53 protein-coding genes and 2 pseudogenes are annotated in these 46,074 nt (G+C 68.7%); 20 read left to right on the forward strand and 35 right to left on the reverse strand.

Features of this window, described 5'->3' with window-relative positions; all coding sequences use genetic code 11:
* The 6 genes from C1J00_RS04025 to C1J00_RS04050 form a co-directional block, all read right to left on the reverse strand.
* On the reverse strand, nucleotides 1-205 hold a 205-nt coding region (locus C1J00_RS04025), incomplete at its 3' end, for a hypothetical protein (protein WP_219728318.1).
* 47 nt (nucleotides 206-252) lie between these two features.
* Nucleotides 253-738, reverse strand: a complete 486-nt coding sequence (locus C1J00_RS46370; RefSeq protein WP_245936186.1) for an FAD-dependent oxidoreductase — start codon at nucleotides 736-738, stop codon at nucleotides 253-255.
* Between the two features lie 275 nt (nucleotides 739-1,013).
* Nucleotides 1,014-2,036, reverse strand: coding sequence for a LacI family DNA-binding transcriptional regulator (locus C1J00_RS04035; protein WP_102907644.1), 1,023 nt, complete (start codon nucleotides 2,034-2,036; stop codon nucleotides 1,014-1,016).
* A 79-nt stretch (nucleotides 2,037-2,115) separates the two neighbouring features.
* On the reverse strand, nucleotides 2,116-2,949 hold the full coding sequence (locus C1J00_RS04040; protein ID WP_102907645.1) for an ATP-binding cassette domain-containing protein: 834 nt from the start codon (nucleotides 2,947-2,949) through the stop codon (nucleotides 2,116-2,118).
* The gene (locus C1J00_RS04045; protein WP_102907646.1) at nucleotides 2,946-3,959 is read right to left on the reverse strand and encodes an ABC transporter permease; all 1,014 of its coding nucleotides are present in this window, start codon (nucleotides 3,957-3,959) and stop codon (nucleotides 2,946-2,948) included. Before C1J00_RS04045 ends, C1J00_RS04040 begins: the two co-directional genes overlap by 4 nt.
* Nucleotides 3,960-4,136: 177 nt before the next feature.
* A complete protein-coding gene (locus C1J00_RS04050) occupies nucleotides 4,137-5,147 on the reverse strand; it encodes a sugar ABC transporter substrate-binding protein (protein WP_102907647.1) in 1,011 nt (336 codons plus the stop codon).
* 264 nt (nucleotides 5,148-5,411) lie between these two features.
* Between C1J00_RS04050 and C1J00_RS04055 the strand changes: the two genes are divergently transcribed.
* From C1J00_RS04055 to C1J00_RS45020, 3 genes are all read left to right on the forward strand, one after another.
* Complete coding sequence (locus C1J00_RS04055) at nucleotides 5,412-6,404, forward strand: carbohydrate kinase family protein (RefSeq protein WP_102907648.1); 993 nt, start codon at nucleotides 5,412-5,414, stop codon at nucleotides 6,402-6,404.
* Nucleotides 6,405-6,727: 323 nt separating this feature from the next.
* Entirely contained in the window at nucleotides 6,728-7,021 is a 294-nt protein-coding gene (locus C1J00_RS04060; protein WP_102907649.1) for a putative quinol monooxygenase, read from the forward strand.
* Nucleotides 7,022-7,045: 24 nt separating this feature from the next.
* Entirely contained in the window at nucleotides 7,046-7,195 is a 150-nt protein-coding gene (locus C1J00_RS45020) for a hypothetical protein (RefSeq protein ID WP_180989397.1), read from the forward strand.
* A 19-nt stretch (nucleotides 7,196-7,214) separates the two neighbouring features.
* Here the strand turns inward: C1J00_RS45020 and C1J00_RS04065 are convergent, their stop codons facing one another.
* Nucleotides 7,215-7,742 carry a hypothetical protein gene (locus tag C1J00_RS04065; RefSeq protein WP_180989398.1) on the reverse strand — a complete coding sequence of 176 codons (528 nt, stop codon included), beginning with the start codon at nucleotides 7,740-7,742 and terminating at the stop codon, nucleotides 7,215-7,217.
* Nucleotides 7,743-7,849: 107 nt separating this feature from the next.
* On the reverse strand, nucleotides 7,850-8,065 hold the full coding sequence (locus tag C1J00_RS04070; protein WP_102907650.1) for a hypothetical protein: 216 nt from the start codon (nucleotides 8,063-8,065) through the stop codon (nucleotides 7,850-7,852).
* A gap of 1,580 nt (nucleotides 8,066-9,645) precedes the next feature.
* On the opposite strand from C1J00_RS04070, the gene C1J00_RS04075 reads away from it, so the two are divergent.
* The 4 genes from C1J00_RS04075 (at nucleotide 9,646) to yjfF (ending at nucleotide 14,403) form a co-directional block, all read left to right on the forward strand.
* On the forward strand, nucleotides 9,646-10,650 hold the full coding sequence (locus tag C1J00_RS04075) for an ABC transporter substrate-binding protein (protein WP_102907651.1): 1,005 nt from the start codon (nucleotides 9,646-9,648) through the stop codon (nucleotides 10,648-10,650).
* Between the two features lie 95 nt (nucleotides 10,651-10,745).
* Complete coding sequence (locus C1J00_RS04080) at nucleotides 10,746-12,284, forward strand: sugar ABC transporter ATP-binding protein (protein WP_102907652.1); 1,539 nt, start codon at nucleotides 10,746-10,748, stop codon at nucleotides 12,282-12,284.
* A complete protein-coding gene (locus C1J00_RS04085) occupies nucleotides 12,281-13,375 on the forward strand; it encodes an ABC transporter permease (RefSeq protein ID WP_102907653.1) in 1,095 nt (364 codons plus the stop codon). Before C1J00_RS04080 ends, C1J00_RS04085 begins: the two co-directional genes overlap by 4 nt.
* Nucleotides 13,372-14,403, forward strand: a complete 1,032-nt coding sequence (gene yjfF / locus C1J00_RS04090) for a galactofuranose ABC transporter, permease protein YjfF (protein ID WP_102907654.1) — start codon at nucleotides 13,372-13,374, stop codon at nucleotides 14,401-14,403. The genes C1J00_RS04085 and yjfF overlap by 4 nt, the downstream gene beginning before the upstream one ends.
* Before the next feature lie 195 nt (nucleotides 14,404-14,598).
* On the opposite strand, the gene C1J00_RS04095 is transcribed toward yjfF, so the two are convergent.
* The 4 genes from C1J00_RS04095 to C1J00_RS04110 all read right to left on the reverse strand — a co-directional run bounded on the left by C1J00_RS04095 (nucleotide 14,599) and on the right by C1J00_RS04110 (nucleotide 17,790).
* Nucleotides 14,599-14,919, reverse strand: coding sequence for a hypothetical protein (locus tag C1J00_RS04095; RefSeq protein WP_219728319.1), 321 nt, complete (start codon nucleotides 14,917-14,919; stop codon nucleotides 14,599-14,601).
* Between the two features lie 13 nt (nucleotides 14,920-14,932).
* Entirely contained in the window at nucleotides 14,933-15,478 is a 546-nt protein-coding gene (locus tag C1J00_RS04100) for an SMI1/KNR4 family protein (RefSeq protein ID WP_180989399.1), read from the reverse strand.
* Nucleotides 15,479-15,691: 213 nt separating this feature from the next.
* Nucleotides 15,692-16,135 (reverse strand): hypothetical protein, encoded by a 444-nt coding sequence (locus C1J00_RS04105; protein ID WP_245936187.1) that lies wholly within the window; start codon nucleotides 16,133-16,135, stop codon nucleotides 15,692-15,694.
* A 665-nt stretch (nucleotides 16,136-16,800) separates the two neighbouring features.
* A complete protein-coding gene (locus tag C1J00_RS04110) occupies nucleotides 16,801-17,790 on the reverse strand; it encodes a helix-turn-helix transcriptional regulator (protein WP_102907656.1) in 990 nt (329 codons plus the stop codon).
* 107 nt (nucleotides 17,791-17,897) lie between these two features.
* On the opposite strand from C1J00_RS04110, the gene C1J00_RS04115 reads away from it, so the two are divergent.
* Genes C1J00_RS04115 through C1J00_RS47585 form a run of 3 tightly spaced genes read left to right on the forward strand, consistent with a single transcriptional unit; the run spans nucleotide 17,898 to nucleotide 19,893 of the window.
* On the forward strand, nucleotides 17,898-18,398 hold the full coding sequence (locus C1J00_RS04115; RefSeq protein WP_102907657.1) for a hypothetical protein: 501 nt from the start codon (nucleotides 17,898-17,900) through the stop codon (nucleotides 18,396-18,398).
* The gene (locus C1J00_RS04120; protein WP_245936188.1) at nucleotides 18,395-19,762 is read left to right on the forward strand and encodes an APC family permease; all 1,368 of its coding nucleotides are present in this window, start codon (nucleotides 18,395-18,397) and stop codon (nucleotides 19,760-19,762) included. Before C1J00_RS04115 ends, C1J00_RS04120 begins: the two co-directional genes overlap by 4 nt.
* 2 nt (nucleotides 19,763-19,764) lie before the next feature.
* Complete coding sequence (locus C1J00_RS47585) at nucleotides 19,765-19,893, forward strand: hypothetical protein (protein ID WP_281262742.1); 129 nt, start codon at nucleotides 19,765-19,767, stop codon at nucleotides 19,891-19,893.
* 111 nt (nucleotides 19,894-20,004) lie between these two features.
* Here C1J00_RS47585 and C1J00_RS46380 read toward each other — a convergent pair whose 3' ends face one another.
* From C1J00_RS46380 to C1J00_RS04165, 7 genes are all read right to left on the reverse strand, one after another.
* On the reverse strand, nucleotides 20,005-20,769 hold the full coding sequence (locus C1J00_RS46380) for a DUF7919 family protein (protein WP_245936189.1): 765 nt from the start codon (nucleotides 20,767-20,769) through the stop codon (nucleotides 20,005-20,007).
* A 1,072-nt stretch (nucleotides 20,770-21,841) separates the two neighbouring features.
* On the reverse strand, nucleotides 21,842-22,288 hold the full coding sequence (locus tag C1J00_RS04140) for a PIN domain-containing protein (protein ID WP_102907660.1): 447 nt from the start codon (nucleotides 22,286-22,288) through the stop codon (nucleotides 21,842-21,844).
* Nucleotides 22,285-22,551, reverse strand: coding sequence for a hypothetical protein (locus tag C1J00_RS04145; RefSeq protein WP_102907661.1), 267 nt, complete (start codon nucleotides 22,549-22,551; stop codon nucleotides 22,285-22,287). Before C1J00_RS04145 ends, C1J00_RS04140 begins: the two co-directional genes overlap by 4 nt.
* Before the next feature lie 580 nt (nucleotides 22,552-23,131).
* Entirely contained in the window at nucleotides 23,132-26,899 is a 3,768-nt protein-coding gene (locus C1J00_RS04150) for a DEAD/DEAH box helicase (protein WP_102907662.1), read from the reverse strand.
* Nucleotides 26,900-26,915: 16 nt separating this feature from the next.
* Nucleotides 26,916-27,827 carry an effector-associated domain EAD1-containing protein gene (locus tag C1J00_RS04155; RefSeq protein ID WP_102907663.1) on the reverse strand — a complete coding sequence of 304 codons (912 nt, stop codon included), beginning with the start codon at nucleotides 27,825-27,827 and terminating at the stop codon, nucleotides 26,916-26,918.
* Nucleotides 27,824-28,519 carry a hypothetical protein gene (locus C1J00_RS04160; protein ID WP_102907664.1) on the reverse strand — a complete coding sequence of 232 codons (696 nt, stop codon included), beginning with the start codon at nucleotides 28,517-28,519 and terminating at the stop codon, nucleotides 27,824-27,826. Before C1J00_RS04160 ends, C1J00_RS04155 begins: the two co-directional genes overlap by 4 nt.
* Before the next feature lie 549 nt (nucleotides 28,520-29,068).
* Nucleotides 29,069-29,635, reverse strand: a complete 567-nt coding sequence (locus tag C1J00_RS04165; RefSeq protein ID WP_245936190.1) for a LuxR C-terminal-related transcriptional regulator — start codon at nucleotides 29,633-29,635, stop codon at nucleotides 29,069-29,071.
* Between the two features lie 273 nt (nucleotides 29,636-29,908).
* Between C1J00_RS04165 and C1J00_RS04170 the strand changes: the two genes are divergently transcribed.
* On the forward strand, nucleotides 29,909-30,742 hold the full coding sequence (locus tag C1J00_RS04170) for a YhjD/YihY/BrkB family envelope integrity protein (RefSeq protein ID WP_102907665.1): 834 nt from the start codon (nucleotides 29,909-29,911) through the stop codon (nucleotides 30,740-30,742).
* A 511-nt stretch (nucleotides 30,743-31,253) separates the two neighbouring features.
* On the opposite strand, the gene C1J00_RS04180 is transcribed toward C1J00_RS04170, so the two are convergent.
* Nucleotides 31,254-31,466, reverse strand: coding sequence for a hypothetical protein (locus tag C1J00_RS04180; protein ID WP_102907666.1), 213 nt, complete (start codon nucleotides 31,464-31,466; stop codon nucleotides 31,254-31,256).
* A gap of 392 nt (nucleotides 31,467-31,858) precedes the next feature.
* On the opposite strand from C1J00_RS04180, the gene C1J00_RS04185 reads away from it, so the two are divergent.
* The 3 genes and pseudogenes from C1J00_RS04185 to C1J00_RS04195 all read left to right on the forward strand — a co-directional run bounded on the left by C1J00_RS04185 (nucleotide 31,859) and on the right by C1J00_RS04195 (nucleotide 33,592).
* On the forward strand, nucleotides 31,859-32,137 hold the full coding sequence (locus tag C1J00_RS04185) for a hypothetical protein (protein WP_102907667.1): 279 nt from the start codon (nucleotides 31,859-31,861) through the stop codon (nucleotides 32,135-32,137).
* A 114-nt stretch (nucleotides 32,138-32,251) separates the two neighbouring features.
* Nucleotides 32,252-32,611: an ANTAR domain-containing protein gene (locus tag C1J00_RS04190; RefSeq protein ID WP_102907668.1), complete on the forward strand. Its 360-nt coding sequence runs from the start codon at nucleotides 32,252-32,254 to the stop codon at nucleotides 32,609-32,611.
* Between the two features lie 246 nt (nucleotides 32,612-32,857).
* Nucleotides 32,858-33,592 (forward strand): annotated as a pseudogene (locus C1J00_RS04195) (sigma-70 family RNA polymerase sigma factor).
* A gap of 5 nt (nucleotides 33,593-33,597) precedes the next feature.
* Here the strand turns inward: C1J00_RS04195 and C1J00_RS04200 are convergent.
* The 10 genes from C1J00_RS04200 to C1J00_RS04245 all read right to left on the reverse strand — a co-directional run bounded on the left by C1J00_RS04200 (nucleotide 33,598) and on the right by C1J00_RS04245 (nucleotide 39,763).
* Entirely contained in the window at nucleotides 33,598-34,314 is a 717-nt protein-coding gene (locus tag C1J00_RS04200; protein WP_102907669.1) for a GAF and ANTAR domain-containing protein, read from the reverse strand.
* Nucleotides 34,315-34,392: 78 nt separating this feature from the next.
* Nucleotides 34,393-35,082 (reverse strand): ANTAR domain-containing protein, encoded by a 690-nt coding sequence (locus C1J00_RS04205; protein WP_245936191.1) that lies wholly within the window; start codon nucleotides 35,080-35,082, stop codon nucleotides 34,393-34,395.
* A 61-nt stretch (nucleotides 35,083-35,143) separates the two neighbouring features.
* A complete protein-coding gene (locus tag C1J00_RS04210) occupies nucleotides 35,144-35,629 on the reverse strand; it encodes a hypothetical protein (protein ID WP_245936192.1) in 486 nt (161 codons plus the stop codon).
* A 95-nt stretch (nucleotides 35,630-35,724) separates the two neighbouring features.
* Nucleotides 35,725-35,856, reverse strand: a complete 132-nt coding sequence (locus tag C1J00_RS47590; RefSeq protein WP_281262743.1) for a hypothetical protein — start codon at nucleotides 35,854-35,856, stop codon at nucleotides 35,725-35,727.
* A 53-nt stretch (nucleotides 35,857-35,909) separates the two neighbouring features.
* Nucleotides 35,910-36,182 (reverse strand): hypothetical protein, encoded by a 273-nt coding sequence (locus C1J00_RS04220; protein ID WP_102907671.1) that lies wholly within the window; start codon nucleotides 36,180-36,182, stop codon nucleotides 35,910-35,912.
* 10 nt (nucleotides 36,183-36,192) lie between these two features.
* Nucleotides 36,193-36,897 carry a DUF5994 family protein gene (locus C1J00_RS04225; RefSeq protein WP_102907672.1) on the reverse strand — a complete coding sequence of 235 codons (705 nt, stop codon included), beginning with the start codon at nucleotides 36,895-36,897 and terminating at the stop codon, nucleotides 36,193-36,195.
* 39 nt (nucleotides 36,898-36,936) lie between these two features.
* A complete protein-coding gene (locus C1J00_RS04230; RefSeq protein WP_102907673.1) occupies nucleotides 36,937-37,284 on the reverse strand; it encodes a hypothetical protein in 348 nt (115 codons plus the stop codon).
* A complete protein-coding gene (locus C1J00_RS04235) occupies nucleotides 37,281-37,472 on the reverse strand; it encodes a CsbD family protein (protein ID WP_102907674.1) in 192 nt (63 codons plus the stop codon). The genes C1J00_RS04230 and C1J00_RS04235 overlap by 4 nt, the downstream gene beginning before the upstream one ends.
* Before the next feature lie 136 nt (nucleotides 37,473-37,608).
* Nucleotides 37,609-38,652 carry a fatty acid desaturase family protein gene (locus C1J00_RS04240; RefSeq protein WP_102907675.1) on the reverse strand — a complete coding sequence of 348 codons (1,044 nt, stop codon included), beginning with the start codon at nucleotides 38,650-38,652 and terminating at the stop codon, nucleotides 37,609-37,611.
* Between the two features lie 346 nt (nucleotides 38,653-38,998).
* The gene (locus tag C1J00_RS04245; RefSeq protein ID WP_102907676.1) at nucleotides 38,999-39,763 is read right to left on the reverse strand and encodes a hypothetical protein; all 765 of its coding nucleotides are present in this window, start codon (nucleotides 39,761-39,763) and stop codon (nucleotides 38,999-39,001) included.
* A gap of 202 nt (nucleotides 39,764-39,965) precedes the next feature.
* On the opposite strand from C1J00_RS04245, the gene C1J00_RS04250 reads away from it, so the two are divergent.
* The 6 genes from C1J00_RS04250 (at nucleotide 39,966) to C1J00_RS45025 (ending at nucleotide 42,920) form a co-directional block, all read left to right on the forward strand.
* Nucleotides 39,966-40,400 carry an Asp23/Gls24 family envelope stress response protein gene (locus tag C1J00_RS04250; RefSeq protein WP_102907677.1) on the forward strand — a complete coding sequence of 145 codons (435 nt, stop codon included), beginning with the start codon at nucleotides 39,966-39,968 and terminating at the stop codon, nucleotides 40,398-40,400.
* 36 nt (nucleotides 40,401-40,436) lie between these two features.
* Nucleotides 40,437-40,664, forward strand: coding sequence for a hypothetical protein (locus tag C1J00_RS04255; RefSeq protein WP_020115651.1), 228 nt, complete (start codon nucleotides 40,437-40,439; stop codon nucleotides 40,662-40,664).
* The gene (locus C1J00_RS04260; protein WP_102907678.1) at nucleotides 40,661-41,104 is read left to right on the forward strand and encodes a hypothetical protein; all 444 of its coding nucleotides are present in this window, start codon (nucleotides 40,661-40,663) and stop codon (nucleotides 41,102-41,104) included. Before C1J00_RS04255 ends, C1J00_RS04260 begins: the two co-directional genes overlap by 4 nt.
* A complete protein-coding gene (locus C1J00_RS04265; RefSeq protein ID WP_102907679.1) occupies nucleotides 41,101-41,790 on the forward strand; it encodes a DUF6286 domain-containing protein in 690 nt (229 codons plus the stop codon). The genes C1J00_RS04260 and C1J00_RS04265 overlap by 4 nt, the downstream gene beginning before the upstream one ends.
* A 9-nt stretch (nucleotides 41,791-41,799) precedes the next feature.
* Nucleotides 41,800-42,393 (forward strand): alkaline shock response membrane anchor protein AmaP, encoded by a 594-nt coding sequence (amaP, locus tag C1J00_RS04270; RefSeq protein ID WP_102907680.1) that lies wholly within the window; start codon nucleotides 41,800-41,802, stop codon nucleotides 42,391-42,393.
* Between the two features lie 356 nt (nucleotides 42,394-42,749).
* Nucleotides 42,750-42,920: a hypothetical protein gene (locus C1J00_RS45025; protein ID WP_180989400.1), complete on the forward strand. Its 171-nt coding sequence runs from the start codon at nucleotides 42,750-42,752 to the stop codon at nucleotides 42,918-42,920.
* Between the two features lie 401 nt (nucleotides 42,921-43,321).
* Here the strand turns inward: C1J00_RS45025 and C1J00_RS46390 are convergent, their stop codons facing one another.
* The 5 genes and pseudogenes from C1J00_RS46390 to C1J00_RS04310 all read right to left on the reverse strand — a co-directional run.
* Complete coding sequence (locus tag C1J00_RS46390) at nucleotides 43,322-43,681, reverse strand: hypothetical protein (protein ID WP_245936194.1); 360 nt, start codon at nucleotides 43,679-43,681, stop codon at nucleotides 43,322-43,324.
* Nucleotides 43,678-44,229 (reverse strand): hypothetical protein, encoded by a 552-nt coding sequence (locus tag C1J00_RS48160; protein ID WP_439333379.1) that lies wholly within the window; start codon nucleotides 44,227-44,229, stop codon nucleotides 43,678-43,680. Before C1J00_RS48160 ends, C1J00_RS46390 begins: the two co-directional genes overlap by 4 nt.
* Nucleotides 44,202-44,936: an ANTAR domain-containing protein gene (locus tag C1J00_RS47835; protein WP_342751654.1), complete on the reverse strand. Its 735-nt coding sequence runs from the start codon at nucleotides 44,934-44,936 to the stop codon at nucleotides 44,202-44,204. The genes C1J00_RS48160 and C1J00_RS47835 overlap by 28 nt, the downstream gene beginning before the upstream one ends.
* A 282-nt stretch (nucleotides 44,937-45,218) precedes the next feature.
* The gene (locus C1J00_RS04305) at nucleotides 45,219-45,683 is read right to left on the reverse strand and encodes a GIY-YIG nuclease family protein (protein WP_245936193.1); all 465 of its coding nucleotides are present in this window, start codon (nucleotides 45,681-45,683) and stop codon (nucleotides 45,219-45,221) included.
* A 273-nt stretch (nucleotides 45,684-45,956) separates the two neighbouring features.
* Nucleotides 45,957-46,074, reverse strand: a pseudogene (locus C1J00_RS04310) (IS5/IS1182 family transposase); the annotation flags it as partial.

The raw sequence follows: 46,074 nt of genomic DNA on the forward strand, positions 1-46,074 counted from the left end.
CCGCCGCCCCGGCCGCCGCCAGCACCAGCGCGAGCCCCCCGGCGACCGCGGCCACGCCGTCCCCGATGTCCCACGGCTGAAACGCGTAGTCGAGCTCACTGGCCGGCAGCCCGTCGTGGTTCTGCTGCCCCATCAGCCCCCAGGCGGCCACCGGCACACCACCGACGAGCGCGGCCCCGGCCGCCACGATTCCCCGATTCCTCATACGTCCAGGATCGAGGGCCGGTACGGGGCCGTCATGAGCACGCGTACTCAGATACCGCCCTGGATGTCCGGGCCTGCCGCGCCGTTCCAGTCCTGTGAGTCGGCGTGCGGGATGATCTCAGCTGTGGTGGGCGACCCACATACCGGCGGCGGATCAAGCCGGGACCACGCTGCGGCCCGTCTCGTGCGCGTAGAGCGCCGCGCGGTCGCGCAGGGCCGCGTGCACCGCCCCTGCGCGTCCCTGCGGCGCTGGGCGGGGCCGTTCGGGAGGTGCAGGATGCCCGCGTTGCCGCGGGAGCCGCGCTGGACCTCCGCCGTGCGGGGGATGCGCAGCGACTCGTAGCGGGCCAGGCGGTCCGCGATCGCCCCGGCCGGCGCGTCGGCGAGGCAGGCCGCCAGGTCCATCGCGTCCTCGATCCGGACGCTCACCGCCGCCGGCCAGGGAGCGGCGGCGGTGAAGGCCGCCCCGGCGGGCACGGCGGCCGCCCCCGTGGAACCCTTCTCACTGCCCCTGACGATCCCGCCGGTCCTCACCCCGTACCGCCGCACCCACACCGGGAGCCGCGGGGCATGTCGCTGTCGTCGGCCCGGTCTCGCAGCCGGAGAGGCTGACCGTCGCCTGGACGGTGCTCGTCAGGCAGGCCTCGTCACGCAGACTGATCACCCACGATCTCATCAAGCGGCGAACCGCCGCCTGGCGTGGTGCCGTCGTCGGCTACCGCAAGCACGGGCGTGCCTTCCCGGCCGACGTGGCCGCGTCGGACCGTTCGCGACTGTCACTGCCCCGGAGATGGTGACCGGCGAGCCGCCTACGGCTTGGGCGCGGGTTGTTCCCCCGAGCCGCGGACGATCAGGCGGGTGGGAACGGTGATGGTGCGTGCCCGGGAGCGGTCGCCGTCGAGTCGGGCCAGGGAGGTGGCCGCGGCCCTGCGGCCGACTTCCTCGGGGTCCTGGGCGACGACGGTCAGGGCCGGTTCCAGGGCTTCGGCGAGGGACACGTCGTCGAAGGCCACGACGGCCACCTCCTTGCGTTTGCTGCGGGCGAGTTCGGCGACGATGCCGAGCGCCATGATGTTGTTCCCGGCGAACAGGGCCGTGGGGGGATCGGCCAGGTCGAGCAGCCGGGAGGTCGCGGCCTCGGCCCCCCGCTGGTCGTGCGCACTGGCGACCAGCGAGCGGTCGTAGGGGAGGCCGGCCTCGTGCAGGGCCGCCCGGTATCCGGCGAGGCGCTCACGACGGGTGTACAGCTTGACCGGCAGGTCGCCGACGAAGCCGATGCGGCGGTGCCCGTGGGCGATGAGGTGGGCCACGCCCTCGTGCGCCCCGGCGCGGTTGGAGCTGACGATGCTGTCCGTGGACAGGCCGACGCCCGGCCGGTCGAGGAAGAGGATGGGCAGCCCCGCCGTACGGTGCGACTTGAGGTCGGAGTGGTCGGCGCCGACGGACGGTACGACGATCAGGATGCTGACGCGCCGGGCGAGGAACTGGGCCGTCAGGGCGCGCTCGCGCTCCGGGTCGTCGGCGGACGAGCCCATGAGCAGGGTCAGTCCGCGGTCCCGGACCGTTTCCTCGATGCCGCGGGCCACCGCTCCGAAGAAGGGGTTGGCCAGGTCGGGGACGACCAGCCCTATGGTCGTGTCCGGACCGCCGACGCGGATGTTGCGGGCCATGAGGTTCGGCTGGAAGCCCAACTTGGCCACCGCGGCGAGTACGTGTTCCCGTGTCCGCGCCGATACGGGCCCGTCCTCGTTGAGGACTCGGGAGACCGTCTTGGCGCTGACGCCTACTTCTTTGGCGACATCGGCCAGGGTGGGGCGGCGGCTCGCTGCCATGGAGGAAACCGTCTCCTGAGTGCTCCCGGGTTCCGGGCCGCGGCCTCGGCCGGAACATGCGAGAGCGGGGTTTGCGCTGTCAGGTGGCCTGTACTCCGGCGGCCTTCGCGGCCTCGGAATCCGCTACGACAGTATCTCCAGCCTCGTCGACGGTGAGCGCGCCGGTCATGATGGCGACGACCTCCGCCATGGAGTAGTCGGACGGCTTGATCACGGCGGCGCGCCGGCCCAGCCGGTGGACGTGGATCCGGTCGGCGATCTCGAAGACGTGCGGCATGTTGTGGCTGATCAGGACGACCGGCATGCCCTTGTCGCGGACGCGGCGGATGAGGTCGAGGACCTGGCCGGACTCCTTGACGCCGAGGGCGGCGGTGGGTTCGTCCATGACGACGACGCTGCGGGCCCAGGCGACGGCGCGGGCGACCGCGACGGCCTGCCGCTGTCCGCCGGAGAGCGTCTCGACCGACTGGGTCAGGGAGCGCAGACCGATCTTCAGGTCGGCCATGTGCTCGGCGGCCTCCTGACGCATGCGCTTCTTGTCGAGCATGCGGAAGGCGCTGCCGAGGATGCCCGGGCGGCGCAGCTCGCGGCCGAGGAACATGTTCGAGGCGATGTCCATGGAGGCCGCCACGGCGAGGTCCTGATAGACCGTCTCGATGCCGTGGGCGCGTGCGCTCTGCGGGCCGGAGAACTGGATCGGCTTGCCGCCCAGGCGTATCTCGCCCTCGTCCGGCACCACCGCACCCGTGAGGGCCTTGATGAGGCTTGTCTTGCCGGCGCCGTTGTCGCCGATGACGGCGAGGACCTCGCCGGGCAGCAGGTCGAAGTCGGCGCCGTCGATGGCGGTGACCTGGCCGTAGCGCTTGACCAGACCGCGCGCCTGCAGAACGGGGGTCTCGGTGGTGGTGGTCATCGGGCCTTCCTCCGGGAGATCTGGTCGACGGTCACCGCGAGGATCACCAGGACACCGGTGATCAGGGTCTGGTAGATCGACGCGACGCCCATCAGCTGCAGGCCGTTGCGGAACACACCGACGATCAGGACGCCGATGAACGTGCCCAGGACCGACCCGCGTCCGCCGAAGAGGCTGGTGCCGCCGAGCACCACGGCGGTGATGCTGTCGAGGTTGTCGGTCTGCCCGGCCTGCGGGTCACCGACTCCCGTGCGGGAGATGAGCAGCAGGGCGGCGATGCCGTAGAGGACGCCGGCCGCGGTGTAGACGCCGATGGTCAGCCGGGAGGTGCGGATGCCGTTCAGCCGTGCCGCTTCCGGGCTGTTGCCCAGGGCGTAGACGTGCCGGCCCCAGCTGGTGCTGCTCAACGCGTAGGCGAGGAGGAGGAACAGGCCGATGGTGACCAGCGAGCCGTACGTGATGTCGGTCTTGCCGAGCGGGAAGGTCTGCCCGAGGGCCGTCAGCGGGCCGGGCAGGTTGGTGACCGTCTGCTCCTCGGAGTAGATGTGGGTCAGCGCGAACGCCACGTTGAGCATGCCCAGGGTGACGATGAACGGTGGCAGCGGGATCTTCTGCACCAGCGCCCCGTTGAGCAGACCGAAGCCGCCGCAGACCGCCAGGCCCAGCGCGATGGCGGCGAGCGGCGGCAGGGAGCCCTCGGCGGCCATCTTGGCGATCACGATGCTGCCGAACGCCATCACGGCACCGCAGGACAGGTCGATGCCCGCGGTGAGGATGATCAGGGTCTGGCCGATGGCGAGGGTGCCGACCACCATGACCTGCTGCACGATGAGCGAGAAGTTCCCGCCCGTGAGGAACTGGTCGGTCGAGACGGAGAAGAAGGCACAGGCCAGAAGCAGGGCGACCAGCGGGCCCGTGGTCGGTTGCGTGAGCAGTCTGCGGACCGTGGTCGGCGCTTTCAGCTCCGCGTACGGCTTTGACGTGGAGGGTGGCGTGGACGTGGCAGTCATGCGAGGTCCTTGTCGGAAGGCAGAAGTCCTTGTCCGGCCTTGTCGGGCGGCAGGAGGACGAGGGGGCGGCCGTCCCGGGCCGGGGCGGCGGGTCGGCCCGGCCCGGCGGTGGGTCCGGCCGCCCCGCTTCAGGGGTGTCGAACGGCGGCAGCCGCGAGGCGGCCGGGGGGCGGCGGCTCAGCCCCAGCAGTTCTCCAGGCCGAAGGCGGTGTCCTTGGAAGCGACCCCGTCCTGCGCCTTGTCGGTGACCAGGGTGACGCCGGTGTCGGTGTAACCCGACACCTTCTTTCCGTCCTTGGCGTACGTCACGACGGCCTTGACGCCCTCGGCGGCCATCTTCAGCGGGTACTGCTGCGAAGTCGCGGCGATCTTGCCGTCCTTGACGGCCCGGGTGCCGGTGCAGCCGCCGTCGACGGAGACGATCAGGACGTCCTTCTCCCGGCCCTTGGCCTTCAGCGCCGTGTACGCGCCCAGCGCGGCGGGCTCGTTGATGGTGTAGACGACGTTGATGCCGGGTTCCTTCTGGAGGCAGTTCTCCATCGCGGTCTGGCCCTTGGACTGGTCGCCGCCGGTGTCCTGAGCACAGGCGACGTCCTTGTCGGTGACGCCGAAGCCCTTCAGGAAGCCGTTGTGCCGCTGAACGCCGACGGAGACGCCCGGCGCGAGGTCGAGGGCGGCTATCTTCGCGGTCTTGCCCTTCATCGCGGCCTTGGCGTACTCGCCGATCAGCTCGCCGGCCTTGAGGTTGTCCGTGGCGAAGAGGGCGTCGACCGCGCTCTGCGGCTCGGTCGGAGTGTCCAGGGCGATGACCAGCACACCCTTGGCCTTGGCCTTCTCGATCGCGGGCACGATCGCCTTGGAGTCGCTGGGGGTGATCAGGATGCCCTTCACACCGGAGGCGACCATGTTCTCGATGGCGGTGACCTGACCGGCGTTGTCACCGTCGAACTTGCCGGCCGCCGTCATGAGCTTGACGCCCTCGGCCTTCGCGGTCTTCTCCGCGCCCTCCTTCATCTTGACGAAGAAGGGGTTGGTGTCGGTCTTGGTGATGAGGCCGACCTTGACCTCGCCCGAGCCGGTGCTGGTGCTGCCCGATCCCGATCCACAGGCGGTCAGGGCGAGCGCTGCGACACCCGTGCACGCGGCGGCTCTGAGCAAGGAGGAGGGCAGACGAGAGGTGCGTGACATGAACGACTCCTGCGGGATGTCGGGCGGGTGGTCGGCAGCGGGGCCTGCCGTCCCGCGATGTCAACGTTGACCGATGTCATCGTTGACACTGCTTGGCGAGGATGATGGACTCCGTTCCCCGGCAACGTCAATGCCTTGCACTCGTCACAAATCGGCAACGCCCCTCGGTGGCCGTCCCGCCCCGAAGTCCTTCGTCGGCATGCCCGGGTCATGCCCGATCGCGATCCGCTTTCCGCTCCGCGCGTTCCCAGAGAAGAGCAGCCCATGAACCCGCGCCAGATCACCGTCCTCGGAGAATGCGTCGCCGACGCGTTCACCGAACCCGCACGCGCCCGGAACGAACTCGCTCTGCGCGTGCTGCCAGGCGGCGGACCCGCCAACACGGCGGTCTCCCTGGCCAGGCTCGGCACTCCGGCCCGCTTCCTCGCCCGGCTGTCCGGCGACGTGTTCGGCCGCCTCTTCCGGGCTCACCTCGCGGAATCCGGCGTGGACCTCTCGTACGCCGTCGAGGCCCCCGAGCCCAGCACGCTCGCCGTGGCCGAACTGGACGCCCGGGGGCAGGCCGCGTTCTCCTTCCACGCCCAGGCGACCGCCGACTGGCAGTGGACCGGCGCGGAACTGGCCGGGGTCGACCTGGCCGGCACCGCCTGTGTGCACACCGGGTCGCTGGCCCTGGTCAAGGAACCCGGGGCGGCGGTGGTGGAGGAGTTCCTGGCGGTGGCCGCCCCCGGGGCCACGATCAGCATCGACCCCAACGTCCGCCCGCTCCTGGTACGCCCCGAGGTCTACCGCGCCCGGCTGGCGCACTGGTGCGGCCTCGCGGACGTCCTGCGGCTGAGCGAGGACGACCTGGAGCTCCTCCTGCCCGGGACACCGCCCGAGCAGGCGTGCGACACCTGGCATGCGGCGGGGGCGCGGCTCGTCGTGATCACGCGGGGCGCCGACGGCGCCCTGGCCTCACTCGACGGGCAGCGGGTCCACGTGCCCGCGGTGGCGACACCGGTCGTCGACACGGTCGGCGCGGGGGACTCCTTCACCGCAGGCCTGCTGCACCACCTCGGCACCCAGGGGCTCCTCGGCGGCAGGCTGACGGACCTGCGTCTCGCCGATGTCGAGGCGGCCTGCCTGTTCGCCGTGCAGGTCGCCGCCCTGACCTGCTCGGTGGCCGGACCCAACCCGCCCTGGCAGGACCGGCTGTCGCCACTGCCCCTCACGACGGACGCGTCCGCCGTCCGGCACCTCGACTCCACCCGCTGATCCGACGGGACCTGCTGGAGTCCAGGGAGCCTGCTGAAGGCCACCGGGTGCTGAAGGCCACGGAAGCCTGCTGATCCGCCGGAGTCCGCTGAATCTCACGGAAGCCCGTGATCCGCCGGAGCCCGCTGAATCCCACGGGACCCCGTGATCCGCCGGAGCCCGCTGATCCGACCCGAGCCCGCTGATCCGACCCGAGCCCGCTGATCCGACCCGAGCCCGCTGATCCGACCCGAGCCCGCTGGTCCGACCGGAACCCGAGCACCCCACCAGAATCCGCTCGTCCCACCAGAACCCGCTCACCCGACCGACAAGGACGGAAGACCATGACGAAAACCCTGCTCGCCGAATTCACCGCCCGCGAGGGAGCGGAGGACGAGGTCACCCGCCTGATCCGGGACTACGCCCTGAAGGTGCGCGAAGAGGAAGGCAACCTGGCCTTCGACGTCTACACCAAGACGGCCGCCCCTCGCGCCTACTGGATCTTCGAGGTCTACCGGGACGAGGACGCCTTCCAGGCCCACCTGAAGGCCCCGTACGGCGCCCCGTTCAACGCGGCACTCATGCCGCTGATCGAGGAGGACGCCTCCGTCCTGACGTTCCTCGACCCCCTGGTCTGAAGCGCGTTCGGCACCAGGCCGGTCGTGCACGACCTCCGCCTGGAAGAGCCGCCGGGCCGGCGGGAGACGGCGATCATCTCGGGTTCGGTCATGCTGGCCGTCTCCCGCGTACTGCCTGCCGTGGACGATCCGATCGCCCCGTCCGTCACCCGCCGGCGAGGATCATCCCCCTGAGCACCGGCTGAGATGACGCCTACAGTCGGTCCCCCACGCCGGCCGGTTCCGGAGGATGCCGCCCGCCGCCGTCCTTGCTGTCCTGCTCGCAGGTTCGTCTGTCGTAGGCCTGGTCATTGGGGATCAACAGCACTCCGGCAACCCGCTCAGGGCGCTCGACGGCGAGCCACTCCTCGCCCGAGTGGTCACCGCCCGGCCCGAACGCCTCGGACGAATGGACCGTCTGACACCCCAACGCCACGCGCTCCTCATCGACCGCGCAGGCGTCCACCGCGGGGCCGGATGTGTCGTCGGCGCCGTCGAAGCGGTAGTGGAAGTAGACCCGGTCACCTTCGGCGGGCAGCTGCGGGTGGGGCTCAAGCCGCCAGTCGACGACCTCGGCGGTGACGCCGAGAGGCCGCCCGGACGTGTCCTCGACCCGCACCCTGACACCGGCCTCACCGCGCTCCGCCGTCGTGTCGGTGCAGGCCCACAGGGACGAGCAACCGGACAGGGCGAGAGCCACCAGAGCCGACGGCACAGCGGCGAGTATTCGTGCGTGAACCACTCAGGTGACCTCCAGTCGGGGTGGAGCCGGCACACGCCCACCCCGCGGCACCATCACGCCGGCCGCGCCGCCGGGAGATGACCCAGCAGTGACAACCACCAGGACCCTCAGGGACGGTAGGGATCGCGTGTGGTCGGCAAGTAGTCGTTCCCCATCCCCCTTCCGTAGGTCACTCGATCGTTCTGCGCCTGTATCCGCCGAGTTTGCTCGATGAGGAGTCCGTCGGCGTTTTCCGTCCTGCTGTTCTGTCGTCGCAGGAGCACGCAGATCAAAGCCAGCGCCGTCAACAAGAACAGGCCGAACAGGATGCCCAGCTCGATCACCAGAGTCCCCCTATGTGTCATGTGTGCGCTATGGGTGCGCTGCCGGTACGGGTCCGGTCAGGTCGTGATCGTCCCGATGACTGCGCAGGTGCATCCTTCCCCCCAGGCCCGGCCATCACGCAACGTGACCTGGAGTCGGCCGAAATGATCGACGGAGCGGCTCCGGCCGCAGCTGCTTCGGGGCGAGTGATCAGGTACTCCGCCCGGGCAGTCGTCCACCGGGTGTCTCCGCCGGTTGTCAGCGGTGGCCGGTGCGGCCCGTCGGAACGGGCGGCCGGGGCATGACCCCATCGTGCCGCGAGGCGCGGCACGATGGTCCACCCACGCCATGTCGGCCGTCGCGACGAGCGACTGGCCGGCCACGGTCACGGGGGTCACACCGGTGAACGCCACGATGTCCCAGTGGAGATGCGATTGGTCGGCGTACCCGAAGTCGGCCGCGACCCGGGCCGCCTATTGGCCCCCGGCCAGGCGGGTGGCGGCCCGGCCTGCGCCCGATGCCCAGCTCCTCAGGTGCGCACCGTGCGATGAGGGGGCGCCGCCCCAAGCCGAGCCGTGCCGTGGTCCGGCCGCGAGGCGTCCGGGATTCGCGATCCCGACCCGTGGGCGGTAGCGGGCAAGGACGGGTCGCACGGATCGCGGCGCTGCCGGACCTGTCGCCGTCATGACGGTGCCCTCGTTTCGTGGCTCCGACCCGGACAGCGCGCGAGGAGGAACCGTCAGCGGGGTCGATCGTCCGGGATGTCGTACGAAGTTCGATACTTCGTTCAGCGATCGAAAGTATGGGCATGTCTGCCGCGCGTCAATATCTCTGCCGAAGAAGGCGCTTTCGCGCCGGGTGGCAGGCGGGCAGTCCGCTTCGCCCGCTGCCCCGTGTTACCCAAACGTGATGGCCTGCTTCTCGCGCAACCTCTTGACCAGGGGGGATGGTGGGCGCTCATATGACCTCCTCATCACTGACACACTTGAGGGAGGTACGGTCGTGGCATATCCGGCGCGCAGCAGCACCTCCCTGGCAGGTTGCGGCCAACGATTAGACCGCGCTTCTCCTTGCGAAAGCCGGGCGAAGTGAGCGCCCGTACTCCCTGCGACGCCGCCGGGTCCGGGTTCGCGCCCCGGAGCCGGAGTTCTCGGCACCTCTGCTGAGCCGGGTCCGCCAGGGCCTCTTCGCAGTGGCGGAGTGAAGCCGCGCCCTGCTCCTGGAGCCGTCGAGGAGTGGAACGAGGGAGCGGCCCGACCGGAGCACTTCCGGTCGTCATCGAGCCCGGACCCATCGCCCGCGTCGGCCGGGCGGCATCAGCGCCACGACCACTTCGCCGACCCCGACCCTGATCCCGCCCTGCCCGCCGATCTGCTCCTCCGGTGCCGAGCGCCTCGCCGGCTCCCCGCCCTCTGTGTCCGGTTGTTCCCAGCCGCACTCCACCCTGGCCACCCTCTGACGGCACGCGCCACGCATGTTCAATATTTCGAACGTTGGTCGACCCGCAGAACCGGCATCACTTTCCTGGTTTCCGACGGAACGTCAGAAGCCGCAGCAACCGAGTCCCATCCCCGGGCCGGCTCAACGAAGGAGATCAAGCATGCTCAGCAGAAGAAACTTCCTCACCGCCGCGGTCGGTGTGGCGGCTGCGACCGGACTCGCGGCCTGCGCCAAGGAGGACGGCGCCTCTTCCGCCTCCGCCGGCAGCGGCAGCAAGGCGATCACCCTCGGCTTCTCCCAGGTCGGCTCGGAAAGCGGCTGGCGCACCGCCAACAGCGACTCGGTGAAGTCGGCCGCCAAGGAGGCGGGTTACACCCTCAAGTTCTCCGACGCCCAGCAGAAGCAGGAGAACCAGATCTCCGCGATCCGCAACTACATCGCGCAGAAGGTCGACGTCATCGCCTTCTCGCCGGTGGTCGTCACCGGCTGGGACGCGGTGCTCAAGGAGGCCAAGGCCGCGAAGATCCCGGTGGTCCTCACCGACCGCTCCGTCGAGACCTCCGACGACTCCCTGTACGTGACCCTGGTGGGCTCCGACTTCACGGACGAGGGCCGCCGCGCCGCCAAGATCCTGGAGAAGGTCCTGGAGAAGGCGGGCCACAAGGGCGCCGTGAAGATCGCCCAGCTGGAGGGCACCACCGGCGCCGCCCCCGCGATCGAGCGCGCCAAGGGCTTCAAGGAGGTCATGGAGGCGGACCACGCGGACGACTGGAAGGTCGTCGTCAGCCAGACCGGTGACTTCACCCGGGCCGGCGGCAAGCAGGTCATGGCGGCCTTCCTCCAGTCCAACCCGGACATCAACGTGCTCTTCGCGCACAACGACGACATGGCCATCGGCGCCATCCAGTCCATCGAGGCGGCCGGCAAGAAGCCCGGCAAGGACATCCTCATCGTCTCCATCGACGGCGTGAAGGACGGCTTCGTCGCCATGTCCGAAGGCAAGATCAACGCCATCGTCGAGTGCAACCCGCTGCTCGGCCCGCAGCTGATGGAGGTCGTGAAGAAGGTCAAGGACGGCGAGACGGTCGAACGCTGGATCAAGACCAAGGAGAGCGACTTCATGCAGGACCAGGCCAAGGACGCGCTCCCCACCCGCAAGTACTGACCGACCGTCCCCACCGGCGGGAGCCTCCGGCCGGGCCGACATCCCTCGGCCGGGAGGCTCCCCGCGGACCTGGACCATTCACGAGGAGCGCTGCCATGGCAGAGCCGCGGCCCGTCCTGGAGATGACGGGCATAGTCAAAGAGTTTCCGGGGGTACGGGCTCTGTCGGGCGTCGACTTCCGGCTCTTCCCCGGCGAGATCCACGCCTTGATGGGCGAGAACGGTGCGGGGAAGTCCACCCTCATCAAGGTGCTGACGGGCGTCTACTCCCTGGACGGCGGCACCATCACCCTGGACGGCGAGTCCGTACGGTTCGGCAGCCCGCTCCAGGCGCAGCAGGCCGGCATCAGCACGGTCTACCAGGAGGTCAACCTCTGTCCCAACCTGTCGGTGGCGGAGAACATCTTCATCGGACGCGAACCCACCCGCGCCGGCCGCATCCAGTGGAAGCGGATGCGCAAGGAGGCGGCGGAGCTGGTCGACCGGCTCGGACTCGACATCGACGTCGCCGCGCCGCTGTCCTCGTACCCGCTGGCCGTGCAGCAACTGGTCGCGATCGTACGGTCGGTGGGCACCGTGGACGGGGACGGCGCGGGACTCGGCACCAAGGTGCTGGTCCTCGACGAGCCGACCTCCAGCCTCGACCGCGACGAGGTCCTCGAACTGTTCCGCCTGATGCGGCAGTTGAGGGACGAGGGCGTCGCGATCCTGTTCGTGTCGCACTTCCTCGACCAGATCTACGAGGTCTGCGACCGGATGACCGTCCTGCGCAACGGCACCCTGGTCGGCGAGCACCTGGTCCGCGACCTCGACCAGGTCGGGCTGATCGAGCTGATGATCGGCAAGGCCCTGGACCAGCTCGAGGAACTGCACGAGCACCAGATGCGCTCCGACGTCGGCGAGACCCTGGTCAAGGCCGAGGGGCTCGGCCGCACCGGCGGGATCGCCCCCTTCGACCTGGAGATCAACAAGGGCGAGGTGCTCGGACTCGCCGGCCTGCTGGGATCGGGCCGCACCGAACTCGCCCGGCTGCTGTTCGGAGCCGACCAGCCCGACAGCGGCAAGGTGACCATCGGCGGCGAGCAGGTCTCCATGAGCGCCCCGAACGACGCCATCGACGCCGGTGTGGCGTTCTGCTCGGAGAACCGCAAGAGCGAGGGACTGGTCCCCGACCTGACGGTGCGCGAGAACATCATCCTCGCCCTCCAGGCGGCCCGCGGCTGGACCCGGCCCATCCCGGCCTCCCAGCGCGACGAACTCGTCGCCACGTACATCAAGGCGCTGGACATCCGCCCCGCCGACCCGGAAGCCCGCGTCGGTCGGCTCAGCGGCGGCAACCAGCAGAAGGTACTGCTCGCCCGCTGGCTGATCACCCAGCCCAAGCTGCTGATTCTCGACGAGCCGACGCGCGGCATCGACATCGGCGCCAAGACGGAGATCCAGAAACTGGTGGTGTCCCTCTCCGAGGACGGCATGTCGGTGCTCTACATCGCGGCCGAACTGGAGGAGGTGCTCCGGCTCAGCCACACCATCGGAGTGCTGCGCGACCGCCGGCTGGTGGCACGGCTGACCAACGGGCCGGAGATCACCACCAGCAAGATCCTCGAGACCATCGCGAGCGGAGAACACCAGTGACCACCACCTCCCGCTGGCGAGCACTGACGCATCACCACCTGTTCTGGCCGGTCGCCGTCCTGATCGCCCTGCTGCTCGTCAACGTCCCCTTCACGCCCGGCTTCTTCTCGATCGACATGACGGACGGCCACCTCTACGGCAGCCTCGTCTCCATCGTGCTGTTCGGCTCACCGCTGATCCTGGTCGCGGTCGGCATGACCCTGGTCATCGCCACCGGCGGCATCGACCTCTCCGTCGGTGCCGTGGTCGCCATCACCGGCGCCCTGACCTGTTCGTACATCAGCGACCAGACCGACCAGAACACCCTGTCCGCGGTGTTCCTGGCGATGGGCATCGGGCTGGTGGCCGCGGTCGTCTGCGGTCTGTGGAACGGCTTCCTGGTGGCCAGGATGGGGATCCAGCCCATCATCGCGACCCTCATCATCATGGTCGCGGGCCGAGGTGTCGCCCAGCTGATCACCGACGGCCAGATCATCACCGTCAACAGCGAGCCGTACAAGCTGATCGGCGGCGGCTACTGGCTGACCCTGCCCTTCTCCGTCTTCGTGGTGACCGCGGTGGTGGCCGTCACCGTGGCGCTGACCCGCCGCACGGCGCTCGGCCTGCTGGTCGAATCGGTCGGCGGCAACGCCGAGGCCAGCCGCCTGGTCGGCATCAGATCCACCCGCATCAAGATCATGGTCTACATGTTCTGCGCCCTGTGCGCGGGCATCGCGGGCCTGATGATCAGCTCCAACACCTCGGCCGCCGACGGCAACAACGCCGGTCTGTGGATCGAACTCGACGCCATCCTCGCCGTGGTGATCGGCGGCACCTCGCTTGCCGGCGGCCGGTTCTCCATCGGCGGCACGGTCGTCGGCGCCCTCGTCATCCAGACCCTGACCACCACGATCTACACCATCGGCGTGCCGACCCAGACCAACCTGGTCTTCAAGGCCGCCGTCGTCATCGTCGTCTGCCTGCTGCAGTCCCCGAAGTTCCGGGCCAAGGTCTTCGGCGCGAAGGGCCCCGAGGGCCCGCGCCGGGACGCCGCCCCGGTGGAGCCCGCTCCGGCGGCCGACGCCGCCCCGAAGATGGAGGTGTCGCGATGAGCGCGACCGCCCAGACCCCCAAGGCGGCTCCGCGCGGCAGCACCGCCTCCCGCGCCCGCGCCACGCGCCTGCTCGGCGACCGGCGCCTGCCCGTCCTCGTCACGGCCGCCCTGTTCATCGCCATGTACGTCGCCGGCCTCAGCCGGTACCAGAACTACGGGTTCGGCGAACCCCAGGTGTTCCTCAACCTGTTCATCGACAACGGCTATCTGCTCGTCGCCGCCATCGGTGCCACCTTCGTCATCATGTCGGGCGGCATCGACCTGTCCGTGGGCTCGATGATCGGCTTCACCACCATGTTCACGGCGTGGCTGGTGGAGCGCCAGGGACTGCCGCTGCTCCTGGTCGTGCCCCTCGCACTGGCCGTCGGCGCCTTCGGCGGTTTCCTGATGGGCTACGTCATCCACAACTTCGAGATCCAGCCCTTCATCGTCACCCTCGCCGGGCTCTTCCTCTTCCGCGGGCTGTGCCTGGTCATCAGCAAGGAGTCCATCTCCATCAACGACGCCTCGGTGGGCACCCTGGCCCAGACGCGGGTGTCACTGGGCGTGGGGGACCTGTCGATCGGCGCCGTCGTGGCCCTGGTCGTCCTCGCCGTCGCCGCCTACGTGCTCCACTACACCCGCTTCGGACGCCGGGTGTACGCCATCGGCGGCAACGAGCAGTCGGCCCTGCTCATGGGCCTTCCGCTGGGCGGCACGAAGATCGCCGTGTACACGGTGAGCGGCTTCTGTTCGGCCCTGGCGGGCCTGCTGTTCATGCTCTACATCCAGTCGGGCGACCCGCTGCACGCCGTCGGCATGGAGCTCGACGCCATCGCCGCGGTGGTCATCGGCGGCACCCTGCTGACCGGCGGTTCCGGCTATGTGCTGGGCACGCTCTTCGGTGTCCTGGTGCTGGGTCTGATCAAGAGCGTCATCACGTTCGAGGGGACGCTCAGCTCCTGGTGGACGAAGATCGCCACGGGTGTGCTGCTGTGCGCCTTCATCCTGATCCAGCGGACCATGACGTCACGCCGGAAGGCTTGACGGGCATGGCTGAGAGCCGCGACAGCGGCAAGTGAGCCGACGCCGTCGGCGCGGCGACCACGGGGCCAAGGGAAAGCCGCAGACACGGGGCAACGGAAGAAGGGGCCGCACACTGCGCAACCGTTCACAGCTTTCCCTTGGCTTCCCGCAGGACCCGCCACGGGCAGTGCGGGCCGACGCCGGGTCGGCGACCCCCTACTGCGTCGCGTCACAGCTCTCGCAGCGGCTCACAGCCGCCCGCTCGGTGTTGCCCTGGGTAGCGCGGAGCGGGCTGGAGGGAGTGAGACGACGCCATGCTCCGGGTGAAGGGGCGAGCACCCAGCCGTAGCGGGGTGGCTGGATGTCGGCCGGGTCGATGTGCGTGCAGCCCGGAAGGTGGGCCTTGCCGCTGGTGTGGATGATGATCGAGACTGCCGGCCAACCGTCCCATTCGCTGGTGGTGGCTGCGCTGCTGTGAGCTGCGCGCGGAGCGCAGTCGGCGCAGTTGTGCATTTCATGGCGTTCGCAGTACTGCATCGTCCTCACCCCGTCAGGTCTCGAGCCGTTGCTCGGTGCGCTCGAGCCACCGTCGGTACCAGTGCGCGAAGTCATGCCCGGTAGCCTCGATTCCTCGGTCCATCGGCCTCAGATCCTCCCAGATGGCACCTCGGTGCGGGCCCGTCATGACCATCAGCGACGCGTAGCCGCATCCCTGCTCGCTGAGGAACACCGCCCCCGCCTCCTGCGCGTCGTACAGCTCCTCGTAACGCGCGTCCCAGGCCGCGTACGCGCGACCGAACTCCTCGTCGGTCGCGAAGGCCTTCGGCGTGGGCTCCTCTGCCTCGAGCGCGGTGAGCTCGCTTCGCAGCGCCTCGGCCACGAAGGGGCGTCCGGCGAACTCGGCGGTGGTCGGCTGTGCGGGGAAGGCAAGCCCGATGCCGAGCCACTGCCACCGACCGTTACAAACGGTCGGTGTCATCAATCCGTAGTCGGGGCCGGCTCCCCCTCCTCCGACGCGAAGCAGGAAACTCCGATACTGCGCCGGCAGACTGCCGCCCAGGTCCGCTTCCAGCGCTCGGATCTGTTCTTCGCTCATGACCGGACCGAGGCGAAAGCCATGCCCCCGTGCCCCGAAGATCGCGTCTGCCCCGGAGTGTTCGGCAAGCCGAAGCACCCGCTCCCGCACTCCCGCCCACATATCTTCGCCCACGGGCTCACGCTAGCGAGACGCCCACCGCACTGGCACGGGATTTACCGTGGAGCAACGACGAAGCCTCCGCTCGAACTGACATGACAGGATTACGAGACGCTAGCCAGCGCCCATCCCGGCGGAGCGAATACGGCGAGACCTCCGCCAACCCCGGACCGTGTGGGCCACCATGGCGATCGCAACGGCAACAGCAGTGAACCGAACGGTGGTCCAGGTACCCAGAACAATCTGACTCGGCCCGCGCGACTCCGTCTCCAGGCGCATGGAAGTCTCGTAGAAAGCCACCAGGGGAACAAGCAGCCGGAAGAACAGGCCGCCGATGCCCGGTACTTGTGCGAGGTTCCCCAGGAGCCCGAGGGGTGCTCCAAAGAAGAATGCCAGCGCACCCCAGAGGGCAATTCCGGATGACCTCGCACCCGAGAAATTCAGTCCACCCAGGGAGGCCAGGTTTCCCTTGATCAGGTAGTAGGCCACGACACCGATAGCCAGCCCCAGAGGCGCGAGGATGACCGATTCGATTTTGGACCGGCGGAAATAACCCACCAGAAACGCGTAACAGGCCCATGGCCACCCCCCTGTGAAAACGGCGCCCACGGCCGCACCCGGACGACCACCCCAATGCTCAGCGGTAGGCCCTATCAGACCAAGCAACAAGCCAAGCCCGAGTGGCACCGCAAACGACGCGACCCGAGCATCCCGTAAGTTCACTCTCTCCCCTTCGGTCACAATATGGAACGACTCCGGGCCCGTGTGCGCCCGATGTCACGCCCCACCCGAGGGAGATCACCCCTCATCACGGCGGACCCAACTGATCTACCAGCACATGACCAGCGGACGAGACCGAGCCATCGCGGACCGGCGCGGGGACATGATCCGCAAAGACGGATGAAACACCCGCCTCGAAGAGGGGGGGGCGATCACGCCCGGGTCTCCGGCGAGACCTCCGGACTATACGGTCCAGCGGCCTCCTGCCGAGTCGTGTCGGCCCGGTCGCGTGTGCTGACCTGGCAAGTCAGCACCATGCGACGCACTGCGTCGTCCAGGCTTCGCATGGTGGCTTCGTTCACTTCGAACGGCAACGTTTGTCCACCGGTTCGGGAGGCAGCTACCGGTCGGCGGCGCAGTGGATGTTCACGAAAATGACGTCACCGTGAGGCGGCCAGGCAGCTATGAGGGCGGCAGATTGACGCATCGTCGACGTGACGGGGTCATACCGGTGTGGGTGGGTGCCGGTAGGCGTCGGCCAGGGCGGCGATCGTCTCCGCCATCTGTCCCCTCAATTCGGTGGGCGCCACGACCTCGGCTTCCGCGCCGAGCCGTAGCAGCATTCCGACGGCGTGTTCGACGGACTCGGTCGGGATGACGACCTGGACGCGGCCGTCGGGGCCCGGTGGCCCGGCGCTGTCCCGGGCGGCGCGTGCCACTGCCGGTTCCATGAGGTCGGGCAGCTGTTTCAGGATCCGTGGCGTCAGCCGTACTACGGCGTCGCCCTGGTGGCGGCGGGCGTCGAAGCCGGCCAGATAGGAATGCCAGTGCGCGGCCAGGTCAAAGCCCGGGGGCCGCTCGAAGTGGTCCTGCAGTACCTGGATGCGGAGGATCTGGGAGACACGGTAGGTGCGGACGGGTTCGGGCCGGCCCGCGACCAGGTACCAGCGGCCCGACTTGAGCACCAATCCGTAGGGCTCCAGCGTCCGGGTCACCTCCTGGGGGGCCTTCCACCGCCGGTAGCGGACGCGGATGCGGTGCTGCCGCCACACCGCGTCGGTCACGGCGGCCAAGTGCGGAATGGGGTCGGTTTCTGCGTACCAGCCAGAGGTGTCCAGGTGGAACCGCTGCCGTATGTCGTCGGTCCGGTCGCGCAGTTCGTCGGGCAGCGCGGCCATCAGCTTGAGCTGGGCGGTGGCGAGCACGGTGCCGAACCCGAGGTCCGCGGCCGGTCCGGGCAGTCCGGCCAGGGAGAGCGCCTGCGCCTCTTCGCGGGTCAGTCCGGTCAGCCGGGTGCGGTACCCATCGACCAGCCGGTAACCACCGTCGTGACCGGGGTCGCCGTAGAGCGGAACACCGGCTGCGGCGAGCGACTCCATGTCCCGGTACACCGTGCGGACGGACACCTCCAGTTCGTCGGCCAACTGCTGGGCAGTCATCCGGCCGCGGGTCTGGAGCAGGAACAGGACGGACAGCAGTCGACTCGCACGCACGACGAAAGTCTGCCGCACTCCACTGACAGGAGGTGTCAGGGGAGCCGGATTAGCTTGCCGGCCGGGCGCATGCCCAGCGAACCGGATACTGCAAAGGACAGGCGTATATGAGCACTCCATCAACCCGCAAGCCCGGCATCGGCGACTTCGACTTTCTGGTGGGCACCTGGGATGTGACGAACCGGCGGCTCGTCGCGCCGCTGACCGGCAGCCCCGAGTGGGACGAGTTTCCGGGAATCGCAGTGTGTAGCGGCACTTTGTTTGGCGGAGCCGCCAACCTTGACGAGATCAGCTTCCCGACCAAGGACTTCAGCGGCCTGACGCTCCGCCTGTTCGACCCCGTTCGGGCGCAGTGGTCACTGAACTGGGTGAACAGCCGAACCGGGTTGCTGCAGCCGCCCGTCGTCGGTCAGTTCCACGACGACGGGCACGGCGAGTTCCACGGCGACGACACCCACGACGGCACCCCCGTCTTGTGCCGCTTCATCTGGTCGCAGATCACGTCAATATCGGCCCACTGGGAGCAGGCGTTCTCGAGCGACGGCGGGCAGAGCTGGGAAACCAACTGGACCATGGACTTCCGGCGGACCGGGGAGACTTCCGCGTGACCGGCGTGCCTGCCGCGCGGGAACTCTCGGCACCGCCGGTCGGGAGACTGACCGTCTGGCAGGGGGCCGGACTGTACATCGGCGCGGTCCTCGGCACCGGTGTGATCGCCCTCCCCGCACTGGCCGCCCAGGCTGCCGGGCCAGCCTCGCTGCTGGCCTGGCTCGGACTGGTCCTGCTGTCAGTGCCTCTGGCAGCCACGTTCGCCGCCCTTGGCGCCCGGTACCCGGATGGCGGCGGCGTCTCCACCTACGTCCGGCATGCCTTCGGCGCACGGGCGGCAGCGGTGATCGGCTGGTGCTTCTACTTCGCCGTACCCGCTGGCGCTCCGGCAGCGGGGATGTTCGCCGGCGCGTACGTCGCGACCGCGGTGGGCGGCGGCCAGCGCACGGTCGTGGTCACGGCGGCGGTGCTGCTGGTCTTCGTCGCGGTGGCCAACGGCTTCGGTCTGTCCGTCACCGGTCGTATGCAACTCGCGCTCGCCGTACTTCTCGTCGCGCTGTTGCTGGCCGCCGTCGTCACCGCACTGCCGCACGCCAATGTGCGGAACATGCATCCGTTCGCGCCGCACGGTTGGCCCGCGGTCGGCTCGGCCGCAGCACTGCTGGTGTGGAGCTTCGCAGGCTGGGAGGCCATCACCCACCTGGCAGCCGACTTCCGGCACCCGGCGCGGGACCTGCCCCGGGCCACCGCCCTGGCGGTCGCCGTCGTCGGCGTGCTCTACCTCGCCGTCGCCGCCGTCAGCGTGCTCGTGCTCGGCCCGGCCGCAGGCACCGCAGACGCCCCGCTGGCCGAACTGCTCGCCATCGGCATCGGCGGAACCGTCCACACACTGGCCGCGGCCGCCGCCCTGCTGCTCACTCTCGGCACCATGAACGCCTACTTCGCCGGTGCGGCGAAACTGGGCGCGGCACTCGGCCGGGACGGCGCGCTGCCCGCCTGGTTCAGCCAGGGCAGCAGCGTTGGCGAGGTGCCACGACGTAGCCTGGCAGTCGTGTCGGGGCTGTCGGGGCTCGCCCTCACCGCCACCACGGTCGCCGACGTCGGCCCGCAGCCACTCGTCCTGCTCACCACCGGTTCGTTCGTGACCGTGTACGCCCTGGGCACAGCCGCCGCCCTGCGCATCCTTCCCCGTGGCGCCCTGCCCCACCGCTCCGCACTTCTCACCCTTATCGCGGTCGCGGCACTCCTCGCCATGACGGGCTGGTACCTGCTCTGGCCGCTGACCATCACAGCGAGCGCACTGTGCTACCTGCGATGGCGCCGTGCAACAGGCTCCGCATCGACCAATCCGGCGTCACCCTCCGCCTGGCCGGACGCCTGCACCACATCGGCGTCGGACGAACCCACGCCCGAACCCACGTGATCATGCTGGTCAACGACCTGGACGTCCGGATCGTCAACGCCGCAACCGGCGAACTACTCCGCGACCTGACCATCGACCCCAGCCGCGACTACCAACCCACCGGCCGCCCACCCGGCCCACAACGACGATGACCCCGAACCCGGTCTCCTCGGCGATGCACACCGCATGAGTGCCATCGGAGGCTTTGCTCTGCCAGGCATGCCCTGGCCCGTTCGAGGATTCACGCCGACACCAGTACCCGCCTATTCCACCAGGGTCAGTTCTTCAGCTGCTTCGAGCCCCGCAGCCCGCACTGCTGCCTGACAGAAATCCTCGGGTGGGCAGTATTCGTGCTCCGTCATGTAGTGAAGCATCAAGTTCGGCGCGGCATAATACGTTCCGTCTTCGCCTTCCACACGGATTTCTGCCGAACCGAGCAGGACCTTTGTGTTACTGGTCGGCCCACCGAAGACGAAAGGTCTGTCGGCGTCACAGAACTCGCAGTGATGGATGCCGCGCATCTGGTTCTCATAGGCGGCGCAGAGGACCTTCAGAGCCTCCACCACACGCTCGTCCACGAGCCCCTTGGAGTACCCGTGCTTCGGTGATAGCCATCCCACGTTGAGCATGTCGCGAGACGACTGGTCGTAGGAGTAGGGGGACAGGTCGGGATAGTAGGTCATTTCCTGCTCCTCAGCGCCGCGGGTCGCAGTGCTTCCGGCAGATCGCCAGATGGACCGGCCCCATGTTGGGTTTGAGGATCTCGCTGAGCAAGGTCCCGGCGCCACAGTGTAGTTCGGGACGGGCTTGCCAGGGCCGACGATCTTTGTGGGCTTGATCTGCTCTCCCTTCTCGATCGCGAGGCCAACCGACTGCCGAAGACCGATGCCATCTTCCACGTAGAAGCATCCCCAGGTTCCGCTGGGCATCTGCATGTCGCCGGTGCCTCGGACGTACCAACCATGGCCGGCGATGACGGCCTGACCGTCCGGACGGCCGCCCGGGATGCGCTCCGCGGCGGGACCCACGCCCTTGCCGTGTGTGGAAAACCGTCGTGGCTGCGATGTCACAGCGGGTTCAAATCCCACCGCCTCCGCTGCCTTAGCAGTGAGAATAGCCCCTGACCTGGGATGTTGGTCGGGGGCCGTTCGTATGACCGGACTCCGGGAGTGACCGAGGTTCCCCGCGATTCCCCGCTTGATCGGGCTTGGAAGGGGCACGACTCTTTCTCGCGTAGGAAGTCAGGAACGGGGGATCGCATACTGGCGTCATGCTCTCGCCACAGCGGTTCCGAGACGCCCGGCACACGAAGTATGACTTCCTTGATCATGTGCTTGTGCGCTGCCCGAAGTGCGCTGGCACAGCGCATGTTGCCCCGATGGCACCTGTGGCCGGGGGCGGGGCCCTTTCGGTGTTCACGCGCCGCCGTCTGGTCTGTAGGGCTTGCGGACTGTCGCGAGATGCGGTTGGAGGGCGCCTTTGCCTTTACCGGGGCCGAGGTGAAGCTAAGGACCCGTATTTCGGTCTGCCTTTGTGGTTGCAGACAGAGATGCGACACGGCTGGTTGTGGGCCTACAACCCAGAACACCTGGAGCTGATCAGGCAGTTCGTACAGGCGCCGTTGCGTGAGCGAGCCCCGTTCGATGGGCAAGTACGAATGACGCTTGTCGCGCGGCTACCAACCTGGATCAAGAGTGCGAAGAACAGGGAAGAGGTCCTGCGGGCCATCGACCGGATCCGGTCGTCCCTCGTCGCCTGACCAGCTCAACTCACCACTCACTCCCAGCTTCCATCCCGTCTGCCGTCGACCCACACACCGTGGAGCGGGCGTAATCCCCGGCGTCCAGGTGGAGCGCGCCACTGTACGGACGACCTGGACGCCAGGGGCCGCGTCTGCTCGGCTCTGCCTGGGTCGACGGTGGACGGGATGGGAGCTCCCCGCGCACGCCACCTACGGGCTCGCAGTCGGCGACGGCGCCCCCTCCATCCCGGTGCCGGCCGATCCCCCGCCGGAGGCAATGCGTGCCGGCGGGTGCCGCCCGGCGAAGGCGCGGGTCGCTCGGGAGAGGCTGACGAGCGGTCCGAGCCAGGTGAGTCTCGTCAGACCTTCTCGACTCGCACGGGGCGACCTGCGAGAAGCTGATGCAGATCGTCGGCGTCCGAGGTAAAGACGGTTGCCTGGGCTCCCTGCGCGGCTTCCCGGGCAGCCACGGCCGCCAGGACGGCGTCAATGGCGTACCTGTGCCCATGCAGGCCGGCGGTCTTCAGCATGTCCCGTGCCGTGGCGATCACCTGGTCGTCCGTGTGCACGATGCGGATCCGGGACAGCGTCCAGTTCCACAGCGCCTGCCTCGTCGTGTCGCGAGGGTTCCATGCCTCCAGGGTGGTGAGCGCCGAGCTGACGATTGGGATGTCGAGCCGTGGAGCCGCCTTGACCAGTGCGATCATCTCCTGATCGCCCTGAACCGCCTTGGAGAGGGCCTCGGAGTCGAACACGAAGACGCGCTGTCGCGGCTGGTGCAGCTTTGCTCGGGAGGCACGGCTCACGCGGCAGCACCGGGATGCGATCGCTGCTCGTCGTGCCAGTCGTCGATGGCGGCGATGCGGTCCAGCGCCGCCTGCTGCTCGTCGTCCGTCACGGCGCCGTGCTCTGCCTCCAGACGCTCGGCCAACTCGCGCAGCCGGTCCATGGCGTCCTGGTGGGCGGCGGCGGCCGCGATGTAGCCGGACACCCCTCGCGAGTCGACACGTTCCTTGATCGATTCGACAAGGTCTTCCGGCACGGTGATGGTGATCTTCCGGGTTGCCATACTTCAAGTATGCCAGGCTCTGTGCCGGACGACCCGGATTTCTCTGCGAACCGGCCCGAAAACCTCCGTCGGCACTCTCGTCCAGGCCACCGGCCCTTGCCGATCCCCGCTAGGCGATCAGAGGCATTCAGCACGCCCGGTGATCCGGTGGAGATCGGCCTTTGCTCCGCTCCTGGTGGCTTGGATGCGCGCCCATAGGTGACATGGCGACAGTCGTCCGGCATGGTGCCCGAAACGACGAAGGGCTGGCTCCGGAGAGAAGCTCTCCCGGGCCGACCCTTTTTGTACGTGCCCTTGGCAGGATTCGAACCGGCGACACTCGCTTTAGGGGTTTCCCTGGGCAAGGCTGTGACCTGCAGAGATGTCGGCTCTAGGATGCTGGCCTGGGAAAACACCCCTCCGTAGTTCTCATGTGTTCACGCGGTTTCCATGTCATGTGTTGTGCAAAACCCGTTCCGGCGGAGGGCCAGCGAGGCGGCATCGGCCCGCGGTGCAGGTGTGACACTGCCTGCCACTCGTACAGGAGCTGATACGCGTTGAACGCTTCCCGCGGCCCCCCGCTTCCGACTCCTAGTCGGGCTCAGGCGGGTTCGGGCTGGGGCCGGGTGGCCTGGACGGTCCAGCTGCCGGTACCCATCGAGGAGGTCCTGATCCGCCACAGCTCGTCGACGACCTCCTGCCCGGGTACCTGCGTATGGTTCTTCACCAAGTGGGCGAGAACCGACAGGAGGTGGTCCGGTTCTAGGAACCGGGCTCGCGAGCCCTGGGTCCCCACCACCCCGTGCACGCCCGGTCGACGGTCCCGGACGACGACCCGGGTGTCCTCCTGGGCCACCTCCAGCGCCATGTCGCTGGTGAGCTCCGACACCGGCACCCGCAGCGTGATCGGCTCCGTTCCCTCGGCACTCCACTCGGAGACCACGTACGAGCCCTTCTGTCGCGGTGAGGTGGTCGCCATGCCCAGACATTCAGCGAGCCAGCACAGCTCCTGAAGGTAGGGGACGGGCCCGTCGGCTTGCTCCAATTTCTCGGAGAGGTCGTCGAAGATCCTGCCCTCACCGCCAGGGATCACCACGCCGGCCCACTCCCGGGCGAGACGTTCACGGTGCTCGCGTTCCTGTGCCACCCGGTTGTCGATGAGGCGCCGGGCGCCCTCGCGCTCGTCGGCGGTGAGTCCGTCGCGCAGCTGCTCGGTGTCCACGAGTTCGGAGAGTGGGGACGGCTGCTCGTTCTCCGGCAGGCCTGCCAGCTTCGCCAAGCGCTCCCTGTGCAGCCCTGCGACACGCATCTTCGACACCTGGGCGAGCCACGTAGGCAGCCCTGACTCCACCTGCTGTGCGATCGCCTGCATACGGCCCGAGTGGTCGACGCCGTCCTCAGTGACGCTGATCTCCGCCGCGGCGCGGAGATACCCGGCCATCTGCTCGCAGAGCTGCTCGACGTCCGAATAGAACAGCGACAGCGAGGGCGGCTTCATGTGTCCCTTGTCCGGCGCTTCCTCCGACCTGATGGCGCCGGAGAACCGATGTTGCATTTCGGCAAACGGAATCCCCTTCATCCACTCGTACGCGACTAACGCGCGCAGCAAGGCGTTGATCTCGTCCAGTGACGCGGTCTCCTCGTCGCTCCACAGCAGGCTCCGCAGTTCCTCCGACGCCTCAGTGTTCTGCGTGTCCAGCAACCGGTCGGGCATCGCGACAGCCTCGGCAGCCACCCAGTCCCTGCAATCAGTCCGCTGCCCCTCCGACTCCGCGCAGTGCGCCATGGCCATGGTCTGCACGGCCCCCTTCAGGGAGGGCATATGCCGGCTGGTGCTCTGGCCGGGCAGGGCGACCCAGGCCGTCACCTGCCGGATGGACCGGGTCCGGCAGGCGTGCCAGAGCAGATCTATGGTTTCGGCACCGCCGCGCGCACGCTCGGCCAGCTTCTGCAGCTCGGGGGCGTCATCCAGCTCCAGACCGGAGCGTCCGACCGCCTGGCCGACGGGGGTCAACGTCAGGCTCTTGCCCGCTCCCGGCCGCCTGCTGAGGCTCTCTTCGTGGATCAGGCCACGGTTCCGCAGCTCCACGAGGACCTGCTCCGGCGTCGGGATCTGGGGTTGTGGCTGGGGCTCGTAGCTGATCAGCAGGTTCTCCAGGATCGTCCCGACCCGCTCCAGCCATTTTGTGCGGGGCAGCATCCGGTTGTCCTGGCACAGCACCTGGAGCACGAGTCCGCTGATCGCCACCTGGTCGCGGTACTGCGAACGGACCTTGAGTGAACGGGACCTGCTCTTCACGAACCGCTTGAAGACCCCCTCCACGCTGGAGAGTTCGTCGATGTCGGCGGCTGTCAGTCCGTCTACCAGTTGCAGTTCCCGGTCGGAGGGTACGAGGATGTAGAACTCCCCGTGGCCCGCTTCCGTCTTGCCACGGCGTCCCGCTCGACCACCCTTGTTGTCGAGGTCGGCAGGCAGCAGGATCTGCCGGATCCGGTCCGAACCGGCGCCGCTGAGGCCCGAGATACTCGTCGCGATGACCGTGTCGGCGGGCAGGTTGAGGCCGACGGCGAGGGTGTCCGTGGCCACGAGAACCCGCAACAGTCCGTCATCGGCGCGGAACTCGTCCTCCAGCATGCGGCGCATCGAAGGGGCGAGCGCGGCTGAGTGCGCTGCCACGCCGCTGCGCAAGCCCCGGATGACCAGCTCATGGCCCGGGATATCTGATTTGCGTAGCCGGGAGTAGAGGGAGTCGGCCTGGTCACGGGCCGCGGAGGACTCGTTGTTGTACCGGCCGTGCGTCCACGGCGAGCCGCCCGGCGGCTGACGCATCGCCTGGTCCAGGAGCTTGCGGATGCCCTCGGCCAACTGGTCCGCGTTCGTCCTGGTGGGGACGAAGACGATGATCCGGCGCTTGTTGTTCTGCTGGATGATGCTGAGCACCAGGGTTGCGGCGAGTTCCGCCGTGGACAGCCCCTGCAGTCCGTTGAATCCCTTGGAGAGTGCCTGCGCGTATTTCGTGCGCAGTTCAGGCAGCGAGTGGTCCTGCTGGAACTCATGATCCGGTTGCACCCTGCCGGGCATGCTGAGGAGGTGGGCATTGGGCTGGACCAGCCAGTTCCGTCGGCCGACGACATAGGTGTCGAGGGGGACCGGACGTTCGTTGCTGCTGGGCGTGAACGTCGTGCGGCCGGTACCCAGCCACCTTTCCAGCGTCTCTCCCGCCTCCGGGGTGAGCGCGGCGGACAGGCCCAGCAGGGCGGGTTGGTCCCCACCGATCCGCAGCTTGATCAGGGTCAGGAGCGCCTCCAGCTTGGCCGCCCGGTCACTGGTCTCGGCCAGCATCTGCAGTTCGTCGACGACTACCAGCTCGGTCTTGTCCAGCGGACTCAACCCGTTGACCAGGTAAACGCCGAGTTTCTCGTAGATGGCGACGGCGACGCTGTACCGGCCGCCTCCGACGGGGCGGTCACTCTCGGGATAGTCCCGGGAAACGCCGTACACGTTGAGCTTTTCCAGCGGTTTACGACTGTTTCGCCAGCTCTGCCACTCGGCTTCCTCCTGGGCCACCAGTGCCTTGGTCGGCAGCAGCATCATCGCCGAGTTGCCGCTGTTCAGGGCCATCGTCATACCCACGCGCGCAACGGTCGTCTTGCCGCTGTTGGTCACCGCGTACACGAGCGCGACGCCCCGGTCGTCGATGATCTTGCGGCAGACCTTGACGAGCTCCCGCTGAAACCCGTCGAGTTCCTCCCAGGGGCCGAGTTTCTCCTCCCACAGCTCCAGGAACGCCTTGCGCTGATCCGGATGGACGGACCCGGGCAGGAGGTCCGCGTACCCGGACACCCCGGGAAGGAGCGTGGCGCGCACCGGCGTGGCCTGCGTCGAAACGGCAACAACCGGGGCAACGGCCGGCAGGGTCGTCTTCGGTACGGGATGCGACAGTTGGGCGGGGATGACGACCGGATCAATCTCGACGGTCTCGGCGGGCGGGGTGTTCCGCGCGACGGATGCGTCGGCCTGGAGGCCGTGTTTGGCGGCCAGCTTCTTGAATTCCGGGTTGTGCGGGTAACGGCCCTTGGCGAGGACGGCGCAGACGATCTCCCGCCAGCCCCAGGCGACCTTGCCGCCCTGGGCCTCGGTCTTGACCGTGTCCCAGTAGTCGCGGTGGCTCGGCGCGTCGAACGGCACCTCGGCCAGGGGATATCCCAGGTCTTCCAGGAGCTTCCGTCGACGCTCATCGGTCGTGTACATGCGGGTCAGCCCCTGGACGAGCAGTGCCCAGTCCTCGTCGGAGATGTCCCAGGCGTCCGTCTCCCCTTCTCTGGCATCATGCGACTGCGGCGGGTCGGACGCGTTGGCAAGCGTCACAGCTTGCTCCTTTGCCTCAGATTGTGCGGGGCAGAACGATCAGGTCGGCGCGGAGAGAACGGCAGAGCCCGGCCCGGTTGACCACGTCCTGCGCCGCGATGTGCGCGACGGCACTCAGGTGCTCAGAGGTCAGCAGGGGGCCGGTACGGGAGGCCAGCTCCCGATAGAAGGCGGCAGCGAACAGCGTCGAACAGTCCGCGTCGAGGGCGCCGCGGTGGGCGATTACCACGTCCGCCACGCTGGTGAAGAGACGGGCGATCTCCTCGCCGTCGCAGGAGCGCAGCAGCAGCGCCCGCAGCCGGAGCTGGTGGTGCTCGGCCGCCAGCCGCAGGGTCTCCGCGAGGTCCGTCGCGGGCAGCGCGTGTGATTCGCCGTCGTGGTCCTCCAGCAGCAGCGCCTCCTGGCTGACGTGGCAGGCGAGATGCAGGATGTCGGGCAGTTCCCGGCGGATCTGCTCCAAGTCGCTGGGGGTCGCCGCAGGGCAGGCAATGACGTCCAGTCCGTCCCCGGCCTCCGACTGGATCTCGCGCAGTTCCGCGGCGGCCCGTACCGCACCGCGCCGTGCCGGTTCGGCGCCCAGCACCATGACTTTGAGTCGTCCGGCACCGGCACCGGGGGTTCGGACGGGCGGGCACGACTTTGGGGCCGAAGCGACGGCGCCACGGAAGACGGGGTGGTGCGGATAGCGTTCCCGCGCCCTGGCAAGGATCGAACGGCGGCCGTCGGCCATGACTCCAGTGGCCAGATTCAGCGAGACCTGTTCCCAGTACTCCGACAGCGTGCTCGGCGCGTAGGGGAGTGCGTCGGCCGGGTAGCCCGCGCCGCGCAGCAGTACCTCGGCCCTGGAAGGAGTGTTGTAGACCGTCGCCAGCGCCCGGATCTCCTCCGGGAGCAGCGGCGCTTCCGCCGCCTCCTCGCCGGTGGTCACAGGGTGGCCTCCAGCCGCAGAGGGTCGGGCAGCAGCCGGGTGAAGCGCCGCAGCAACGGAATCTTCACTCCAGCGCTGACAGTGAGCGCCACCTCGGTGACGGCTTCCGCCGCGGTGCGCACGACGAGGCTGAGCGGGTGGCAGCCAGACAGCTCGTGGGCACGGGTCCGGCGGAACTCCCAGGCGGGGATGCCGCTTTGGAGACCGAGTGCTTCGACGAGGGGCTGGTGGGCGGTGTACTCAAGGCTTCGCCCGATCTCCCCCAAAGAGGCATCGGCACCGAGCAGCGACAGTTGCGGCCCGAGCCTGCGGGTCTTGCTGATCTGCACCGGATCCGAGACGCGCATCGGGTCCATGGAGTGGGCGACGGGGGCCGGCTCGTCCGGCTTGGAGGTTATGGCTAGCGCGACGTGGGCGAACTCCAGCCGGGGCCGCTGCGGGGTGGGGACGAAGGTGAGGGCGAGTCGGACGAGGTAGTAGGCGTGACGGTCGGCCTCCGCCGCGGCGTAGCGGGCGAGTTCGGGATCTTTGGAGAGTTCGGCGGGAGTGAGACGTAAGGCGGTCGGCCTGCCCAACGTGATGCGCCCAGCGAGCGGTTGCTGCGATTCGTCGTCGGACTCACCGCGTAACGAGTTGGCGGGCGGAAGTACGAGTTCCTGTGTAGGCAGTTGGGGGTCGGGAAATTCGATCATCCATCACCTCACGGACCGGGCGAACTGGGCGCAGGAGTGGCCGGGGTTGAAGCGGTACGTCGCCTGCGAAAGCTGTGGATCCGAAGGCTAGCGACTGCGAAGTCCGAGGCCGAGTAGGAGCCCTTTCTGAGGAAGAATCCCCAGGTCAGAGCGGTAACGCGTTCTGCCCCCGGCAGGATTCGAACCTGCGACACCCGCTTTAAGGAGTTTCCTTTGGGCGAGGCTGTGACCTGCGGAAATGTCGGCCGTAGTGTGTCTGGCCTGGGAAAGTACCCCTCTGCGGTTCTCGTGTGTTCACGAGGTTTCCCGGCCTCATGTGTGCTGAATCCGTTCTGCCTGCACCCTCCGACGACACTGGCAGTTCGTTCGATCGCTGAGGTGGGTCGCTGGCCTCTTGCCTCGAAGGCAGCGCTGAAGCGCGGTCCCGGGCCTTCGTCTGCTCGTGCGCGTCGCAGAGGGAGGAAAGCGTCCCCTGTTGTCAGGTGGCGATACGGAGATCTTGCTGTCCCTTTCGGTAACTCCGGCCCCCGTCTGCGGCTCGGGGCGTGCTCACAGGGCGCGAGGGGTCGGCTGGACGAGTCCCGTCTGGTAGGCGATGACGACGAGTTGGGCGCGGTCGCGGGCGCCGAGCTTGGTGATGGCTCGCTGGATGTGTGTGCGGACGGTCAGCACGCTGAGGACGAGTGCCTCGGCGATCTCGGCGTTGGACTGGCCCTCGGCTGCCAGGGCCGTCACCTCCCGTTTGCGGGGCGTCAGGTCCTGCAGGCGTTCCGGTGGCGCGAGGAGGGTGTCTTGTGCCCCGGGTGTGGTGAGGAAGCGGGTGATGAGGGCGCGGGTGGCTCCGGGTGACAGGAGTGCCTCACCGGATGCGACGGTGCGGATGCCGGCCAGGAGGGTATCGGTGGTGACGTACTTGCCGAGGAAGCCGCTTGCGCCGGCGCGCAGCGCCTTGGCCACGTACTCGTCGGTCTCGAACATGGTGAGGATGAGGATGCGGGTGCCGGCCAGGTCGGGGTCGTCGCAGATGGTTGTGGTGGCGGCGAGGCCGTCGAAGCCGCCTTGGGGGCGGGGGTCGGCGCGCAGTTCGCCGCCGACGGAGTGGGCGCGTTCGCGCATGCCCATCAGGCCGTAGCCGCTGCCCGGGGCCGCCGGGACGGCGGCGTTGCCGTCGTTGGTGACGGTGATGAGCAGGCGGGAGCCGGATGTGGGCCGGGTGGTCGGGTGCGTGTTTGGTGGCGTTGGTGAGGGCTTCCTGAATGATCCGGTACGCCGTCAGGTCCACGCCCGGTGACAGGGAGCGGGGATCCCCTTCGGTGGTGACGGTGACGTCGATATTCTCTGCGTCGCGCCCCCGCGCGGTGACCGTATCGACCGTGGTAGTCGACAGGAATGTCGATGAAGCCTTCCGGTCCCGCGGACCGTTCGTCTTGGGTCGGGCAACTGCGCCACGTGATCAGTCGTTCGCCAGTCGGGCGCGGATGGCGGCGGAGCAGGGACATCGAGCTGTGGTCGCGTTCGCTGGGCTTTGCCGCGCTGGGGTTTCTCACGCTGGTGCCGCTGCTGATCATTGTCTCCTCCGCTGATCCCGAGCACGGGCGGGGGTTCGCGCAGTGGCTGGGGGAGGGGCTCGGCGTGTCGAGGGCATCCAGGCGGCAGGTCGCGCAGTTGTTCATCCGGCCCGGCCAGGCACTGCGGACCACGACCGCTTTCGGTATCGCCGCCCTTGCCGTGTTCGGTCTGACCTTCGGGGCGGCGGTGCAGACCGGCTACGAGAAGGTCTGGGACCTGCCCTCGGCCCGCTGGTGGGCCAGATGGCGGCATGTGGTGTGGCTCGGCATCCTCACCGGCTACCTCTTCGTCTCCGCCACCACCACGCTGCGCCGCGAACCCCTGGCCGGTGGGGCCGTGGCCTCGCTGAGCGCCGTGCTGTTCCTGTGGTGGTCCCAGCGCCTGCTGCTCGGCGGGAGGATCCGCTGGCGTGCCCTGTTGCCCGGTGCCGTGGCCACCGTGATCGGGTTGCTCGGCCTGAGGGTCTTCTCCCGACTCGTCTTCTCGCCGTTGATCGGATCCAACGCCGTCACCTACGGCCCCGTCGGAACCGTCCTGGTCATCCAGTCCTGGCTGGTCGGTGTGGGTGTCGTCGTCTTCGGCGGTGCGCTGGTCGGCCGCCTGCTGTACGAGGAACTCCCACGCATGGCGCACGCTCTGAAACGGCGTATGTGAGATGCGGCCCTGCAACCGGTCATTCGCCTGGGCCGCGAGTTCGTCATCGCTGCCCAGGTCTGGGTGATCAACGCCTGAAAAGCGTCCTTGGCCTTGTCGCCGGCCTGCTTCAGGCTTCCGGACACCTGATCGGTCCTGCCTTCGCGCTGCAGTCGCCAATTGCGGGTGGTCCGGCCGATGCGTTCGGTCGCGCGGGAGCCCATCCAGCGGACACGCAGACCATACAGACGGTCGTGTCCGCGGGGATGGGCGTAGATGGGCGGGGATGCGCGTGGATGGACTACCTGCGGCGGCGGCTGTACCGGCGTCTGCCACCGCTGCGTCCGCGCACGGCGAAGCTGACGATCCAGAGGACCGCCAGGATCACCAGAACGAGAAGAATCCATTGGATCATTGCCGGGCCTCCAGATCGCGGGGATTTCCTTGATTCCGCGGGGTCCGGGCGAAGCGGGAAGGTGCAATGCTGCGGCCGAATAATCCGGAGTGGCACTGCCCTACGCCGTGCTGCCAGTCAACGCCCGGCAACCTCCCTTGTCAATGCAGAGTCGACATCGGGGAGTTGTGGGAGCCGGGCTGGAGCCGCCGGGGTGAACGGAGCCTCGGCGGGGGCTTCGGCCGGCTCGGTCGTCGGCGTCGGCAGGATGTGATCCTCCCACCAGGACAGGGCCATCACGGTGGCGAGCAGGACGAAGGGGGTCGAAGCGGGAACGATCAGCGCGTACATGTGTACCGCCTGGTGTGGGATGCGTGCGACGCGACGGGCACCAGATCGGTGCCCGCTCGGGCCGCATTGGGGCGCATTGGGGCGCGACCGGGATCGCGTGACGATGAGCGCATACGGGAACGGCCTCGCTCGTGACGCGGCGGGTTCCGGCACCGATGCGCAGGGTGCGCCCCCTGGGGAGCGCGCTGGCGGTGCGACGCTGCCGGGGGCAGGGGCGGCACGTCGCACGCTAGCCCTCGCAGCAGTTCCCCGACAGGTGTCAAGCAGCCATCTGTGCCGGGCGGGACGCGCTCACGTCACACGGTATCCACAACCTCTGGACAGGGCTATGCTGTGGGTGAGGCCCCAGTCCCCGGTATCGACGCCGTATCCAGCTCCCGGGGAGGCCCTCCGTGCTCGTCCTGCTCCTCATCCTCATCGCGGTCCTGTTCGGCTTCGGTTTCCTCGATCGCATCTGGTGGGTGGCCGCGGCGGTCCTCGTCTACGCCGTCACCCACCACGGCCGCGATCGCGGCGGAGGCCGGAGCCGTAGCGGCAGTTCCGATCTCGGGGACTACCGCGATTACCACGAGCGCCGGAATCGTCAGGAACGCTGGGACCGTCGCTACAGCCGTCAGAACCGGTCGCGTTGGCGGCGCGAGGACCGTCGGGACCGCGAACACCGCAGGTGACCCCTGGAGGCGGTCCATGCCGACACCACCACCGATGAGCCGGCCATGGCAAACGGCAACTGGCGCGCCGCTGACCACCTACGGACGGGATGACTGCCCTGTGAGGTACGGGCCATGGACCAGGTGACCACACCCGGTGAAGGACAGCGGTTGTTGAGAGCTGTGTCTTCGGCGGCGGACGCGGCGTTGCAGACCGAGGTCGTCGAACTACGCGTCACAAATGAGCAGTTGAAGCAGGCGCTGGCCAGTCATGCGGTGATCGACCAGGCGCGCGGCATGGTGATGGCACTGGCGCCATGTTCCAGCGACAGGGCCTGGGATCTGCTGGTGGACGTGTCGCAGCACTGCAACATCAAACTCCGGGACGTGGCTGCGGCTCTGGTCGCCACGACGAAGGACCGGTCGCTCCCAGAACCGATACGGCGTGAGCTGCGCCGAGCACTGAGGCGGCCCCATGCGGCGGACCGGAGGTGACAGCGTGCGCGCGCAGCGGACGACACCGGGAGCTGTGAACTCAACTCTCCGGCGCCTTCGCCCAGGACGGCCATCGAAAGCTCCGTTGTGCGGCCCGCCTCGTGGATCTGGCTCGCGACGGATCCCACGGTGAGCGACGCCACCGATGAGGGAGACACATGTCCATACCGTACGCACGCACTCAGAGCCCACGAAGCGCGTACCCCCTACGACGACGCCCCGGACACCGATGCCGCGTTCCGTCGTATCGCCGCCCTGCCGGACGGCCCGGAGAGAACCGCGCTGCGGCAGGAGGTGGTGTGCGCCTGGGCGCCGCTGGCCATGCGGCTCGCCCGGCGCTTCCGTCATCGCGGCGAGTCCATCGAAGACCTCGAGCAGGTCGCCCAACTCGGGCTGATCAAGGCGGTAACACGCTTCGACCCGAACTTGGGCAACGCCTTCCCGAGCTTTGCCGTACCGACGATCCTGGGCGAAGTGAAACGGCACTTCCGTGACCACCTCTGGGGTGCGCACGTACCGCGACGCGTAAGGAGTTGTGCCGCCAGGTCCGCTCCGCCGGCCACGACTGCGCCGTGCTCCACGGCTGCGAATCCTCCGTCCACGAGATCGCCGCGTACACCGGCCTCACCGAGGGGGAGGTGCGGCTGGGTGAGGGGGCGCTGGGGAGCTTCACCTCCCTGTCCCTGGACGCCGTACCCGGTCGTACTGAGCACAGCCACCCACTGATCGACACTCTCGGGGGCACGGAGCCCGGCTTCGACCTGATCGTCAACCGTGAGGCGCTCCGCCCGCTGCTGCGGGCACTGCCCGAACGCGAACGGCTCATCCTCTACATGCGGTTCTTCTGCGAGATGACGCAGAGCCGCATCGGCCTGCAGCTCGGTCTTTCGCAGACGCACGTCTCCCGGCTGATCATCCGCACCTGTGCGCCTGCGCGACCAGGTGATGGCCGAGGCCCGCGACAGCAGAAGGACAGTGTGACGTGGTCAGGACCCCAGGTCGGTGAGGGGTTCGGAGCTGTCGATGAGGGCGCGGGCCACATCGGCCAGGCGCCGGTTGTGGGCGCGGGCGTAACCGCGCAGCGCGGTGAACGCCTGCTCCATGTCGATGCCCTGGCGTTCGGCGAGTTTCCCCTTGGCCTGTTCGATCAGAACCCGGCTGTTCAGCGCCGTCTGCAGTTGTTCGTTGAGCACCGTGCTGCGCTCAGCGGTGCGTTGTTGCAGCAGGCTGATGGTGGCGACGTCGGCCAACCCCTGGGCGACGGGTGTGGCGGCCGGGTCGAAGGGGCCGGGGGCGGTGCGGAAGAGGTTCAGGGCGCCGACGATCTCGTCCCGCAACCGCATGGGCAGGGCCTGGACCGCCCCGAACCCGCTGCGCTGGGCCGCCGCCGCGAAGCGCGGCCAGCGGGCGGTCGCCGTGCCGAGGTCGGGGACGATCACGGGTACGCCGGTGCGGAAGCACTCGAGGCAGGGGCCTTCGTCGTTCTGGAGCTGGAAGAGCTCCAGCAGGCGCACCCGTTCGTCGGAGGCGGCCATGACGCGGAGTTTGCCGTCCCGGTCGGCGAGCAGCACCCCGGCGGCGCTCGCATCGAGCATGTCGACACAGCGGTCGGTCAGCAGGCGCAGGAAATCGATGAGGTCGAAGTCGGCGACCAGATTGTCGGCCAGCTCGACGAAGGTCTTGGCCAGAAGCTGTTGATCCATCGTGGGCACCCTCGATTGAGACCAGTCCCTGCCCGAAGGGGCGGGAAGTACGGCACGTTCCTCGGCCCGGACCGAACGTCAGGTTTCCTCCTCGTCCTGATCCGGCTCCGCGTCCGGGGAGAAACGAAGCCGTCGGGCCACCACGTCGGCCGCCACGTCCGCGAGCCGGCGGCCCTGCGCATAGGCGTGGGCACGGAGCCGGACGAAGGCTTCTTCGATGCCGACTCCGAGCTGAACCGTGAGCATCCCGCTGGCCTGGTCGATCTCCGCTCGGTATGCGCCCAGGTCCTCGAAGCAGCCGTCCGGCATCGGCCCGCCGGTCGGTGCGCCCGTCTCGTCGATCCTTGTGTCGAGCAGGAGGAGCGTCGCGAGATCGGCGAACGCCAGTGCGTCGGCCAGTTCCTCCGTGTCCAGTACGGTCGGAATACTGGCGTACAGGTCCAGAACCCCCGGGCTGATCGCCCCCTTCTGCAGAGGGAGCGAGAACACCGCGCGGGCTCCGGCTTCCAGGGCCGCATCGGCGAACACGGCCCAGTGGTCCTGAAGTCCGGTGGTGAGCAGATCGGGTGTCAGGACGGCCGAGCCGCGTGCAAAGGCGTCCACGCAGGGCCCCTCGCCCAGCGTGAGCTGGAGTTCTTCCAGTTGCTCGCTGATGTCGTCGGTGCTGCACAGCGGATGGCTCGCCGCGGTCCGGGACATCGCCGACAGCCCGGCCCCGCCGACCGGCAGCGCGGCCACGGCCGCGGTGCACACGTCGACCACGCTCACCCGGGCACCTCGTCGGACCGCCTGCTCAGCCACCAGCATCCGAATGCGGGCCGACCGCCTGTCAGGCCCCACCGGGGCCACCGCCTCCAGACGTCGTGACAAGGCCCTCCAGCCTCGCCGTGGTGCGTTCCCCGAGGGGAAGTACCAGCGCACGGAACGTGGTGGCGCCCGCCGGCCTGCGAAGCTCTCCGATGTCCAGCCACCTCAAGGAGCGAAGCGCGGCGAGTGCCTGGCGATCGGCCCGGTCCATCAGGGTGACGCCGAGCGTTGCCTGATGGTCGGTCAGCAGCCGCTCCTGCACACGACGGGCGACTTCCCGGTCCTGCGGGTGCGGCCGGAGCAGGATGTCGGCGAACGCGAAGACGTTGCCGGACACGGCGAGTTGCTCGATGCTGCGCGGCAACGCTCCGTCGAAGCCGAGCCACCAGGAGCCGTCGCCGCCGACCGGGAATCCGAAGGCGCACCCCCTCAGGCTGTCCGTCTCGGCGATCACCATGGCGAATCCCGGTCGGCGCAGAACCACCAGATCCTCACGCAGGCCCTCCACCAGCCAACGGTTCAGCCGACGCAACCGCGCCGGAGCCATGGCTGAGGGCTCGCCGGCCCCCGGCTTGTGTGACTGTCCCAGCCCGGGTTCGGCTGTCATCGCGGATACGCGCACCAACGGTGCGCGGGCTCGAGGCCGGTCTCACCGGCCAGGGTGATCAGTGCTCGCCTGCCCCGGTCGTGCCGGTAGATGTTCAGCTGCGGAAGAGTCATGAAGCCTCGGTTCATGGGGCCCGGCCACTCCTCGCACAGTCGATGGCCCGGTGACGGAAACCGTCTGGTCACCTGGGGTGAGTGGTACGGATGCGGCGGCGCGGTGAGAAGCGGCCGCGGCCCCCGTCGCGGTGGTCCCGCCGCTCTCCGGTGGTCGGCGACTCGGACCGGTCCGGTCCCACCGGGGGCTGCGGTGTGCCGTGGCCGCGGCGGCCGGGCCGGGGGGCGCTGTACCGGTGCACGGCGATTCTGTCGGCGTGCTGGATGTTGAGCCGGTGGATCACGTATGCCGCCGCTGCGATGAGAACCACGAAGGCGGTGACTGTCAGGAAGGTGTTCATGGCGGGCTCCTCACACACCGATGATCAGGCGGCTGGCCCGACCGGGCGGACCGGTTTGTTCCGGAATGGCCGCGGACACCGCGAAGGCGTCGCCCTCGTACTCCCCCGCCTCGTCCGGGTCCCGTGGTTCGTCGGTCGCGGAGACGCCGTGCCGGGCCTCGTCCGCGGCGATGAGCGCGCTCGCTGTCAGTGGCGGGCCGGCGTAGTCGGACGCGGCAGCCATCAGACGGGCCGCCGACTCCGCGCCCGTCTCGGGCGGGATGATCAGCAGGTCCCAGCGTCCGGTGCCGTAGGAGAGCAGCAGCAGCTTGTGCGGGTCGATTTCCGGGGTGAACCAGCCGACCTTGACGATGTGGCCGTCCACGGGAACCTTGCGGGGGATGACCGGCCAGTGCTCCGGGTTGACGGTGATGCGGGTGATGCGGCCCCACAAGGGGTCCAACACGGCGGTGAGTGCCGGCAGTTCGCTCAGCAGATCCCGGGAGCGGGGCCACCAGGCGCCGTCCAGGAGCCCGCGGGACGTGCCCTCGGTCATCAGGGTGAGACGCGCGGCCGGGGCTGCGACGGGCTCGGGGTGCGGCATGGTGGGGTGCAAGGTCGCCGACATGATGCGGACCCGTCTCCGGGCCGCCTCTACGGCGGCCCGGGTTTCATCTTTCGCCGAGGACGACCCGGCGTCGAAGCCGGTGTGCGAAATGCCCTCGGTAATGTCCAGATTACTCCGTGCTCCGCCGCAGCGCGGAGTAGTGGCTGCTTAGATGTGGAGCAGTCGCTGGATGATCTCCCGGTACTGCCTCATCGCGAGCCGGAGTTCCTCGGACTGCGTTCCCGGGTCCCGGTCCTGCCAGTCGGCGCGCAGGGAACGCCCCCGTTCCGCGAGGGCGTTCACGAGCTGGGCGGTGGCTTCGTCGTAGGCGCTCTCGGCCTCTTCCAGCGCCTCGCGCGGGGTGTCGGCGAAGGTGTTGAGTGCGTGCCGAAGGCGCAGGAGGATCTTGTCCCTTTCGGCCGCCGGGAGCAGTGGCTCCGGGCCTGGAGTGCGGCGCTCGGCGGGGCCCTGAGTCTGGCCCGCGGACTGCTGGGCGCGTGTCTGGTCGTACATCATCGAGGGCTGCTTCCGTCCCGCCTGAAGGCGTCCTTGGACTTCTCGACGGCCTGTTTCAGGCTTCCTGAGGCCCGGTCGATCCTCCCCCGGCGCTGCAGTCGCCTGTTGCGGGTGACCCGGCCGAGCTCTTCCGTGATCCTGCCCTTCATCGTCTGCGCCTGGTTCCTGATGGCCCGTGAAACGGTCATGGCCTGCCTCGCTGTTGTCCTGTGCTTCGGGAGTTTTCCTAGTGTGGGGCCGCGAACTGCGGAAACGCCGGACGCTCCTGAACCGCTGTGTGCCGTCCGTGACCGCATGACTGCCGCCGATGGCTGCGGCACGTCTCTAGGCAGGGACGCGGGCATGCCGGAGTGGAGCTCCGGCCTGGTGGAGACTTGCGAGGGCCAGCCGGTACGAGGTGATCAGCCCGGTCTCCACATAGTCCAGACCCAGTTCCTGGCAGTGGCGCCGCACGATGGTTCGGGCCCTGGGCAGGTTGGGGCTAGGCATGCTGGGGAACAGGTGGTGTTCGATCTGATGGTTCAGCCCGCCCAGTGCGATGTCGGTGAACCTGCCGCCGCGCACGTTGCGTGAGGTGAGCACTTGGCGGCGGAGGAAGTCCGGGCGGTCTTCGCCGGTCAGGATCGGCATGCCTTTGTGGTTGGGCGCGAAGAGGGAGCCGAGGTAGACGCCGAACAGGCACTGGTGGACCGCGAGGAAGGCGATCGCCATGCCGGGCGGCAGCAGCCAGAGCAGGACGGTCAGGTACGCCGCGAAGTGCGCGAACAGCAGGGTGCCGTCGAGCGTTCGGTGCTTGAGTGAGCGATTGGCCAGCGCCTTCACGCTCGACACGTGCAGGTTGAAGCCCTCCAGCGTGAGGAGCGGGAAGAACAGGAAGGCTTGCCAGCGGCCGATCAGGCGGGGGAGACCCGTGGCGGCCCGGGCCTGGTCCTGGGACCAGACCAGCAGGTCGGGGTCGAGGTCGGGGTCGAGTTCCTCGTGGTTGGGGTTGGCGTGGTGGCGGGTGTGCTTGTCCTGCCACCATCCGTAGCCCATCCCGATACCGGCACCGGCGATCCGTCCGGACACCTCGCTGGCCCGGCGTCGCCGGAACACCTGGCGGTGGGCTGCGTCATGGGCGATCAGGGCGACCTGGCCGAAGACGACGGCCAGGAACCCGGCGACGGTCAGCGTCCACCAACTGTCGCCGACGAGCGCGACGGCGGCCCACCCACTGACGTAGAGCCCGGCCACCACGGTGATCCGCAGTGCGTAATAGCCGGGACGGCGTCCCAGCAGGCCGGCATCAGCAATCTTTCTCGACAATCGGGCGAAGTCACTGCCGGACGTCTCCGAGGGCGGGGGGCGGACCGTGGTGTTTGTGGTCATGTCGCTGAAGCTCTCTCCGAAGGAGGCAGATGGTCAGGCGCCGCCTCGGGAGTTGCTGAGACCGGGGCCACGGCAGGAATGCGCTTCCGCCGCCCCGGATGCACATCGCGCGACTGCGGAGCAAGGACGACGTCTGCTTCGTCTGTCGGCGGCAGCGCAGGCCCTCTGTCTGCGGCAGCGCAGGCCCTCTGTCTGCGGGTTCCCTGCCAGGCAGGTCTCACACCGTGGCAGGGAAGGGCTGGCGGAGCGGTCCGCGCACTTTCAGGGAGGAACCGGGGACGGCCGGTGAAGGGAGGCCGGCTGATCACTGAGGGGCACTCATCACGGTGACCGGCGAGGTCCGTGGTCAGGCCGCTGTTTCCGTGATGAGGACGGCGACGGTGGCCGGACCCGGGGTGTCAGTGGTGGCTGCCTCGGCTACCGCCTCCCGGACGGCGCGGGCGACTTTCAGTGGATGGTGTCCGGGGCCGACCGCGAGGTGAACCTCGATGTGTCGGCCGGGTGGATCATCATGGTCCTCCACCCTGACGGGGCGGCTGCCCAGCACGGTGGTGAGGCGGGCGACGCCCGGCACATCCGCTGCGACGTCCGCCAGCTCTCTGACGAGTCCCCGCATGGACCCTGTTCCGGTCACCGGGGGCGAGCTCCGCGGGGCCGCAGCTTCCGGCGTGGGCCTCATGGCCGTCGCTGCGGTCCGAGAAGTCACGCCTGCCTCCGGGACCTCACGGAGATCCGTTACGCGCATGTCAGCCGTCATCGTGGCCAGCCCGAGGCGTTCAGTAGCCGTGCCCAGCAGTGTGCTCCTCAATACGTCGGCGGTCTCCGGCAGCGGCCGCGCGAGGGATGCGGTGAAGGCGGCCTCGATGGTGAGCGGGCCAGGTGGTAGCGCGCTGGCCGGCGGACGGACGGCCGGCTCGGACACGGGTTGGAGCGGCGCCGACCCGATGCGCAGGGACTCCAGCCGGACACCGGGGACCTCGGCGGCAGTACGCCCGAGGGCCTGGACGGCCGCTTGCTCGGTGATCCACGTCCCGTCGTGGGGCCCGCCGAGCGGGAGCAGCCGGCTCAGGTCAAGCTGGCGTCGTCCTGCCTGCGTCCACGCCTCGGTCACTGGCCTCTCACCCTTCTTCTCCACGGCCGCGGTTCTCTTCTCGCGGCGCCCTGCCCGGAGGGTCCGCGAGAGCTCGGGGAAGGGACCTCAGGTCACTCGTCGGACCGCTCCGCCTCACGCTCCATATCCGGTCAAAAGGTACTAAAAAGACTATAATCCGAGTAATGAGTGCTCGGTGGCCTCGCGAGGGAGGAATATCGCGATGACTGAAAACACCGGCGTCAGGCTCAGCGCTGCGCCCGGTTCTCGCGGCCGGACCACTGTCGCCGATGTGGTGGTGGAGAAGATCGCCGGAATGGCGGCACGGGACGTACGAGGCGTCTACGCCCTGGGCAGCGGATTCGCCCGCTCGATGGGATCCATGCGAGAGCGGATGCCCGGCGGCGGCAGTGGCAAGTCCGCCACGCGCGGGGTCAGTGTCGAGGTTGGAGAGCTGCAGGCGGCCATCGATCTGGAGATCGTCGTCGAGTACGGCGTCTCGATCACGGACGTGGCCGCGGCGGTGAGGGAGAACGTGATCGCCGCGGTGGAGCGGATGGCGGGTCGGGAAGTCGTGGAAGTCAACCTCATGGTCAGCGACGTGAAGTTGCCGGATGACGAGGAGGGCGAAGGGGAGGAGCGGCGGCGAATTCAGTAGCCGGGGCGGCAGCCCGCTTGAGTGAAGGAGCGCGTGATGAGCAGGGCCGTGGTGGGCTTGATGGCCGGAATGGCGCTGGGTTTCGCCGCGTATTTCGGTGACTTCTGGGCTTTCCTGCTGGTGCTGGGGCTGGGCCTCGTCGGTCTCGTCATCGGACGGTTCATGGAGGGTGATCTCGAACCGGGCGACTTCGTGCGCCGCCGGGACCGGCAGGATCGGATCCGCGACGACCGGCGACAGGCTCGGGGAGACTGGCGGCGGTGAGCGGGGAAGTCGATGAGCGTCCGGGCGTCCCCCGCGGGGAGCGAGGGGCGACCGCCGTGACCGACCGGGTCGTCGCGAAGATCGCGGCCCGGGTGGCGCGTGAGGCGCTGAGCCGGTTCGCCGAGTCGGTCGGCCACGTACCACCCGGCCGCCGAACGCCACACGTGAGCACATCCGTACGGCGTGCACCGGAACGGACCAACGCAGGACGGGACGCCGAGGCCGCCGGACGGCCAGCGGTGCTCGGCGAGGCACGGCTGCACATCACCGTCGAACTCGGCTATCCGTCCGACATCGGGGCGCAGTGCGCCGCGGTGCGCCGGGAGGTTACCGAACGGATCAGGGCATGGGCCGGCATGGAGGTGTCCGACCTCGCGGTATCGGTCGAGCAACTGCACTCGGCGCATACGCGGCACACGGACCGGGAGAGGGTGAGATGAGCGTGAACACCTCACGGCAGCCGGCCGGTGCCAGTGACCTCTCCTCCGATCCGGGACAGGCGGCTCCGTCCGCCGACGGCACCCCGGGGGCGGCCGAGGGCGCTAGGAAGGTGATCGACGGATCAGGCCGGTCGGCGCACCGTTTCTGGTCGTCGCGGCGGATTCCCGCGGCCTTGGCAGCCCTGCTGTCCGCCGCGGCCGTCGGATTTCTCCTGTATGACGTGGTCGCGGTGCGGGCAGGCCGGAATGCGATGCGCTGGCGGCGGCGGCTCGCCGAGGAACTGGCCACTCGGCCCCTGGACGACGTCTGGATGATCGTCGGGGCCGCGGTGGCGATGGCCCTCGGCCTGTGGCTCTTCCTGCTGGCGGTGACGCCGGGACTGCGCCGGCTGCTGCCCATGCGGCGGCCCACCGGTATCCCTGGGACAGAGGACGTCCGAGCCGGGCTCGACCGCCGTGCGGCCGCCCTGGTTCTGCGCGACCGGGCCATGCACGTGCCCGGTGTCCAGTCGGCACAGGTCGATGTCGGCCGCCGGAAGGTCAAAGCCCGGGCACGGGCACATTTCCGCGATCTTGAGGAGGTCCGCGCGGACCTGGACGCCGAGCTGGGCGAAGCCGTGACGTCCTTGGGCCTGGCCCGGCAACCCACACTGGCCGTGCGCGTCCGGCGCCCCAAGAAGGGCTGAGGTGATCCGATGCTCAAAACGGCGAACCGGGTGCTGCTCGGACTGCTCGGCCTCGGACTGTTCGCCCTGGGCGGCGGCGTGCTGCTGGGCGCACTGGACCTGCAGCGCCACTGGGATTTCGACGTGCCGGGCTGGTGGCCCTTCCGTGGGCCGGACGATGTGGTGCTGGGCACCGAGGGACGCACCCGGTGGCGGGAAGAAGGCTGGTGGTGGCCGACCGTCATCGCGGTGCTCGCCGTGCTGCTGGCCCTGCTGCTGTGGTGGCTCCTCGCGCAACGTAGACACCGCCTGGACCGTGTACTCGTCGACAGCGAAGACGGCGCGGCAGCCCGACTCAACAGCCGCACACTGGAGAACGTCATCGAGGCAGAGGCGCAAGCCCTGGACGGGGTATCGCGGGCTCATGTCCGGCTGACGGGCCGACGTGCCGCTCCGACCGCACGCGTGCGGCTGCTGTTGGAGCCTCACGCCGATCCAGCGCGGGCTCTTGGGCAACTGAGCCGCGAAACACTCGCACACGCACGGGACTCGGCCGGCCTGGACCGCCTCCCCTCGAAGGGCCGACTCCGGGAAGCCCGCCACCGCGCCAAACGCGCCACCTAGGACCCTCTGGGCTAAGCCTCATGGGGGTACCGGCCGCGAGGCGCCCAGGATTCATGGAACCCGAGCGTTTTGGCACGCGGAGGATCAAACGAACAGCACGCTGCCCGGCGCACTCGCTTCGCTGACGGCGTGCGCGAAGACACCGGCCTTGGTTGTCGGCATCACCCTGAGAACCCTGGGGTCGGTGGGGCACGCCGTCGGCGGAGGCCGCCAGCACCCTGGTGGCGGCCTGGTGCGCCGGGGCCGTCGCGTATCACCCCGCGGCCGACGCGACATCGAGCACAGGCACAGCGTGTCCTGCCGTAGCCGAGAGAACACGCAGATCTCGCACGGTTCCTTCCAGGAGGCATCCCGTCATGGTCCTCTTCCTGATCCTGCTCATCGCCGGAATCGCTCTGGTGGCCATCGGCGTGGCCGTCGACGGCATGCCCTACCTGATGTCCATCGGCGTACTGCTTCTCATCGTCGATCTGCTCTACCTGGCGGCCCGCTCCATCTGGCGCTCCACCCGGCGCCCGGCCCGCTGACCGGCTCCCCGCCGATCACGTCATGGCCGGCACGTCGCCCCCAAACGCCAGTCACCACAAGGGGCTTGGTTCGACGGGCACATGGGCACGTCGGCCGGTGAGCGGACCAGGGCGAGGGTACTGGTCTTGATCGAAGGGGCAGACGGTGGCCATGGCCGGTTGGTCGGTAGTGGTGTTCGCGTAGACCGCTTCCAGAGTGCCGATCCTGCGCCCCCTTCGGGTCCACGACGTCGTGGGTCGCGCCACTACCGGACATCGGCGGAACGGATCACGCCCTGCCCCCGGCGGCCACGTCCGTCGTGCTCCAACGACCCCGGCGTATACACACCGGGGTCGCCCTTCCGGGCCGGTCGCACGTGAGAGTGTGCCGACCCGCTTTCATGCTATGCCTGGTGCACATTTCAGGCATCCGGTGTCTCGCGGTTCTCGTCTCCATTCGGTTCCGCGCGGTCCGGGAAGGGCTTTCGCCCTGCGTCAGCCGCGTTCTCCTCCCCGCTTTCCGTGAGCCGGATCCCCTGGTGTGTCAGCGTGACCATCGCGGGTGTGTTTCCCTGCTCCCAGTCGACCGTGACGAGTCCCTCGCCTGCCAGATAAGCGCAGGCGGCGGGGAGATCCTGTTGGGGGATCTGGAGTTCGCTGCGCAACTGCGTCCCGCTGATGCCAAGGAGCCGATTACCCTCCGTGGCCTCGTACAGGGCTTTCAGGATCGCCTCACGGTAGTTCTTCCGCTCGCTCAGTGTTGCCGTGGGGACACCGCTCAGATTTCGTCCGTCTGCGTACGGCCGTCCCCTGAGGACTGACTGGTGACCGGCCAGGTGCGGCCAGGCTCTGCTGCGCGGGCGGTGTCCACCGTGAGGTGGAGGCGGGTTCCGTCGGCCACCGTGCCGACGGGGTAGCTGCGCTGCTCGGTCGAGGCGAAGCTGCGACGGAGAACCTCCGCGACCTGGCGGGCGGCCTCGGGGGACGAGGCGGCGAGGCGCACGTCGACGTTCCCGGCAGAGGGCAGTTCCGGTGACTCCGCGAGGTGACGCCGTCCCGGCCTGCCCACTGCTTCCGCCGGGGAACGGGCCGCATCATCCGTGGCACCGCTCGGCTCGAGGTCGTCGGCGGTCGGCGATGAAACAGTGGGCGATGTGGAAGGCTTTGCCGCTCGTCGGTTCTTCGCCCGCAGGCGGTCGATTCCTGGCAGCGCATCGCTGTATCGGTAGGCTGCGATCCTTGCGTCGTGCTGCGCGTTGAGCTGATGGATCAGGACGATTCCCATGGTGATCACGGCGATGATCAGTGCCGCGGTGACGACGGTCTCCACGTCCTCACCTCCCTCGGGCCGCGGGCACGGGGCCGGCCGTGTTCAGCGCTGGCTGTACGTCTGTTTGCGCCTACTGGCGCCGCCCCATCAGGCCGTGCAGCACCCAGCAGTGGTTGCGCAACGCAGTCGTGCCGGGGGCGCCCAACTGCCCATCGCCGACGCACACCAAAGTGTTCAGTCCGGGCCCTGCGGCCGTGCAGGCTGGTGGCCCTGCCGTGACGCCGGTCAGGCCCCCAGACCGGCGAGGGGTTCGGAGTCGTCGATGAATGCGCGGGCCACGTCGGCCAGGCGCCGGTTGTGGCGCGGGCGTAGCCGCGCAGCGCTGTGAACGCCTGCTCCATGTCGATGCCCTGGCGTTCGGCGAGTTTCCCCTTCGCCTGTTCGATCAGTACCCGGCTGTTCAACGCCGCCTGCAGCTGTTCGTTGAGCACCGTACCGCGGTGGACGGGCACTCCCCGCTCGTCGAGCACGAAGAGCCGGCCGCCGACGAGATGGGTGGTCGTCTTCCAGCCGAGACGACGCCCCGCCTCACGAGCGGCGCGCCGGACGTCCTTGAGCTCGCCCATCTCCGCAAGATCGTCGCTGCCCAGGATCAGCTGGCCGTAGTAACCCTGGTACTCGGGCCTGAGTACGTCCCGCATCATCGACTCAAGTCGGTCGATCAACTTCTCGTACCGGCGTCGAGCCAGCTCATCCTTGACGGGCATCCTGCACAGCTCCCCACCGTCCGCACCCACGGCATGTGTGCCATATATGTGCTGCAGGCACAGAGGCCCTCCCGTCCGATGGACGGAAGGGCCTCTGACCAGGTGCTTCTCTGTGCCCCCGGCAGGATTCGAACCTGCGACACCCGCTTTAGGAGTTCGATCCCTCTGTGGAGCGGCCTGCTTGAACGGGGTTCGGCGGTCGCTCGTCGATCCGGCTGAGGCTGCTTCGGTGTGCCATCGTTCGTCGCCGTTGATGTCAGCTGGTGATGTCAAAGCGACGGGCTATGCGCTGATGGGCAACGCTCGTGCCTGCTGGCGGGCTTGGGCCCGCGGCTCCTTGAGGCGGTCATGGAACGCGTTGTGGCGGTTCTGGTCGAGGTTCAGCGGCAGGTCGAGTTGAGATATGAGCTCCGATTCCAGGGCCCACGGCTCGGCATGCTCGATCCAGCACACTCGGGCGTTCTCGGCCATCCATTGGGTGAGGGTGGCTTCCCCGACCTTGCCGAAGGTCAGGCGCTTCCCGCTGCCTACACGGCGCAGCTCGAGCCCGAGCAAGCAGCCGAGGGTAAGCCGCAGTGTTGACCCTGCCGCGTTACCTCGGTAGTGGTACCGCACTCGCTTCCGCAGGTTCTGCGTGCTGGTCCGGTTCGCCATGTACCGCGGGGCTATGCCCACGTACAGCAGGCGGCCGGCGTCCAGCTCCTGGTGCGGCGCCTGCTCGAAGTGCCACCCGTAGACCCCTGCCACCGCTGGAACTGGGCTCGGGCGGCTCAAGACCTCCTGCGCCGACCACCGTCGAACGGGAGTGGTGAGAGCGGTAGCTTCCACGAAGCCTCCAGATGAGCCACGGGCGTTCACAATGCAGGCGCACTAGCTCCTAGGCTTCCTTAGCTATGCCGCGACGCCAACTCGTTGTCGGTCTCTCGGCCAACCGCTCACCTGCAACGAGTTCTAGTGCTCGTTCAACGCGTTCATCGTCCAGCCCGACCACGGCACGACCCGCCGGCTCACTGAGCTTCTTCAGCGTTGCCGCTCCAGGGTGAGGACGGCTTTGGCGATTGACGTCATGCGGTTCGGACTGCAGCGGGCTCTGCGGAAGATCCGCCAGGACTTCAGGCGGGCGACGCCTCGTTCGACC

It is taken from the genome of Streptomyces cahuitamycinicus, from assembly GCF_002891435.1.
Lineage (GTDB): Bacteria > Actinomycetota > Actinomycetes > Streptomycetales > Streptomycetaceae > Streptomyces > Streptomyces cahuitamycinicus.

Coding starts and splice junctions, on each gene's coding strand:
- C1J00_RS47590 (WP_281262743.1), bottom strand. CDS start 35,856: ATGAACCGAGGCTTCATGACTCTTCCGCAGCTGAACATCTACCGGCAC.
- C1J00_RS04240 (WP_102907675.1), bottom strand. CDS start 38,652: ATGACCACAAACACCACGGTCCGCCCCCCGCCCTCGGAGACGTCCGGC.
- C1J00_RS04235 (WP_102907674.1), bottom strand. CDS start 37,472: ATGACCGTTTCACGGGCCATCAGGAACCAGGCGCAGACGATGAAGGGC.
- C1J00_RS04200 (WP_102907669.1), bottom strand. CDS start 34,314: ATGGATCAACAGCTTCTGGCCAAGACCTTCGTCGAGCTGGCCGACAAT.
- C1J00_RS04220 (WP_102907671.1), bottom strand. CDS start 36,182: ATGAACACCTTCCTGACAGTCACCGCCTTCGTGGTTCTCATCGCAGCG.
- C1J00_RS04180 (WP_102907666.1), bottom strand. CDS start 31,466: ATGTACGCGCTGATCGTTCCCGCTTCGACCCCCTTCGTCCTGCTCGCC.
- C1J00_RS04190 (WP_102907668.1), top strand. CDS start 32,252: ATGGACCAGGTGACCACACCCGGTGAAGGACAGCGGTTGTTGAGAGCT.
- C1J00_RS04145 (WP_102907661.1), bottom strand. CDS start 22,551: ATGGCAACCCGGAAGATCACCATCACCGTGCCGGAAGACCTTGTCGAA.
- C1J00_RS04095 (WP_219728319.1), bottom strand. CDS start 14,919: ATGCAGTACTGCGAACGCCATGAAATGCACAACTGCGCCGACTGCGCT.
- C1J00_RS04035 (WP_102907644.1), bottom strand. CDS start 2,036: ATGGCAGCGAGCCGCCGCCCCACCCTGGCCGATGTCGCCAAAGAAGTA.
- amaP (WP_102907680.1), top strand. CDS start 41,800: ATGCTCAAAACGGCGAACCGGGTGCTGCTCGGACTGCTCGGCCTCGGA.
- C1J00_RS04250 (WP_102907677.1), top strand. CDS start 39,966: ATGACTGAAAACACCGGCGTCAGGCTCAGCGCTGCGCCCGGTTCTCGC.
- C1J00_RS04075 (WP_102907651.1), top strand. CDS start 9,646: ATGCTCAGCAGAAGAAACTTCCTCACCGCCGCGGTCGGTGTGGCGGCT.
- C1J00_RS04115 (WP_102907657.1), top strand. CDS start 17,898: ATGAGCACTCCATCAACCCGCAAGCCCGGCATCGGCGACTTCGACTTT.
- C1J00_RS04165 (WP_245936190.1), bottom strand. CDS start 29,635: ATGCGCGAACGCGCCCACTCCGTCGGCGGCGAACTGCGCGCCGACCCC.
- yjfF (WP_102907654.1), top strand. CDS start 13,372: ATGAGCGCGACCGCCCAGACCCCCAAGGCGGCTCCGCGCGGCAGCACC.
- C1J00_RS04170 (WP_102907665.1), top strand. CDS start 29,909: ATGTCGATGAAGCCTTCCGGTCCCGCGGACCGTTCGTCTTGGGTCGGG.
- C1J00_RS45025 (WP_180989400.1), top strand. CDS start 42,750: ATGGTCCTCTTCCTGATCCTGCTCATCGCCGGAATCGCTCTGGTGGCC.
- C1J00_RS04045 (WP_102907646.1), bottom strand. CDS start 3,959: ATGACTGCCACGTCCACGCCACCCTCCACGTCAAAGCCGTACGCGGAG.
- C1J00_RS47835 (WP_342751654.1), bottom strand. CDS start 44,936: ATGCCCGTCAAGGATGAGCTGGCTCGACGCCGGTACGAGAAGTTGATC.
- C1J00_RS04160 (WP_102907664.1), bottom strand. CDS start 28,519: ATGATCGAATTTCCCGACCCCCAACTGCCTACACAGGAACTCGTACTT.
- C1J00_RS47585 (WP_281262742.1), top strand. CDS start 19,765: ATGCTGGTCAACGACCTGGACGTCCGGATCGTCAACGCCGCAACCGGC.
- C1J00_RS04050 (WP_102907647.1), bottom strand. CDS start 5,147: ATGTCACGCACCTCTCGTCTGCCCTCCTCCTTGCTCAGAGCCGCCGCG.
- C1J00_RS04230 (WP_102907673.1), bottom strand. CDS start 37,284: ATGATGTACGACCAGACACGCGCCCAGCAGTCCGCGGGCCAGACTCAG.
- C1J00_RS04255 (WP_020115651.1), top strand. CDS start 40,437: ATGAGCAGGGCCGTGGTGGGCTTGATGGCCGGAATGGCGCTGGGTTTC.
- C1J00_RS04040 (WP_102907645.1), bottom strand. CDS start 2,949: ATGACCACCACCACCGAGACCCCCGTTCTGCAGGCGCGCGGTCTGGTC.
- C1J00_RS04080 (WP_102907652.1), top strand. CDS start 10,746: ATGGCAGAGCCGCGGCCCGTCCTGGAGATGACGGGCATAGTCAAAGAG.
- C1J00_RS04265 (WP_102907679.1), top strand. CDS start 41,101: ATGAGCGTGAACACCTCACGGCAGCCGGCCGGTGCCAGTGACCTCTCC.
- C1J00_RS04100 (WP_180989399.1), bottom strand. CDS start 15,478: ATGAGCGAAGAACAGATCCGAGCGCTGGAAGCGGACCTGGGCGGCAGT.
- C1J00_RS04060 (WP_102907649.1), top strand. CDS start 6,728: ATGACGAAAACCCTGCTCGCCGAATTCACCGCCCGCGAGGGAGCGGAG.
- C1J00_RS04055 (WP_102907648.1), top strand. CDS start 5,412: ATGAACCCGCGCCAGATCACCGTCCTCGGAGAATGCGTCGCCGACGCG.